Origin of the sequence: Allobosea vaviloviae, from assembly GCF_001298265.1 — a bacterium.
Lineage (GTDB): Bacteria > Pseudomonadota > Alphaproteobacteria > Rhizobiales > Beijerinckiaceae > Allobosea > Allobosea vaviloviae_B.
Genome location: NZ_LGSZ01000032.1, coordinates 109358 through 167028, shown reverse-complemented (window position 1 = coordinate 167028; position 57671 = coordinate 109358). Strand labels below are relative to the sequence as shown.

Annotated in this window: 48 protein-coding genes, 1 tRNA gene and 1 pseudogene (2 of these 50 running past the window's edge); 27 read left to right on the top strand and 23 right to left on the bottom strand. The window is 67.2% G+C overall.

Annotated elements, in window-relative coordinates:
* Positions 1-657, bottom strand: the start of a protein-coding gene (locus tag AE618_RS10670) for a M48 family metalloprotease (protein WP_248310825.1). It extends 789 nt beyond the left edge of the window; the window shows 657 of its 1446 coding nt (coding positions 1-657); the start codon lies at positions 655-657; the stop codon falls past the left edge of the window.
* Positions 658-712: 55 nt separating this feature from the next.
* On the bottom strand, positions 713-1531 hold the full coding sequence (locus AE618_RS10665) for a hypothetical protein (RefSeq protein WP_054209032.1): 819 nt from the start codon (positions 1529-1531) through the stop codon (positions 713-715).
* Between the two features lie 28 nt (positions 1532-1559).
* Here AE618_RS10665 and AE618_RS10660 point away from each other — a divergent pair.
* Positions 1560-1636: transfer RNA gene (locus tag AE618_RS10660), tRNA-Arg, on the top strand.
* A gap of 81 nt (positions 1637-1717) precedes the next feature.
* Here the strand turns inward: AE618_RS10660 and AE618_RS10655 are convergent.
* The 8 genes from AE618_RS10655 to AE618_RS10620 all read right to left on the bottom strand — a co-directional run bounded on the left by AE618_RS10655 (position 1718) and on the right by AE618_RS10620 (position 10882).
* Positions 1718-1996, bottom strand: coding sequence for a DUF6894 family protein (locus AE618_RS10655; RefSeq protein WP_054209031.1), 279 nt, complete (start codon positions 1994-1996; stop codon positions 1718-1720).
* A 34-nt stretch (positions 1997-2030) separates the two neighbouring features.
* Complete coding sequence (locus tag AE618_RS10650; RefSeq protein ID WP_197280745.1) at positions 2031-2756, bottom strand: Crp/Fnr family transcriptional regulator; 726 nt, start codon at positions 2754-2756, stop codon at positions 2031-2033.
* Positions 2757-2968: 212 nt separating this feature from the next.
* Positions 2969-3571 (bottom strand): CarD family transcriptional regulator, encoded by a 603-nt coding sequence (locus tag AE618_RS10645; protein WP_054209029.1) that lies wholly within the window; start codon positions 3569-3571, stop codon positions 2969-2971.
* Between the two features lie 388 nt (positions 3572-3959).
* Positions 3960-4298, bottom strand: coding sequence for a ferredoxin FdxA (fdxA, locus tag AE618_RS10640; protein ID WP_054209028.1), 339 nt, complete (start codon positions 4296-4298; stop codon positions 3960-3962).
* Between the two features lie 192 nt (positions 4299-4490).
* Positions 4491-4802, bottom strand: coding sequence for an RNA-binding S4 domain-containing protein (locus tag AE618_RS10635; protein WP_054209027.1), 312 nt, complete (start codon positions 4800-4802; stop codon positions 4491-4493).
* Positions 4803-4818: 16 nt separating this feature from the next.
* Positions 4819-8256: a helicase-related protein gene (locus AE618_RS10630; protein ID WP_156330208.1), complete on the bottom strand. Its 3438-nt coding sequence runs from the start codon at positions 8254-8256 to the stop codon at positions 4819-4821.
* Positions 8257-8570: 314 nt separating this feature from the next.
* Positions 8571-9458, bottom strand: coding sequence for an alpha/beta fold hydrolase (locus AE618_RS10625; RefSeq protein WP_082365171.1), 888 nt, complete (start codon positions 9456-9458; stop codon positions 8571-8573).
* A 167-nt stretch (positions 9459-9625) separates the two neighbouring features.
* Positions 9626-10882: an aminopeptidase gene (locus AE618_RS10620; RefSeq protein ID WP_054209026.1), complete on the bottom strand. Its 1257-nt coding sequence runs from the start codon at positions 10880-10882 to the stop codon at positions 9626-9628.
* 136 nt (positions 10883-11018) lie between these two features.
* Between AE618_RS10620 and AE618_RS10615 the strand changes: the two genes are divergently transcribed.
* The 8 genes from AE618_RS10615 (at position 11019) to AE618_RS10580 (ending at position 21102) form a co-directional block, all read left to right on the top strand.
* Positions 11019-12224 carry a diaminopropionate ammonia-lyase gene (locus AE618_RS10615; RefSeq protein ID WP_054209025.1) on the top strand — a complete coding sequence of 402 codons (1206 nt, stop codon included), beginning with the start codon at positions 11019-11021 and terminating at the stop codon, positions 12222-12224.
* Positions 12225-12357: 133 nt separating this feature from the next.
* Positions 12358-12939, top strand: coding sequence for a GbsR/MarR family transcriptional regulator (locus tag AE618_RS10610; RefSeq protein ID WP_054209024.1), 582 nt, complete (start codon positions 12358-12360; stop codon positions 12937-12939).
* Positions 12936-14624, top strand: a complete 1689-nt coding sequence (gene cydD / locus AE618_RS10605; RefSeq protein WP_054209023.1) for a thiol reductant ABC exporter subunit CydD — start codon at positions 12936-12938, stop codon at positions 14622-14624. Before AE618_RS10610 ends, cydD begins: the two co-directional genes overlap by 4 nt.
* Entirely contained in the window at positions 14621-16315 is a 1695-nt protein-coding gene (locus tag AE618_RS10600) for an amino acid ABC transporter ATP-binding/permease protein (RefSeq protein WP_054209022.1), read from the top strand. Before cydD ends, AE618_RS10600 begins: the two co-directional genes overlap by 4 nt.
* 81 nt (positions 16316-16396) lie before the next feature.
* Positions 16397-17974, top strand: a complete 1578-nt coding sequence (locus AE618_RS10595; protein ID WP_054209021.1) for a cytochrome ubiquinol oxidase subunit I — start codon at positions 16397-16399, stop codon at positions 17972-17974.
* A gap of 7 nt (positions 17975-17981) precedes the next feature.
* Positions 17982-19139: a cytochrome d ubiquinol oxidase subunit II gene (gene cydB, locus AE618_RS10590; protein WP_054209020.1), complete on the top strand. Its 1158-nt coding sequence runs from the start codon at positions 17982-17984 to the stop codon at positions 19137-19139.
* Between the two features lie 17 nt (positions 19140-19156).
* Complete coding sequence (cydX, locus tag AE618_RS10585) at positions 19157-19288, top strand: cytochrome bd-I oxidase subunit CydX (protein WP_054209019.1); 132 nt, start codon at positions 19157-19159, stop codon at positions 19286-19288.
* Between the two features lie 200 nt (positions 19289-19488).
* Entirely contained in the window at positions 19489-21102 is a 1614-nt protein-coding gene (locus AE618_RS10580; protein WP_054209018.1) for a gamma-glutamyltransferase, read from the top strand.
* 129 nt (positions 21103-21231) lie between these two features.
* Here the strand turns inward: AE618_RS10580 and AE618_RS10575 are convergent, their stop codons facing one another.
* From AE618_RS10575 to AE618_RS10560, 4 genes and pseudogenes are all read right to left on the bottom strand, one after another.
* A complete protein-coding gene (locus AE618_RS10575) occupies positions 21232-22812 on the bottom strand; it encodes an ABC transporter substrate-binding protein (RefSeq protein ID WP_054209017.1) in 1581 nt (526 codons plus the stop codon).
* 113 nt (positions 22813-22925) lie between these two features.
* Positions 22926-24418, bottom strand: a pseudogene (locus AE618_RS10570) (amidase).
* A gap of 139 nt (positions 24419-24557) precedes the next feature.
* On the bottom strand, positions 24558-25580 hold the full coding sequence (locus AE618_RS10565) for a nickel/cobalt transporter (RefSeq protein ID WP_054209016.1): 1023 nt from the start codon (positions 25578-25580) through the stop codon (positions 24558-24560).
* Positions 25581-25621: 41 nt separating this feature from the next.
* Positions 25622-26269, bottom strand: coding sequence for a DUF1007 family protein (locus AE618_RS10560; RefSeq protein ID WP_054209015.1), 648 nt, complete (start codon positions 26267-26269; stop codon positions 25622-25624).
* A 369-nt stretch (positions 26270-26638) separates the two neighbouring features.
* Here AE618_RS10560 and AE618_RS10555 point away from each other — a divergent pair, with 369 nt between their 5' ends.
* The 8 genes from AE618_RS10555 to AE618_RS10520 all read left to right on the top strand — a co-directional run bounded on the left by AE618_RS10555 (position 26639) and on the right by AE618_RS10520 (position 36578).
* A complete protein-coding gene (locus tag AE618_RS10555) occupies positions 26639-27313 on the top strand; it encodes a Crp/Fnr family transcriptional regulator (protein ID WP_054209014.1) in 675 nt (224 codons plus the stop codon).
* 247 nt (positions 27314-27560) lie between these two features.
* Entirely contained in the window at positions 27561-29549 is a 1989-nt protein-coding gene (locus tag AE618_RS10550) for an AMP-dependent synthetase/ligase (protein WP_054209077.1), read from the top strand.
* Positions 29546-30361 carry an ABC transporter ATP-binding protein gene (locus AE618_RS10545; RefSeq protein ID WP_054209013.1) on the top strand — a complete coding sequence of 272 codons (816 nt, stop codon included), beginning with the start codon at positions 29546-29548 and terminating at the stop codon, positions 30359-30361. The genes AE618_RS10550 and AE618_RS10545 overlap by 4 nt, the downstream gene beginning before the upstream one ends.
* A gap of 364 nt (positions 30362-30725) precedes the next feature.
* The gene (locus AE618_RS10540; protein ID WP_054209076.1) at positions 30726-31640 is read left to right on the top strand and encodes a branched-chain amino acid ABC transporter permease; all 915 of its coding nucleotides are present in this window, start codon (positions 30726-30728) and stop codon (positions 31638-31640) included.
* A 10-nt stretch (positions 31641-31650) separates the two neighbouring features.
* On the top strand, positions 31651-32730 hold the full coding sequence (locus tag AE618_RS10535; RefSeq protein ID WP_054209012.1) for a branched-chain amino acid ABC transporter permease: 1080 nt from the start codon (positions 31651-31653) through the stop codon (positions 32728-32730).
* A gap of 108 nt (positions 32731-32838) precedes the next feature.
* Entirely contained in the window at positions 32839-34167 is a 1329-nt protein-coding gene (locus AE618_RS10530; protein ID WP_054209011.1) for an ABC transporter substrate-binding protein, read from the top strand.
* Positions 34168-34315: 148 nt separating this feature from the next.
* The gene (locus AE618_RS10525) at positions 34316-35164 is read left to right on the top strand and encodes an ABC transporter ATP-binding protein (protein ID WP_054209010.1); all 849 of its coding nucleotides are present in this window, start codon (positions 34316-34318) and stop codon (positions 35162-35164) included.
* Positions 35165-35345: 181 nt separating this feature from the next.
* Positions 35346-36578, top strand: coding sequence for a phenylacetate--CoA ligase family protein (locus AE618_RS10520; protein ID WP_054209009.1), 1233 nt, complete (start codon positions 35346-35348; stop codon positions 36576-36578).
* A gap of 111 nt (positions 36579-36689) precedes the next feature.
* On the opposite strand, the gene ung is transcribed toward AE618_RS10520, so the two are convergent.
* The gene (ung, locus tag AE618_RS10515) at positions 36690-37388 is read right to left on the bottom strand and encodes a uracil-DNA glycosylase (RefSeq protein ID WP_054209008.1); all 699 of its coding nucleotides are present in this window, start codon (positions 37386-37388) and stop codon (positions 36690-36692) included.
* Positions 37385-38905: a bifunctional metallophosphatase/5'-nucleotidase gene (locus tag AE618_RS10510; RefSeq protein ID WP_054209007.1), complete on the bottom strand. Its 1521-nt coding sequence runs from the start codon at positions 38903-38905 to the stop codon at positions 37385-37387. Before AE618_RS10510 ends, ung begins: the two co-directional genes overlap by 4 nt.
* Positions 38906-39085: 180 nt before the next feature.
* On the opposite strand from AE618_RS10510, the gene hemH reads away from it, so the two are divergent.
* A complete protein-coding gene (hemH, locus tag AE618_RS10505) occupies positions 39086-40165 on the top strand; it encodes a ferrochelatase (protein ID WP_054209006.1) in 1080 nt (359 codons plus the stop codon).
* Here hemH and AE618_RS10500 read toward each other — a convergent pair.
* Positions 40081-41109 (bottom strand): alpha/beta fold hydrolase, encoded by a 1029-nt coding sequence (locus AE618_RS10500; RefSeq protein ID WP_054209005.1) that lies wholly within the window; start codon positions 41107-41109, stop codon positions 40081-40083. The genes hemH and AE618_RS10500 overlap by 85 nt on opposite strands.
* 45 nt (positions 41110-41154) lie before the next feature.
* Here AE618_RS10500 and AE618_RS10495 point away from each other — a divergent pair, with 45 nt between their 5' ends.
* Entirely contained in the window at positions 41155-41649 is a 495-nt protein-coding gene (locus AE618_RS10495; protein ID WP_054209004.1) for a MarR family winged helix-turn-helix transcriptional regulator, read from the top strand.
* 61 nt (positions 41650-41710) lie between these two features.
* On the opposite strand, the gene AE618_RS10490 is transcribed toward AE618_RS10495, so the two are convergent.
* The 4 genes from AE618_RS10490 to AE618_RS10475 all read right to left on the bottom strand — a co-directional run bounded on the left by AE618_RS10490 (position 41711) and on the right by AE618_RS10475 (position 46344).
* Positions 41711-42637: a TorF family putative porin gene (locus AE618_RS10490; protein WP_054209003.1), complete on the bottom strand. Its 927-nt coding sequence runs from the start codon at positions 42635-42637 to the stop codon at positions 41711-41713.
* Between the two features lie 224 nt (positions 42638-42861).
* The gene (locus tag AE618_RS10485; protein ID WP_156330206.1) at positions 42862-44340 is read right to left on the bottom strand and encodes a L,D-transpeptidase family protein; all 1479 of its coding nucleotides are present in this window, start codon (positions 44338-44340) and stop codon (positions 42862-42864) included.
* Between the two features lie 175 nt (positions 44341-44515).
* Positions 44516-45469: an acetyl-CoA carboxylase carboxyltransferase subunit alpha gene (locus AE618_RS10480; RefSeq protein WP_054209001.1), complete on the bottom strand. Its 954-nt coding sequence runs from the start codon at positions 45467-45469 to the stop codon at positions 44516-44518.
* Positions 45470-45576: 107 nt separating this feature from the next.
* Positions 45577-46344, bottom strand: coding sequence for a class I SAM-dependent methyltransferase (locus tag AE618_RS10475; protein WP_054209075.1), 768 nt, complete (start codon positions 46342-46344; stop codon positions 45577-45579).
* A gap of 129 nt (positions 46345-46473) precedes the next feature.
* Between AE618_RS10475 and gloB the strand changes: the two genes are divergently transcribed.
* Genes gloB through AE618_RS10460 form a run of 3 tightly spaced genes read left to right on the top strand, consistent with a single transcriptional unit; the run spans position 46474 to position 48473 of the window.
* On the top strand, positions 46474-47238 hold the full coding sequence (gloB, locus tag AE618_RS10470) for a hydroxyacylglutathione hydrolase (protein WP_054209074.1): 765 nt from the start codon (positions 46474-46476) through the stop codon (positions 47236-47238).
* Between the two features lie 12 nt (positions 47239-47250).
* Positions 47251-47709, top strand: coding sequence for a cupin domain-containing protein (locus tag AE618_RS10465; protein ID WP_054209000.1), 459 nt, complete (start codon positions 47251-47253; stop codon positions 47707-47709).
* The gene (locus tag AE618_RS10460) at positions 47709-48473 is read left to right on the top strand and encodes a GNAT family N-acetyltransferase (RefSeq protein WP_054208999.1); all 765 of its coding nucleotides are present in this window, start codon (positions 47709-47711) and stop codon (positions 48471-48473) included. Before AE618_RS10465 ends, AE618_RS10460 begins: the two co-directional genes overlap by 1 nt.
* Before the next feature lie 108 nt (positions 48474-48581).
* Here AE618_RS10460 and AE618_RS10455 read toward each other — a convergent pair whose 3' ends face one another.
* Both AE618_RS10455 and AE618_RS10450 read right to left on the bottom strand, forming a co-directional pair.
* The gene (locus AE618_RS10455; RefSeq protein WP_054208998.1) at positions 48582-49817 is read right to left on the bottom strand and encodes a metal-dependent hydrolase family protein; all 1236 of its coding nucleotides are present in this window, start codon (positions 49815-49817) and stop codon (positions 48582-48584) included.
* Between the two features lie 38 nt (positions 49818-49855).
* A complete protein-coding gene (locus AE618_RS10450; RefSeq protein ID WP_054208997.1) occupies positions 49856-50335 on the bottom strand; it encodes a DUF2938 domain-containing protein in 480 nt (159 codons plus the stop codon).
* Positions 50336-50576: 241 nt separating this feature from the next.
* Here AE618_RS10450 and AE618_RS10445 point away from each other — a divergent pair, with 241 nt between their 5' ends.
* From AE618_RS10445 to AE618_RS10425, 5 genes are all read left to right on the top strand, one after another.
* A complete protein-coding gene (locus AE618_RS10445) occupies positions 50577-51749 on the top strand; it encodes an ROK family protein (protein ID WP_054208996.1) in 1173 nt (390 codons plus the stop codon).
* A gap of 326 nt (positions 51750-52075) precedes the next feature.
* Entirely contained in the window at positions 52076-54631 is a 2556-nt protein-coding gene (locus AE618_RS10440; protein WP_197280744.1) for a DUF3772 domain-containing protein, read from the top strand.
* A gap of 4 nt (positions 54632-54635) precedes the next feature.
* The gene (locus tag AE618_RS10435) at positions 54636-55160 is read left to right on the top strand and encodes a CAP domain-containing protein (RefSeq protein ID WP_248310822.1); all 525 of its coding nucleotides are present in this window, start codon (positions 54636-54638) and stop codon (positions 55158-55160) included.
* Positions 55161-55273: 113 nt separating this feature from the next.
* Positions 55274-57088, top strand: coding sequence for a glucan ABC transporter ATP-binding protein/ permease (locus tag AE618_RS10430; RefSeq protein ID WP_054208994.1), 1815 nt, complete (start codon positions 55274-55276; stop codon positions 57086-57088).
* Between the two features lie 142 nt (positions 57089-57230).
* Positions 57231-57671, top strand: the start of a protein-coding gene (locus tag AE618_RS10425; RefSeq protein ID WP_054208993.1) for a TRAP transporter substrate-binding protein. Its footprint extends 543 nt past the window's final position; the window shows 441 of its 984 coding nt (coding positions 1-441); its start codon is at positions 57231-57233; its stop codon lies off the right edge, out of view.

Below are 57671 nucleotides of genomic sequence, written 5' to 3'. Positions count from 1 at the left end.
GAAGGCGGTGTTGCGCCCGAGCGCGGCGAGGAAGCGCCCGGCGCCATAAGGGTCGTAGCCGGCGCGCGAAATGTTGCGCACGCTGATCTGGTCGGCGGTGAGCTCCTGCTGTCGCGAGAACTTGGCAAGCGACAGTTTCGAGCCGGCCTGCACTGCGGCGCCCTGGGCCGGGTCCTTCAGCACCTGCGAAACGACCTGGCTGACCAGCGCCGATTCCAGTTCGCGCTCGGCCCGCTCGACGGCGTGCTGGGCAGTGACATGGGCGATCTCATGGGCGAGCACGGAGGCGATCTCGGCGGTGTCGTTGGCGAGCACCAGCAGGCCGCGCGTGATGTAGAGACGGCCATTGGGCAAGGCGAAGGCGTTCACCGCCGGCGAGTTCAGGATGGTGATCTCATAGGAGCCGATCTGGCCCTCGCCAGCCTTCGCCAGCCGCTGCACGACCTCGTCCAGCGCCGCGCGTGCCTTGGGTGCACGGAATTCGCCACCGAAGGCCGAGAGCAGCCGCAGATGTTCGCTGTCGGAGGCGCGCTGGAGCGTGCTGACACGCGGCGCGATATCGCCATCGGCCGGGGCCTGAGGCGGCAGCAGCACGCTCTGATCGCCGGTGCAGCCGACGAGCAGCAGCGCGGGAAGCGCGAGCGCGGCCAGCCGCATGCGACAGATCAACCGAAGGAGGAGGGGCATGTCTCGCCAGAACGCCAGCATTCCGTCAGTCGACCAGTTCCAGGGCGAGCTTCGATGTCACGTCGAGAAGCAGGCCGTCCCGCCCGGAGAGGACGCCACGCGCCCGCAAGCGTTTACCGCCGAGCCCGGTCGCGGTCCAGCCGGCATCCTTCATCTCGCGCCATAGCGTTTTCGACAGCACGATCGACGCGGCCTCCCCACGCCGGCGCGAAAAATTCAGATAGGTCCGTTGCGCGCGCTCACCGACGGAGGCGATGCGCCCCTCCAGCAGCACGAGCCGCCCCTCATGCGCCTTGAGCGCGGCGATATCATGACCATCGACGGCGGTTTCCGACCCTGCGATGGCGGGTGCTGGGGCGACCGCCGCTGGGCCGGCGAGCGTCGGCGCCTTGACAGCCTGCGTCCGTGACCGCGTCGTGCGGGCGCCGCCGCCACAGCTCGCGGGACGCGCCTCCGGAAGAGCAACCGCAGCGCCCTCGCTCAGCAGCACCGGGGCCAGTTCGCGGGGCACGGCACTCGCTTCGTTCGCCGGGATATAGAGCCGGGCCGGCAAGCGGCCCCAGCGATCGGGCCCACCGAGCAGGACGAGCTTCAGGTCGCGGTCGCGCCAGGCAGCGAGGCCGGCCGTGAACCGCGCAGCCTCCGTATCGCCCTGGCGCGGGGCGAGCCCGACAAGGCGCAGCCGCCGGCCATCGACGAGCAGCGGGTCGCCGGCCTCGTCGAGCCCGGAAAGGCGAACCGTGGGGCTGTCGGCCGTAAGCTCGGAGCAGGCGTCATTTGCTCCGGCCGCCCCGGCAAGGAGCGGCAAGGCGAGGAAAGCAGCAAGAAGAGGCTTCACCGGCATGGCGATTATGCTACACGGTTTGGCGCGCGTCCCGGTAGCTCAGCAGGATAGAGCAACGGTTTCCTAAACCGTAGGTCAGGGGTTCGAATCCCTTCCGGGACGCCATTATCAGCCGATATCAACGACGTGCCTGGTGGTTCGGCGCGGCGACCAGCCAGGCCGCGCAGACGGTTCCGGCCGTTTTCGTTACAGATCGATCAAGGGTCCGTTTTCGAGATCGGATGTGTAACCCTCGCGCCAGCCGCCAGCCAAAGTGAGGCTGGCGCTGTAGATGACCTTCCCGCCTTCATCACGCACGCAGACGGCGAATTGGCGCTGGTCTCCGTCCGGCAAGACCTCCCGCACCATGTCTGGCAAGGCGTCGAGCGCGAGATAGCGCGCGGCGGCATCTCCCGCCAGCTCGACGCCCTCGCTATCGATATGGGAGAAATTGCCGTCGGAGCTGTCGATGAAATAGCGTGGCATCTCGCAGCAATCTCCGGCGACGGGATCTGTTCCGTCAGCGTGGCAACTTGACCAGATTGAGATAGGTCGGATCGAACTGCGAGAGCGCAGCCAGCCCGTCGAAATCGACGATGGCGACGGTGCTGCCTTTCCAGCGGACGAAGCCGGTGGCGCGAAGCTCCTGAAGCGTCCGATTGACATGGACGAGCGAGAATCCGAGCGCATCCGCCAGCTCCGTCTGGGCAACGGGAAAGGCAAAGCTTCCGTCCCGCGCCAGGTCGACGGCGTGCAGGCGCAGATAGAGTTCACAGATCAGATGGCCGAGATGGGCGGTTGCCGCGCGGCGTCCGCTGGATGTGATCCAGGCCCTCTGGATGGCGCCGTCGATCACGGTCGAGAGCCAGAACAGGCGGCCGAGATGAGGCGATTGCTCGATCACGCGCAGCAGTTCGCGGTGGGGTACATAGGCCACCTCGCAATCCGTCAACGCGACGACGCTGTGGTCCATGAGCTTGAGAAGGAATGCGTGAAGATCGACGAAATCGCCGGCGATATGCAGCGCGGTGATCTGACGCTTGCCATCGGCGAGCACGACCTCACGGGCGGTGAAGCCGCTCAGGACGATGCAGCTCTCCGAAGGTTGCGAATTCTGGGCGACCAGTTCTTCGCCCTTCCGCAGCACTCTCCTGCGCATCGTCATGCCCTCGACGAGAGCACGCTCCCCTGAAGCGAGTTCGTCCCGGAGCGCCAGCGAACGCACAAGGGGCTGCAGTTTCGGCATGGAAAGATCAGAAGGCATTCGTCAGGGAACGCCGGTCGACGAGCATCGTTCCAATAGCCATCACCGCACGGGGCCGGTTGCACCGCGTTCCAACGCCGCCGGAGCGCGTGTGTTCGGGATCAGCGCGTCTCCAGGCGCTGCAGTGGCTCGAAATGACAAAAACCCGGCGGTTGCCCGCCGGGTTCTGTTTGTCTGAAAGGTGGCAGCCGCGATCAGGCGGCCTCTTCCTGAATGTCGTCGTTGTCGCCCTCGGCCTCGCCCTCGGCGGCTTCGACGACTTCGCCCTTGCCCGGGCGACGCGGCGACTTGGCGAGCTGGCCCTCGATCTTCTTCAGAGCCTCGGTCTCGGTGATGTCGTCGACGACCGCGATCTCGCGGGTCATGCGATCGACCGCCGCCTCATAAAGCTGGCGCTCGGAATAGGACTGCTCAGGCTGGGCCTCGGAGCGGTAGAGGTCGCGCACGACCTCGGCGATGGCGACGAGATCGCCCGAATTGATCTTCGCCTCGTATTCCTGGGCGCGGCGCGACCACATGGTACGCTTGACGCGGGCGCGGCCGGTCAGCGTGGTCAGAGCCTTGGTGACGCTCTCCGCATCGGCGAGCTTGCGCAGGCCGACGCTGGCGGCCTTGGCGGTGGGAACGCGCAGCGTCATCTTGTCCTTGGCGAAGCTGACGACGAAGAGTTCGAGCTTGAAGCCAGCGACTTCCTGCTCCTCGATCGCCGTGATCTGACCGACGCCGTGGGACGGATACACAACGAATTCACCCGTCTTGAAACCCTGGCGCACAACAGCTTTCTTCACCGTGGACATGCCGTTACGACTCCTGACCGGACCGCTAGATGCGGGCTCGCACTTCTCATCTCCGGTCGGATGACCGCAGACACTCTGCCTGACGCGGACGGGTATTGCCCCGTCGCTTCACGCTCCCTCAGCCGATTGCTTCTTTCTGTGCCACCAGGCCAAAGACATCGATTGCTCCGGCACGAGTGCCGGCGGCTTTCGTCATCCTTTTCTAGGGGGCGCCCCGATTGTGAAAAACCTCGCAGGGGCATGCGGAACGAATGCGACTGAGGCTATCATGTAGCATAAAAAACACGCCAAATCAAAGGTAAACGCAAGCTCCGGGCAAGCTTGCGTTCCGCGGCGCAGGAATGGTTAACGCTGTCGCGAGGCTGAGGCGCGTCGTTCTGCCCGGTTTCTAGTCGCCTGCGCCCGGCTCAGGCGAGAAATGCGCCTCGAGTTTTCCAGCAACGCCATCAAACGCCTTGGCATCGGCCGGAGCATCCTTCTTCTGGCTGATATTGGGCCAGCTCGCGGCATATTTGGAATTGAGCTGCAGCCAGCTCTCCAGGCCCGGCTCGGTGTCCGGCTTGATCGCCTCCGCGGGACATTCCGGTTCGCAGACACCGCAATCGATGCACTCGTCGGGGTGAATGACGAGCATGTTCTCGCCTTCATAGAAGCAGTCGACCGGGCAGACCTCGACACAGTCCATATACTTGCACTTGATGCAGTTCTCGGTGACCACATAGGTCATGTCGCAGGTTCCTCGATCTTGTCGCAGGCGCTTCCCACCGCCAGCCGGCCTCATAAAGCCTTCGCAGGCGCAGGATTCAAGGCCGATCAGGCCTTTTCGGGTAGCAGGAATGTCTCTTTATCGCCCGTCCTGGAGGACGAATTCCTGCGACGCCGGCCTCGAAATTCATTCGTATGCAAATGATCGCTATTTTTAGACGCTACCCTCTTGTTCTGCAAGCGGCGCATCGCCGCGCCCGCCCTGGTCCAGCCGCTCATACAAGAACTGGGCCTGCTCGAAGGAGCCGCGACGCTCGCCCAGCGATAGCAGGCGCACGACGATGGTCGCATGGGGCAAGGCGAGCGTGAGCACATCACCGAGCTTCAGTGCCTGAGCGGGATTACCCGCCCTGCGGCCGTCGATTCGGACATGGCCGTCCTCGACCAGACGCACGGCGACTGTGCGCGTTTTGGCGAAGCGCGCGAACCAGAGCCATTTGTCGAGGCGCTGACGATCGTCCCGCACGCTTCGCTCGCCGCCCTCAGCTCTTGCGGCCTTCGAGCTGCGCCTTCAGGGCGGCGAGCTTGGCGAAGGGCGAATCCGGATCGGGCTCGCGATCAGCCGGGCGAGGCCTCGGCGGCTGCTGGAAGCGCTCACCGCGATCCTCGCGGTTACGGTCGTCGCGCCGCGGACCGCCGCCGCCCGGACGCCCGTCGCGCTTGAAATCGGGGCGGGGCCCGCGATTCTGCTCGGGCCGGCCCTGACCCTGACCCTGACCTGCACCCTGGTCGGGGCGCGGGCCGCGCTGGCCTGAACGGGGGCGGTCGTCACGCCGAGGCTCGCGCTCGGGACGCGGCACGGCAGGTGAACCCTCGACGGGGGCAGCCATGACTGGCGCCGGAGCGTCGCCATCGCGACGCGGTCCGCCCGGTCGCGGTCCGCGATTGGGCCGGTCGCCACGGCGTCCGCCGGGCTGGCGTTCGCCGGGTGCGCCTGCGCCTTCGCGGGGGCCGCGATTGGGCTGCTCGGGCCGGCGGCCGCCTTGATGGCGATGCGGACGCCAAACCTCGATCAGTTCGGGCTCGGCTGCCGCGACCGGCGCCTCGCTGGCGACAGCGACGGGCTCTGTCTCGGCCGTCTCGGCTGCGGTCTCGGGCTCAGCCGGCGGCAGAGCCGACATCAGGTCGGCCGGAACCGGCTCGCGCACGGGCTCAACCTCGTCCTGCGTCAGGATCGGCGCATCCGCCGTCTCCAATGCGGGAGCATCGGCCGAAACCACAACGTCGGCGATCACGGGCTCGGCAACTGGATCGGGCTCGGCTGCCGTCTCGGGTGTCGCGGTAGCCTCGGCCGGCTGTTCGTCGCTTGAGGCTGCCGCTTCGGAGACAGGCTCTGCCGCAGCTTCGTCGCCAGCGAGGACGTCGTCAGCCTTGGCGGGTTCTGCCGCAACCGGCTTGGACGGGGGCGCGGCCAGCGGCACGGTGATGGCGGGGCCGGGCCGCTTGGAGGAAACATAGCCGAGCGAACGCAGGATCGAGGCGAAATCCTCGCCGGCGCAGCCGACGAGCGAGGTCATCGCCCCGCTGACGACGAAGCCGTCCTGGTCGGCCGCGCCGGTCGGCGGCGTGCCTTGCGTCAGGCCGGGGCGATAGGCGATCGCGGGCCGGATCAGGTCGGCAAGGCGTTCGAGGATGTCGACGCGGACGGCGCGCTCGCCGCAGACGCGGTAACCGGCGGCGCGGTAGAGCCCCTTGGGCACCGCCTTGTCGACCGGGAAGGAGGTGCGGCCCGAAGCCGCGAGATGGGCGATGTCGTCGAGGCCCGAGAGCTCCGGGCCGCCATGCTTGAGCGCCCAGAGCTGGGCTGCGAGCGCGCGCGGCGCGGGCTTGAGCAGCGCCGGAACATAAAGATGGAAGGCGCCGAAGCGGATGCCGAGCAGGCGCAGCGCGGCGCGGCCCTCCTGGTCGAGTGCCTTCATTTCCTCGGCGACCTTGGCGCGCTCGAGAACGCCGAGCGATTCGGCCACCTGATAGGCGATGCCGCGCGCAATGCCGGTGAGGGTGCCGGCATCCTCGAGCAGCTGCAGCGCGCCGAGCAGGCGCGTGACGTGATTCTTCAGCCAGAGCTGAAGCCTGGCCTCGACCTGTTCGCGGGCCTGGCCTGCCAGGTGCTCCTCGACCAGCAGGCGCAGGCGCGGCTCGATCGCCTTCTCGCCGGTGATCAGGCGCGCCACAGGCTCGCCGATCCAGCGCAGCAGGCCGTCATGCGACAGCACGAAGGCATCGTCGCCAGCGAGCACGACGCGCGCGGCGCGCGCCTCGATCTCGCCGGAGAGCGCCTTCATCGCAGCCATGTTCAGGGCTTTCGCCTCCGGCCCGCCGGCTTTCGGGTCCGCCGTGAAGCGGAAACCCTGCAGCATTCCGACGTGCTGGCCCTCGACGAGCACGTCGCCCGTCGTGGTGACCTCAGCCTCCAACATCTTATTCTCCCGCAAACGGCGCATCAGAACACTGGTGCGCCGATCGACAAATCGGCTGGCAAGACGCTCGTGGAGAGCATCGGACAGCTTGTCCTCTACAAGACGCGCAACCCCCTGCCAATGCTCCGGATCGGGCAACCAGTCCGGTCGGTTGGCAACGAAGGTCCAGGTCCGCACCTGGGAGATGCGCGCCGACAGCGTATCGATCTCGCCATCGGTGCGATCGAGCGCCGCAAGCTGGCTCCTATACCAGTCGATATCGAGCCGGCCATGGCGCATCAACCGCAGATACAGCGTGGTGGCGAGGTCGGCATGCTGCTGCGGCGCGATCTTGCGATAATCGGGCAGGCCGCAGACCTCCCAGAGCCGCTCGACCGCCGGACGGCCCTGCGCCAATGCCCTGATTTCGGGGTCTTTCGCCAGGATTTCCAGCGTCGTCATGTCCTCGGCGATCAGCGCGCGTGTCAGGCCAGGCTCGTTCGGCTGCAGGTTGAGGCTGTCGAGGAGTTGTTCGATCGAGCGGAAGTCGAGGTCGGTATTGCGCCACTGCAACTGCCTGATGGGCTCGAAACGGTGATTTTCGATCGCCTCGACGAGATCGGCCTCGAAGGGCGGGCAGCGGCCCGAGGTGCCGAAGGTGCCGTCGCGCAGATGGCGCCCGGCACGGCCGGCGATCTGGCCGAACTCGGCCGGGTTCAGTTTGCGAAAATGATGACCGTCGTATTTTTTCTCGGCGGCGAAGGCGATGTGGTCGACATCGAGGTTGAGCCCCATGCCGATGGCGTCGGTCGCAACGAGATAATCGACATCGCCGGACTGGTAGATCTCGACCTGTGCGTTGCGCGTGCGGGGGCTGAGCGCGCCCAGCACCACGGCCGCGCCGCCCTTTTGCCGCCGGATCAGTTCGGCGATGGCGTAGACCTCCTCGACCGAGAAGGCGACGATGGCCGAGCGTGGAGCCAGGCGCGTGATCTTGCGGTCGCCGGCGAAGAGCAGCTGCGACAGGCGTGGCCGCGTGACCACATTGACGCCGGGGATGAGCTGCTCGATCACCGGCTTCATCGTGCCGGCGCCGATCAGCATGGTCTCGGCCCGGCCGCGCCGGTTCAGCAGCCGGTCGGTAAAGACATGGCCGCGGTCGAGATCGGCTGCGAGCTGGATCTCGTCGATCGCGACGAAATCGACGGCGAGATCGCGCGGCATCGCCTCGACCGTGCAGACCCAGAAGCGCGGCCGCGCCGGCTTGATCTTCTCCTCGCCGGTGACGAGCGCGACCGCATCGACGCCGGCCTTCTCGACGACGCGGGCATAGACCTCGCGCGCCAGCAGGCGCAGCGGCAGGCCGATCATGCCGGTCGGATGCGCCACCATCCGCTCGATCGCGAGATGGGTCTTGCCGGTGTTGGTCGGGCCCAGGACCGCAGTGACGCCTTGCGAGCGGACCGAGGGAGGCAGGGAGCGGAAAGGGATCAAGGCGCAGCCGATCTGACGTGTCGCCATTCGCCTCGCCATGACGCCCATCGGGGCGTCATGTGACGGCTCGGGGCGCAGCGGTGAACTAGGAAGCGGAACGAGTCCCGAACGAAGCAGGCCCGAATCGCTGACTCCGGCGGAATCGGGTTTCGTTCCTGCCGGGCCGTCGCGGCGTCGCGGCCTCGCGCCGTTCTATCTCGATTTCGAACACCGGCATCGCCTGTCCTTCTCTGCGCCTGGGGTCGCCTGCCGCCGGCTGCGTCCCGCGCCCGAGACTATCTAAGCGCTGTTGGCCACGAAACGAGGGTCTGTGCTCCGGCGATCGACGACGCCAGCCATGATCAGCCGAAAAACCCCGCGAAAACCTCCGCCGCCTCGTCGGGCGCCTCGACATGGACGAAATGGCCGGCGCTTTCGCAGAAGCTGATCTTTGCATCGTCGAAATGCTCCGGCACGAAGGCCGCCCACTCTGATTTGAGAACGGGATCGTGGCGGCCCCAATGCACCCGGGTCGGCTGATGGATGCGGACCGACGGTGTCGGGTGCCCATCGATCGCCGCCAGCCGCGCGGCGTTCTGGCTGCGATACCAGTCGAAGCCGCCGCGCAGATTGCCCGGCTTCATGAAGTTGTCGATCCAGAGGTCGAGCGCCGGATCGAAGGCGTCCTTGCGATGGCACCAATGCGACAGGAAATACGAGAAATACAGCGCGCAGGACTGCCGGCTCAGCCCGATCATCGCCTCGGCCAGCGGCAATTGCTGGAAGGACTGGTACCAGATTTCGTTGACATGGCCCTCATGGACCCAGCGCTCGGCGATGCTCTGGGTCGGGCAGTTGAAGAACAGCAGGCGGTCGACCAGTTGCGGATGGCGCCGCGCCAGCGCCTGGGCCCCATAGGCACCGACGTCGTGGCCGACGACGCCCACCGAGTCGAGGCCGAGCGCCGCGATCAGCGAGGCCATGTCGTCGGCATGGCTGTTGGCGCCGACATCGGCCCGCGGCGCAGGCGACTTGGCGCTGTCGCCGAAGCCGCGCAGGTCCGGCGCGATCAGGCGGAAATCGGGATGAAGCCGGTTCATCAGCGGCAGCCAGGTCGCCCAGAACTCCGGCCAGCCGTGGAGCAGAAGCACGGGTGTTCCGGAGCCGACCTCGGCGACATGCAGCGTCGTGTCACGTACCGCGATCTGGCGATGGCGCAGACCGGGCGGGGTGGCGAAGTCGCTGGACATGAAAACTCCCGGCGTGATTCTGCAGGAAGCTAGCGCCTCCCCGCACGATGTCGCAATCGCCAGCCGGCGCATGAGGGCGATGCAGCCCTGCTTCTCCACAGGGCCGGCCTATCGAAGGACCGTCTCGGCGGCAGCTCGATCAGCTGATGCGAGATGCAAAGGGCCGCTCAGGCCCATTCGCCCTTGCGGAAGACAGGGACGCGGCTGCCATCGGCATGGACGCCGTCGATGTCGACGAAGTTCGAGCCGATCATCCAGTCGATATGGATGAAGCTCTTGTTGCCGCCCTGCGCCGCGACCTGCTCGGGCGTCAGCGTCGCGCCGTCGAGGAAGCATTTCGAATAGCACTGTCCGAGCGCGATATGGCAGGAGGCGTTCTCGTCAAAGAGCGTGTTGTAGAACAGGATGCCGCTCTGCGAGATCGGCGAGGAATGCGGCACCAGCGCCACCTCGCCCAGCCGGCGCGCGCCTTCGTCGGTGTCGAGCACCTTGGCCAGCACGTCGGCGCCGCGGCTCGCCTTCGATTCGACAATGCGGCCTGCCTCGAAGCGCACCTGGATCTCATCGATCAGCGTGCCCTGATAGGACAGAGGCTTGGTGCTCGAGACATGGCCGTCGACCCGCCGCGCGTGCGGCGTGGTGAAGACCTCCTCGGTCGGGATGTTGGCGTTGCAGGTGATGCCGTTCCTGGCGGTGGAGGCGCCGCCCTGCCATTCATGGCCATCGGCCAGGCCGACCGTCAGATCGGTGCCGGGACCGGTGAAATGCAGCGCCTGGAAGCGCTGGCCGTTGAGCCATTGCGTGCGGACGCGCAGGCTCGCGTTGTGGCTTGCCCAGGCCGCGACGGGATCGCCGGCCTCGACACGGGAGGCTGCGAAGATCGCATCGGCGAGCTTGGCGACCGCGACCTCCTCGGCGTCGCCGGGGAACACTCGGCGGGCCCAGGCAGCGGTCGGGTAGGCGAGGATGTTCCAGTTGATGTCGAAGCCGGCGATCTTTTCGAGCGCGGGCTGGTAGGCGACCGAATTGGCCTTGCTGGCGCGCGAGACCTTGGCCGGGTCCTGCTCGGACAAGAGCATCGGGTCGTCGCCGACGATGGCCAGCCGCGCGGTGTTGTTCGAAAACGCCTTGGCGACGCCCTCATGCAGCCAGCCGGCCGCACGGTCGAAGCTGTCGTCGCGGGCGTAGCGATAGCGCGCCAGCGTGACCTCCTCGTCGGAGAGGATCGGCGTGACGAGACCGGCGCCGGCCTTGTAGGCGTGCTCGGCGATCTTGCGCACCAGCGGCAGCGCCGCGACCGGGGCGGTCAGGAACAGGTCCTGGCCGGCTTGCAGGTTCAGGCCGACGCGGACGGCCGCCTGTGCCAGCCTGTCGAGCTTGTCCGGGTCGATCGAGGTGTGAATGCCGCGCTGATGAATGGTCATGGGACGCCTGGGCTCGCTTGTGTGCGCAGAATCTAGTGCAGAGTCAGGCCCCCGCCAATGGACCATCCCTCATGGGACGTTGCAGGATGACGCCGCTTGCGCCGGAGCCGCTCCGGCGCCCATCACGCGAGACGCCATGTTCCTGCTCAACACGCATCCCGACCATCGCAAGCCGCTGCTGCCGGAGGATGCCGAAACCCTGGGCGCTGCCGGCGCGGCCGCCGTCGAAAGCCAGATCCGCCAGCGGGAAAATTACGCGGTGACGCCGCTGCACGACCTGCCGGCGCTGGCGGCCGAGCTCGGGATCGGGGCAGTCTCCATCAAGGACGAGGGCCATCGGCTCGGGCTCGGCAGTTTCAAGGCGCTGGGCGGGTCCTATGTCGTGGTTAGGCTCGTGCTGGAGGAGGCCTCGCGCCAGCTCGGCCGCGCGGTCGACATCGCGGAGCTTCAGACGCCCGAGGTGCGCGCGGTCGCGGGCCGCATGACCTTTTCCTGCGCGACGGACGGCAATCACGGGCGCTCGGTCGCGCAGGGCGCGCAGCTCGTCGGTGCGCAGGCGGCGATCTTCGTGCATTCCGGCGTCAGCGAGGAGCGCATCGCCGCGATCGCGCGCTTCGGCGCGACGATGATCCGCGCGGAAGGCACCTATGACGATTCGGTGGCAGAGGCGGCGCGCGTCTCGGCGGAGAAGGGCTGGAGCGTCGTCTCCGACACCTCCTGGCCGGGCTATGAGCGAATTCCGGGGCTGGTGATGCAGGGCTATACGGCTCTGGTCGCCGAGGCGCTGCGCCAGATGCCGGAGCCGCCGACGCATGTCTTCGTGCAGGTCGGCGTCGGCGGCATCGCGTCGGCGGTCGCCGCGCATTTCGCTCTGGTGCTGGGCGAGAAGCGGCCGGTCTTCGTCGCGGTCGATCCGGCGCGCGCGGCCTGCATGTTCGAGAGCGCGCGGGCAGGCGAGCCGGTGAAGGCCGAGGTCGGCGAGCCGACGGTGATGGCGATGCTGGACTGCTACGAGCCCTCTCTCGTCGCCTGGCGCATCCTGTCGCGGGTGGCGGACGCCTTCATGACGGTCGAGGACGCGGATGCGGTGGCGGTGATGAACCGGCTGGCGCGTCCGGCGGGCCACGACCCCGTCGTGGTCGCCGGCGAAAGCGGCGGCGCGGGCCTGGCCGGATTGATCGTCGCGGCGGCAGACCCCGCGATCCGCAGCAAGCTCGCGCTCGATGCGACGTCGCGGGTCTTCGTCGTGAACACCGAAGGCGCGACGGATCCGGCGCGCTATGCCGAGCTGGTCCATGGCGGCCGATCGGCATCCGGGGTGTCGTCTAAGCCCGCAGGATAGCCGCCGGCCTCAGCGCCCGCCGCTTGATCCATCGCAATGCCGCGTCTGCAAGCCTGATACAGCTTGCGGCGCGTTATTTCTGCATGTACGTCTATTTCAGAAATTACTGAAAATTCAGATTGTACGGGATACCATGAATCTCTCGCCGCTCACCCAGGCCTTCGTGCTGCATTTCGGAGAGATGGGCAGCCGCTGGGGCATCAACCGCACGGTCGGGCAGATCTATGCGCTGCTTTATATCGCGGCCGAGCCGCTCTGCGCCGACGACATCGTCGAGAAGCTGGGCGTCTCCCGCTCGAACGTGTCGATGGGCCTGCGCGAGCTGCAGGCCTGGAATCTCGTGCTGCTGAAGCATCTGCCGAGCGACCGGCGCGATTTCTTCACGACGCCGGACGATGTCTGGCAGATCCTGCGGACGCTCGCCGAGGAGCGCAAGAAGCGCGAGGTCGATCCGACCCTGTCGGTGCTGCGCGAAATCCTGATGCAGAAGCCGGCCGATGAAGGTGAGCGCCATGCCCAGGCCCGCATGGCGGAGATGCATGGACTGATCGAGCAGCTCACCACCTGGTACGACGACGTCAAGAAGCTCGAGACCGACCGGCTTGCCATGCTGCTGGGGCTCGGCGCCCGGGTGACGAAGATCCTCGAGGTCAAGGACAGAATCGTCTCCATCGGTCGTCAGCGCGCCCCGACCGAGAAGGGTCGCGCGCCATGATGCCCGGCGTCGCCAGCGCCAGCGTCCCGGCTGCGGCGGAGCGGCCCGACCGCGCCGCGATGCTGTTGCAGGTCGCCGGCGCGCTGCTCTGGCTGCCGCAGGCCGGTCTGATCGCCTTCGTGATCGGACGTCTCGCGGATGGCGGCGGCATCGGTGATGCGCTTCTGCCGGCGGCGGGCGTTCTCATGCTCGGCGTTGCCCGTTCGGCATTCGAAGCGGTGGGCGCCCGAAAGGCATTCCTGGCCGCGCGTGCCAGCCTGTCGCTGCGCCGGCAGGAGGCCGTCGCGGCGCTTGCGGCCGGCTCGCCGCTCGACCGGGCGCGGCCGGCCTCGGGGCTGGCAGCGAGCGTCGTCACCGAGCAGGCCGAGGCGCTGGTGCCTTATCTCGCCCGGTTTCGGCCGGCCCGCTTCAAGGCGACCGTCGTCCCGCTCGCGATCCTCTGCGCCGTGGCGCCGCTGTCCTGGGTCGCGGCGTTGGTGCTGCTGCTGGCAGGGCCACTGATCCCGGTCTTCATGGCGCTGATCGGCTGGCGCGCCAAGGCGGCGAGCGAGGCCCAGCTTGCCGAGACCGGCAGCCTCAACGCCTTCCTGCTCGACCGCCTGCGCGGGCTCGCCACGATCCGCGCGCTCGACGCGGTCGATGCGACCGCGCTGCGGCTGCGGGCCAATGCCGATGATCTGCGTGCGCGCACAATGGCGGTGCTGCGCATCGCCTTCCTGTCCTCGGCGGTGCTGGAGCTGTTTTCCGCGCTCGGCGTCGCCATGGTCGCGGTCTATGTCGGCTTCCACCTGCTCGATGCGCTGCCTTTCGGCGCCTGGGGCGAGAGGCTCAGCCTGAGCCAGGGCCTGTTCGTCCTTTTGCTGGCGCCGGCCTTCTTCGAGCCGCTGCGCGAACTGTCCTCGGTCTGGCACGATCGCGCGTCGGGGCAAGCGGCGATCTCGGCGCTGGACGGTCTGTCGCGCGGAGGCCTCGCGCTGGTCGGGGGCGCGGGTGCCGATGGCGCTGCCGCAGTGGCCGAAGGCGGCGCGGTCGATCTGCGCATCGAGCGCCTGTCTTTCGGCCATGCGGGCAGCGACGAGGCCGTGTTGGATGGCTTTAACCTCAAGGTCGCGGCGGGCGAGCATGTCGCGCTGCTGGGACCCAGCGGCTCCGGCAAATCGACGTTGCTCGCGCTGGTCGCCGGCCCCGCCCCCGCCGATGGCGGCGAGATCGTCGTCGGCGGGACAAGGCTCGATCCTGCGAGCGCGGCGAGCCTGCGTCGGCGCATCGCCTGGATCGGCCAGCGTCCGCATCTCTTCGCCGGGACGCTCGCCGGTAACGTCGCGCTCGGGCGGGAGGGGCTGCGCGCGGATGCCGTGGCTCATGCGCTGCGCCTGGCCTCGCTCGACGCTCTTGCCGGCGCGCGGCCGGACGCTTCGATCGGGGAGGGCGGGGCTGGCCTGTCCGGTGGCGAGGGGCTGCGGCTTGCTTTGGCACGCGGCGCGGCCAACCCGCATGCGGGCCTGATCCTCGCCGACGAGCCGACGGCCCATCTCGATGCCGCGACCGCCCGCGAGATCACCGAGCGGCTTCTCGCCTTCGCGGCCGGGCGCACGCTTCTCGTTGCCACCCATGATCCGGTGCTGGCCGCGTGCATGCACCGCGTCATCAGGCTCGATCCCGAACGGCTGGAGGGCGCCGCATGACGGGATCATTTCGCCATCTGCGGCCGGTTCTGGCCTTCTTCCTCCTGGAGCGGCGCGGCGCGCTGCTGGGCGGGGCGCTGCTGGCCGCGGTGACCGTGCTGGCGGGCGTCGCGCTGCTTGGCCTGTCCGGCTGGTTCATCACCGCGACCGCCATCGCCGGCCTGTCGTCGGCGACCGCGCTCGCCTTCGACGTTTTCGCGCCCTCGGCCGGCATTCGGCTGCTGGCGCTCGGTCGCACCGCTTCGCGCTATGGCGAGCGGTTGGTGACGCATGACGCGACGCTGCGGCTGCTGGCAGGACTGCGCGAAAGACTGTTCCGGGGCTGGGCGGGGCCGGGCGCGGCGCGTCTCCTGCTGCTGCGTCCGGCGCGGCTGCTGTTTCGGCTGACGGCCGATATCGACGCGCTCGATTCCTTGTATCTGCGCGTGCTGGTGCCGATGGCGGCGGCGCTCGTCACGGCGTTCGTCGTGGTGCTGACGCTGGTGCCGCTGCATCCGGCGCTGGGTCTGGGCGCGGGCGCGTGGCTGCTGCTGGCGGGGATCGGCCTGCCCGTTCTGGGCGCGCTGCTGGCGTCGAACCCGGCGCGACGGCGCGCCCATGCCAACGAGGCGCTGCGGGCGCGCGCCATCGATCTCGTCGCCGGCCAGACCGATCTGGTCATGGCCGGGCGGCTCCAGGCGCAAGGCGCGGCCATCGCAGCCGCCGACTTGCGGCAGGCGGCGAGCGACGATGCCCTCAACCGGATCGAGACCGGAATCGGCATCGGCTTCGGACTGGCCTCGGCGCTGCTGCTCTCGGGCACCTTGCTGGCGGTGGCGGCTCTGGCCGAGGCGGGGCTGATCGGCACGCCGGTCGCTGCGCTCGGCGTCCTGATCGCGCTGGCGGCGCTGGAGCCCTTCGCCGCCCTGCGGCGCGGCGCGCTCGAACTCGGCCGGACCCTTCTGGCAGCGCGGCGGATCGGGCCGCGGCTGGCACCCGCCGAGACCGCACCTACGGTGGTCCGTCCGGCCGAGCCGCTTCTGGCCGTCCGCCTGAGCCGTGTGGCGGTTCGCCATGACGGCGCGGGTCTGCCGGCACTCGCCGAGCTGTCGCTGTCGCTGCGTCTGGGCGAGGTCGTCGCCGTGGTCGGGCCGAGCGGTGCCGGCAAATCGACGCTGCTGTCGCTCATCGCCGGCGAGATCGCGCCCGATCAGGGGCATGTCGAGGCGCTGCCGGCGACGCTGCTGACGCAGCGCACGGAACTGTTCCAGGACAGCCTGCGCGACAATCTCCGCCTGGCCGACCCGGCTGCCGACGACGGCCGCCTGCTCGCCGCACTGGCCTCGGCCGGTCTGCGCGGCGATGTCGAGGCGCTGCCCGAAGGGCTCGATGCCCGCCTCGGCGAGAACGCGCTGGGATTGTCGGGCGGCCAGGCACGCCGGCTGACGCTGGCGCGGCTGATCCTGCGCGACACGCCGCTCTGGCTGCTCGACGAGCCGACCGAAGGCCTGGACGGCGCGACCGCGCGCGACGTGATGGCCCGGCTGACGGCCTGCGGAGAGGGACGCTGCGTCGTGATCGCGACCCATGTCCGGCGCGAGGCCCAAGCCGCCGACCGCATCGTCGTCATGGAGCGCGGCCATGTCGTGTCGGTGGCGCGGCGTGGCGAAGCAGCCTTCAAGGCCGCGCTTGCGGCCCTGCGGCCGGACTGAAGACGGATTTCTCGTTGCCGGCGCGGCATTCCCGCAGCACCGGTGGCTCACAGGAGGCCGGGCACTCGAGCCTGGACGCATATGGACCTCGACATTGTCGCGCTGTCGCGCCTGCAATTCGCCATCACGGCGCTGTATCATTTCATCTTCGTGCCGTTGACGCTGGGGCTCTCGGTCCTTCTGGCGATCATGGAGACGGTCTATGTCATGACCGGCCGCGTGATCTGGCGGCAGATGACCAAGTTCTGGGGGGTGTTGTTCGGCATCAACTTCGTGCTCGGCGTCGCCACCGGCATCGTCATGGAATTCCAGTTCGGCATGAACTGGAGCTACTACAGCCATTATGTCGGCGACATCTTCGGCGCGCCGCTCGCCATCGAAGGGCTGATGGCCTTCTTCCTGGAGGCGACCTTCGTCGGGCTGTTCTTCTTCGGCTGGGACAAGCTCACCAAGGTCGGCCATCTCGCCGCGACCTGGGCGGTGGCGCTCGGCTCCAACTTCTCGGCGCTGTGGATCCTGATCGCCAATGGCTGGATGCAGAACCCGGTCGGTTCGGCCTTCAACCCGCAGACGATGCGGATGGAGATCACCGATTTCGCCGCCGTGCTGTTCAATCCCGTCGCGCAGGCCAAGTTCGTCCACACCGTCTCGGCCGGCTATGTCGCGGCCTCGCTCTTCGTGCTCGGCGTTTCCGCCTGGTACCTGCTGAAGGGGCGCCATATCGAGCTCGCCAAGCGCTCGATGACGGTCGCCGCTTCGTTCGGGCTCGCGGCTTCTCTGTCGGTCGTCGTGCTCGGCGATGAGAGCGGCTATCTCTCCTCCGAACACCAGAAGATGAAGCTCGCCGCCATCGAGGCGATGTGGCACACCGAGCCCGCGCCTGCCGCCTTCACCCTGTTCGGCTTTCCCGACGAAAAGGCCCGCGAAACGCATTACGCCATCCGCATCCCCGCCGTGATGGGGCTGATCGGCACGCGCTCGCTGACCACCGAACTGCCCGGCATCAAGGACCTCGTCGATCTCGCCAAGGTCAGGATCAAGGAAGGCGTGATCGCCTTCGATGCACTCCAGACCATCCGGGCGGCCGGCACCACCGGCGCGGTTCCCGAGGCGGCACGCAAGGCCTTCGAGGACAATGGCACCAGGCTCGGCTACGGCCTGCTGCTGAAGCGCTATGTCGACGATCCGCGCACCGCCACGCCCGAACAGATCGACAAGGCAGCCTGGGATACCGTGCCGATGGTCGGGCCGCTGTTCTGGACCTTCCGCATCATGGTGGCGCTGGGGATGCTCTTCATCCTGCTGACGGCGGTGTTCTTCGTCCTGTCGGCGCGGCGCAGGCTCGACCGCTACCCGATGCTGCTCTGGATCGCGGTCTTCTCGATCCCGCTGCCCTGGGTCGCGATCGAATGCGGCTGGTTCGTCGCCGAGGTCGGCCGCCAGCCCTGGATCATCGAGGGCGTGCTGCCCACCGCCGCCGCCGTGTCCAGCCTCGGCGCAGGCACCGTGCTGTTCACCATCATCGGCTTCGTGGCGATCTACACCGTGCTGCTCGTCATCGAGATGAAGCTAATGCTGGCGGCGATCCGCAACGGCCCAGAGCCCGATCACCAGCCGGAAGCCCCCCTCGTTCCCGCAAACCTCGTCGCGGCGGAGTGACGCCATCATGATCCTTCATCAACTCGTCGACTACGACACGCTGCGCCTGATCTGGTGGCTGCTGCTCGGCATTCTGCTGATCGGCTTTGCCGTCACCGACGGGTTCGATCTCGGCGTCGGCATGCTCCTGCCTTTCGTCGGCCAGGGCGATGTGCAGCGGCGCGTCGTCATCAACACCATCGGCCCGGTCTGGGAGGGCAACCAAGTCTGGCTCATCCTCGGGGGCGGGGCGATCTTCGCCGCCTGGCCGCCGCTCTACGCGGTGTCCTTCTCCGGCTTTTACCTGGCGATGTTTGCGATCCTCGCCGCGCTGATCCTGCGGCCGGTCGGGTTCAAGTACCGCTCGAAGCGCGAGAGCGCGGCCTGGCGGTCCGGCTGGGACTGGGCGCTGTTCATCGGCGGCTTCGTGCCGTCGCTGATCTTCGGCGTCGCGGTCGGCAATGTCCTGCAGGGCGTGCCGTTCCGGCTCGATGACGATTTGCGCATCTTCTATGACGGCAGCTTCTTTGGCCTGCTCAACCCCTTCGCGCTGCTGTGCGGGTTGCTGTCGGTGGCGATGCTGACGATGCATGGCGCCGGCTGGCTGATGCTGAAGACCTCCGGAGAGGTCTCGGCGCGTGCGCGGCGCTATGGCAGCCTGGCGGCGCTGGTGACGATCGTGCTGTTTGCGCTCGGCGGCCTGTGGCTCTGGCTCGGCATCGACGGCTACAGGATCACCAGCGCGGTGAACGCGACGGGCCCCTCCAACCCGCTGCTGAAGACCGTCGCGCTCGACGGCAAGGCGTGGTTTGCCAATTACGCCGCCCGGCCCTGGCTGCTGATCGCCCCCGCGCTCGGTCTGCTGGGCGCGGCGGGGGCCTTTTTTGGCCAGCGCGGCGGGCGACAAGAGGTGCTGACGCTGTTGTCGAGTAAGCTGTCGATCTTCGGCATCATCTCGACCGTCGGCGTCTCGATGTTTCCCTTCATCCTGCCGTCCTCGGTCCAGCCCAAGGCCAGCCTGACGGTGTGGGACGCATCCTCGAGCCATATGACGCTGTTCATCATGCTGGTGTCGGTCGTGATATTCCTGCCGCTCGTCCTCGCCTACACGACCTGGGTCTACCGGGTGCTGTGGGGCAAGGTCGAGGAGCGGGCGATCCGCGACGAATCCGGCCACGCCTACTGAACCGAAGGGGACACATCATGTGGTATTTTTCCTGGCTGCTCGGCCTGCCGCTCGCTGCCGCCTTCGCGGTGCTGAACGCGATGTGGTACGAACTCATGGACGACGAGGTGCAGCGCAAGCAGGCGAAGGCGGCTCAGGGCCAGCGCTGAGAGACCTTTTTCGCGCCTGAGCGCGCGGCGCCACGGAGCGTCATGCTGCTCCGACATGCCGCTCCGACATGGCCCCCGGCCAATCCGGCTGGGGGCCATCGGCTCGGCGGTCTGTCATATATCTCAGCAGAGGTGCGGCGCGCCCGGCCGATATCCGGCGGCGTCGCCTCACGCTCTTGGATGAGGGGGAGAGTTTGCCGATGGCCGTTGTCAAAGAGGTGCCTTACCGCACGCAGAACTGGACGCTGAGCAAGCCGATGGCGAGCGGGCGCAACGGCATCGTCGTGTCGCAGAACCGCGAGGCGGCGGAAGCCGGCGCCGCGATCCTCGAAGCCGGCGGCAATGCGGCGGATGCGGCTGTCGCCGCCTGCTTCGCGCTGGCGGCGGTCGAGCCTTGGAACAGCGGGCTGGGCGGCATCGGCTTCGCGGTCGTGCTCAAGGCCAACGAGACGAAGGCCAAGGTCGTCGATTTCGGGCCGGTGGCGCCGCGTCGTGCCGATCCGGCCGACTATCCGCTGACCGGCGAGATGAAGAAGGACCTCTTCACCTGGCCCGAGGTCGTCGGCGATGTGAACATCCACGGCCCGCTCTCCTTCCTGATCCCGTCTTCGGTCGCCGGCTATAAGGCGCTGAAGGAGAGCTTCGGCACGGCCATGCCGGTCTCCAAGCTGCTGGCGCCGGCGATCGCGCTCGCCAAGCGCGGCCTGGCGCAGGACTGGTACACGACGCTCAAGATCTCCTCCTCGGCGGCGGTGCTGCGGCTCTACAGGGAAAGCGCACGGATCTATCTGCCCAACGGCCTGCCGCCGGTGCCGCCCTATCAGGGCAAGCCCGGCTTCTTTGCGCTCGGCAATCTGGCTTCGACGCTGGAGCGCCTGGCCTCCGCCGGCCTCGATGATTTCTACCATGGCGAGCTGGCCGGCCGGCTCGTCGCCGACATCAAGGCGATGGGCGGCGTCGTCGACGCCGAAGACCTCGCCGCCTGCAAGGCAATCGTCCGCGATGCGCCGACGATCGACTGGCGCGGCACCCATCTCGTCCACACCGCCGGTGGGCTGACCGCTGCGCCGACGCTCGAGGCGGTGGTCGAGGGCATGGCCGCCGACAAGCCGGCTCCTCACGGTCCCGATGCGGAGTGGTTCGCGACGCTCTCGCGCGTGATGCGCGAGGCCTATGCCAGCCGGCTCGAAGGACTCGGGGCGGCCACATCCGCGCAAGGTTCGGCGGCCAAGGAGCCGGGCGACACCTGCACCACCCATCTGACGGTCGTCGACGGCGAGGGCACGCTCGTCTCGGTGACGACGACGCTGCTCTCCTCGATGGGCAGCCGCGTCGTGCTGCCCGATACGGGCGTGCTGATGAACAACGGCATGATGTGGTTCGATCCGCGTCCCGGCAGCGCCAATGCGATCGCGCCTGGCGCCCGGCCGCTGTGCAACATGTGTCCGGTGATCGTGACGCCGAAGAGCGGCGGCTGGCCGCGCTATGCCGGCGGCTCGTCGGGCGGACGGCGCATTCTGGCGAGCGTCTACCAGATGCTGGCCTGGACGGTGGATTGCGAGGTGGGTCTCGAGGAAGCCGCGCATTGGCCGCGCATCGACGTCTCCGGCCCGGACCAGACCAGTGCCGATCTGCGCCTGCCCGAGCAGACGCTGGCCGCGCTGGAGGCCGCCGGCCCGGTGGTGGTCGTCGAGCACGGCGTCCTGCCGATCAACTTCGCCTGCCCCAACCTGATCCGCGTCGATGCAGACGGCGCCGAGGGTATCAGCGACGTGATCTCGCCTTGGTCGGCAGCGGTGGCGGCGAAGAGGTAGCGGGAGAGCGCCATCCCGTCATGCTCGCCCTTGTGGCGAGCATCCACGTCTTGAACACCGCCCTCAAGCAGGGAAGACGTGGATGGTCGGCACAACCGACCATGACGGCGAACGCGCTTCGTGGGCCCGTCAGACCCGCTTCAGCCCCCAGGGATAAGGCGCCGAGCCCTTCTGCATGCCGGTCAGGCTTTTGCGGTAGGCCGTGCGGATCATGAAGACGCCGAGCGGGATCGTCGCCGTGTCCTCGAGGGCGAGCCGGCCCAACGCGGCGGCGGCCTTCTTCTGCGCAGGCGCGTCGGCGGCGTAGAGCCACTCCTCGGCCAGCGCCTCCGCCTTGGCGCTCTCGTACCAGCCGAACCAGCCCTTGGCGCCCTGGCCGCGCACCAGATAGGACAGGGCCGGGTTGCTCCAGCCATTGGCCGAGCCGGTGGTGTGGAAGATGCTCCAGCCGCCCTTTTCGACGGGCTCGCGGCTGTTGCGGCGCTGGATCACCGTGCCCCAGTCGCTCGCGACGAAGTCGACGTTCATGCCGATGCTCTTGAGAAGCTCGTAGGTCACATCGCCGAGCGGGCCGATGTCGGGGAAGTCGGTCGGGTTGATGATGACGACCTTCTCGCCATTGTAGCCGGACTCCTTCAACGCCGCCTTCGCCTTGTCGACGCTCTGCGGCATCAGGTCTTCCAGCTCGCCGTCATAGTACTGGCTGCCGCGGAACCAGAGATTGCGCGAGGTCTTCCAGACCGAGGTGTCGTCGCCCTGGGTGGCGCGCATATAGTCTTCCTGATTCACCGCCAGGCGGACAGCGGCGCGGACCTTGGGATTGTTGAAGGGCGGCTGCAGGTGGTTGAGCCGCATGATCGCGCCGCGGCCGGATTCGTCGGTGACCTCGCGTGTGATGTCGGGGCTCTTGGCCAGCATCGGCTGGAGGTCGCTGAGCGGACGCTCCCACCAATCGATCTCGCCCTTGATCAGCGCGTTCGCGGCGGTCGCCGGGTCGGGCAGGATCTGCCATTCGACGCGCTTGAAGTTAGCGACCTTGCCGCCGGCATTGCGGCTGGGGGGCTCGTTGCGAGGCTTGTAGGCCTCGAACTTCTCATAGGCGACCTTGCTGCCCGAGACGTATTCCGACGGGATGAAACGATAGGGGCCGGAGCCGATGACCTCGGTCACCTGCTTGGTCGCATCGGTCTGCGCCAGGCGTTCCGGCATGATGAAGAGTGCGCCATCGGCCTTGGCGAGCACGTCGAGCATCATCGGGAAAGCCCGCGTCAGCTTGATCTCGAAGGTCTTGTCGTCCACGGCGGCGGAGGATTCGATGGCCTTGGCGAGAAGCTGGCCATAGGGGTCGCGCTGAACCCAGCGCTTCAGGCTCTGGAGGCAATCGGCGGCCTTGACGGGTGTATTGTCATGGAAGGTAAGTCCGTCGCGCAGCTTGAACCGCCAGCTCTTGCCGTCGGCGGCGACCTCGTGGCTCTCGACCATCTGCGGCTGCGCCTTGCCGGCGAGATCGAGCCCGTAGAGCGTGTCGTAGACATAGTAGCCGTGATTGCTGGTCACGGTCGCGGTCGTCCAGACCGGGTCGAGCGCGGTGAGATTGGCCTGCGGCGCGAATTTCAGCGTGGTTGCCGATTGCGCCTGGGCACGCCCGATTGCGGCCGGCCCGGCCAGGGTCAGGGCGGTCGCGCCCTTCAGGAATGTGCGGCGTTTCATGGCGGTCCCCCGTGGTGATCGGTCGTGATGGCATCGGACATCCACGCCGCGATGCCTGTCTTGGACGTTCCTGCTCCTCGCCGGAGCAGATGCTCTTACGCTCAGGCGGCGGCTCAATCGAAGCCGAGGAAACCGGGCGTCTCGCTGATGCGTGGCGCGGCGGTCAGCCTGGCGATGTCGGGCACCGGCCGGGCGGTCAGCGGATCGCCGGCAAGCGCCCGTTCGAGCGCGGCGGCGACCGCGAGCACCTTGGCATCGCCGCCACGCGGGCCGACGATCTGCAGGCCGAAGGGCATGCCGTTGTCGTCGAGGCCGACGGGCAGCGAGATCGCCGGATGGCCGACCGTGGTGACGGCATAGGCGAGGGACAGCCAGTGGAAATAGGTCCTTGTCGGCGTGCCGTCGATCTCGGCGGGATAAAGCTCCGACCAGGGCCGCGGGCTCAGCGTCACGGCGGGCGAGAGGATGACGTCGTAATCCTCGAAGAAGACCTGCCAGCGCTGGTAGATCGCGGTCTGCTGCTTGAGGGCGCGGGTGATGTCGAGCGCGCCGTAGCGCAGACCTTCCTCGACATTGGCGCGGACATTGGGGCCGACCATCTCGGGGGTATCGCGGACCTTTTCATACATGCCGGCGAGGAAGGCCAGCGAGCGCAGCACCTCGAAGGTTTCGTCCGTGCCCGAGCAGTCCGGCGTCGCCTCCTGCGTCGCGCCGAAGAGCGAGGAGAAGGCGCCGACCTTGTCAACGAAAACCTTGCGGATGTGCTTCTCCGTCGGCGCAAAGCCGAAATCAGGCGTGATGGCGACCCGGAGCGAGGCGAGGTCGATTGTGGCCGGACGCGCAAAATCCTCCGGGCGGCGGATCGTCTGGCCGTGGATCGTGGTGGCGAGCGGGTCGGCGGCATCATCGCCGACCATGGTCGAGAGCAGCAGGCAGAGATCGGGGACAGTGCGCGCCATCGGGCCGAGCACGGGCAGTGGGTTCCAGCCGATCGGCCGCTTCTCGCTCGGCACGAGGCCGGGCGAGGGCCTGAAGCCGACGATGCCGTTATAGGCGGCGGGGTTGCGCAGCGAGCCGCCCGTGTCAGAACCGGTCGCGATCGGCACCATGCCGGTGGCCAGCGCGACGCCCGAGCCGCCCGAGGAGCCGGCGGCGCATTTCGTCGGGTCGAAGGGGTTTCCCGTCGCGCCGTAGACGGCGTTGCGGGTGTTGGCGCCGGCACCCCATTCGGGCGTGTTGGTCTTGCCCAGCACGATCGCACCGGCTGCGCGGGTCTTGGCGACGATCAACTGGTCTTCCGCGGGAACGTGGTCGCGATAGAGCTGGCTGCCATAGGTCGTGCGCAGCCCGGCAACGTTCTCGAGATCCTTCACGCCGATCGGCAGGCCGTGCAGCGCCGGCAGCGCGTCGCCACGCATGGTGGCCGCATCGGCGGCCTTGGCGGCGGACGGGCGCGCTCGTCGTCGCGCGCCACCATGGCGTTGACGGCGGGATCGACGGCGTCGATGCGCGCGATGCAGCTTTCGAGCAGTTCGACGGCGGACAGTTTCTTGGCGCCGATCAGGGCACGCGCCGAGACGGCGCTGAGGTCGCAAGGATTGGTCAACTGGTCAGGCCTCTTGTTGGTGGCCGTGGGACGCAAGGAGCGTGCCGACGATCCGGCAAGGCACTCTACGTCAAAGCCGCCTGGCGTGAAGTGCCGCCATGCAGGGATCGCCCCCGCAGCCGGCGCGCCGCCATCTCCGTCAGCCACCCTGCCCGGTCATCGCCAGCCCCAGGAACAGCGCCGCGCCGAGCACCGCGACGAAGGCGGCCGCCAGCAATTCGAGCCCGGCGACGATGCGGGCGCTGCGCAGCGAAGAGCCGCCGGCCAGCCGCAGCGCGGCGAATTTGAAGAAGACGGCCAGGACCGCGAGCGCGCCCGTCGTCAGGGCCGTGCCGAGCGCCATGGCGAAGGTTGCGGCGATGCCGGCCCAGAACAGGCCCTGCGACGCGGAAAAGACCAGGATGATCAGCGCGCCGGCGCAGGGGCGCAGACCCGCGGCGACGACCACGCCGGCCATTTCGCGCCAGCCGCGCAGCCGGGCGATCTCGTCGGGCGAGGGCATATGGACATGGTCGCAGGAGGGGTCATGCGCCTGCGCGCCATGGCCGAGCGCCAAAAGCGCGCCGGCCTTTCGCCAGAGCACGAAGGCGCCGACCAGCGCGACCAGCGCGAAGCTCGCGCGCTCGACGGCGTCGGTGACGACGGCCATCGTCTGGACCGTCTGCCGCAAGGCAATGGTCAACGTGCCGACCAGCGCGATCGCGACCAGCGCCTGAAGGATGGCGGCGGCGAAGCTCAAGGCGAGGCCGCGCTGCAGGCTGCGGTCGTCTGCGACGATATAGCCGGAGATGACCGCCTTGCCGTGGCCGGGGCCTGCGGCATGGAAGACACCATAGCCGAATGAGAGCGCCAGCAGGCCCCAGAGCGCGGTCGGGTTTTGACCGATGGCCTTCAGCGTCGCGGTTAGATCGCGGTAGAAGGCGGATTGCCAGGCGAGGATCATCCCGCCGATGCCGGTGGTCGAGGGCAGGGATTCGCGCGGCAACGGCACGCCGAAGGGGTTGCGCGGCGGCGGAGGGGGCGGCGGGCTCCATATGCCGATGACGGCGGCAAGGAGTGCGAGGCCGCCTGCCACGATCGCGATGGCGAGCGCCATCACGATCAGCCGGCGCGACAGCGCAGGCCAGGGCATCGCAGCGATCCGCGGCATGTTCAGGGACATCTGGCGATCACGGGCATGTCGGGATCAGGGGCATGTCGAGATCACGGGCATGCGACGAGCGCGCGGGTCGTCACCTGCAGTCCGCTGGTGTCGGGCGTCGCGGTGATGTCCTCCTGCGCCAGCTTCTGCTGGACTGCCGGATCGAGCTTCGGCGGGCGGGCGACGCGGACGATGCAGCCCTTGGGCGCGTCGCGCGTGATCACCGCGTCGGGTGCATCGACGATGTCGAAGGCGACGAAGTAACTGGGGTCGCCGATCTCGATGCCGAAGGAGCGGTTGGCGTGAGCCGGTGTTTTCAGCGGCAGCGTGTAGGTCAGCGTCAGGATCTTGTTCTCGAAGACGAGGCCGGCATCGGCCGGCTGGCCGAATTCCTGCGCCTTGCCATTGGCCTTGGCAGTGGTGAAGAAGCCGACATCGGGAAGCGACTCGACATTGACCTTGGCGAGTTCGGCGAGTTCGTCGGGCGTCAGCTTGCCATCGCCATTCTTGTCCAGCCCTTGCGTGATATAGGCCGAATAGGCTTCGTCGAAGCTCCAGATGTGCTTCAGCGCGCGGACCGCGCCGTCGGGCGCGTAGAGGATCTCGGCGCGGGCGGAGACGAAGACATGCGGATGCGCCGCGGCGGGAGCGGCGAGTCCGACGCAGCAGGCGAGCGCGAGCAAGGCGGAGCGGACCGGCGGCTGCGTCAAGACGGACTTCCTCTGCATGTGTCGAAGCTGATGCGGCGTGGTGAACGGATGATGACTCAAGCCGGCGCGACACGCCATCGATCGCTGCCTGCGTCGCTCAGAAAGGGGGCCAAATCGCGGCGTAATTCAATGGCCGGCAAACCATCGTGACATGACGCCGTCATGCTTGCCCTTGTGGCGAGCATCCACGTTTTTGGCGTAGCGCGCGACCGGTGAAAACGTGGATGGTCGGGACAAGCCCGACCATGACGGAAAGGCGCACGCTCGTTTTCGGAGCAACATCGGCAAAAGTCGCACTTGCCGCAGCTGCCTGGCATGGTGTCCCTTCGTTTCGGCCGCCCCGGCCCTGCCCGTGATGACGAGACGCCTGTGATCGCTCCCGACGAACTCCGCACTATTGCCGCATGGTCACGCGACCTGCGCGAGGAGGAGTTCGAGGAGGCCAGGCGCGGCATCTCGTTCAAGGCTTATGGCAAGGGCGCCTATATCTGCCATGTCGGTGACCGGATGGAGGCCTGGACCGGCGTCGCCGAAGGCCTGGTCAAGATGTCGACGACGTCGAAGACCGGCAAAGCCGCGACGCTGGCCGGCATGCGCGCAGGCGCCTGGTTCGGCGAGGGCACGGTCATCAAGGGCGAGCTGCGTCGCTATGAGCTGGTGGCGCTTCGCGAAACCAAGCTTGCGCTGATGCGGCGCTCCACCTTCCTGTGGCTGTTCGAGCATTCGGCAGCGTTCAACCGCTTCCTCGTGCACCAGTTCAACGAGCGCCTGGCGCAGTTCATCGCGCTCGCCGAAACCGAGCGCACGCTCGATTCGACGGGGCGGCTGGCGCGCAACCTCGCCTGGCTGTTCAATCCGACGCTCTATCCCGATCAGGGCCGCACGCTCGATGTCAGCCAGGAGGAGCTCGGCCTGCTCGCGGGCATGTCGCGCCAGATCGCCAATCAGGGGCTGCAGAAGCTCGCCGGGCTTGGCCTGCTCGAGATCGGCCATGGCAGCGTGACGATTTTGGATGTCGAGCGGCTGGCGCGCTACGAGGGGTGAGTGGCAGCGCCTGCAGGGATGGCAACGGGGTTTGCGGAGGCTTCAGGGTGCGGTCATGATCGCGCAACCGCGCTTCCAAGCATAACTCCGCAAGACAATAGTCTCCGAAAGACGAATTGTCTGTCAAGCCCACCCTTGCAAAGCTCATGGGGCAGCCGCAAGCTGCGCATCAACGACAAGGGCCTGAACGGTCCGAACAAGGGCCGGTGCGATGTACGCCGGCCGCTCAGGGTGGAGATGGATGGCGATGGCAAGCGGAAGCGCCGGCCAGGCAGATACCTTTCCGAAATTGCTGCTGCGCAATGCGCGTGAGCGGGCCGGTCGCGTGGCGTTCCGCCACAAGGACCTCGGCATCTGGCAGTCCTGGAACTGGGCTGAAGTCGCCGAGCAGGTCGGCGGCTTTGCGCGTGGCTTGCAGAACCTCGGGCTGAAGCGGGGCGAGAAGGTCGCGATCGTCGGCTACAACCGGCCGCGGCTCTATTGGGCGATGGCGGCGGCGCAATGGCTGGGCGCGGTGCCGGTGCCTGTCTATGCCGACAGCGTCGCCGACGAGATGGCCTATGTGCTCGATCATGCCGAGGCGGTCTTCGCCGTGGTCCAGGACCAGGAGCAGGTCGACAAGATCCTCTCGATCGCGGAGCGGCTGCCGAATTTGCGCCATATGCTCTATGACGAGCCGCGTGGTCTGCGCGACTACGACCATGGCAAGCTGCATGCGATCGACGAGGTCATCGCCGCCGGCCGCAAGGACCTCGCCGACAGCCCCGAGGCTGCCGCCGCGCTGGAGCGCGAGATGCAGGCCGGCACCGGCTCCGACCTCGGCATCATCCTCTACACCTCGGGCACGACCGGCCGGCCAAAGGGGGTCATGCTCAGCCACACCAACGTCATCACGGCCGCCGAGATCGGCTGCCAGTTCGACGGGCTGAACGAGAGCGACGAGATCATCGCCTATCTGCCGATCGCCTGGGTCGGCGACCATGTCTTCTCCTATGCGCAGGCGATCGTGGCGGGCTTCTGCGTCAACTGCCCGGAAGGGCCGGAGACCGTGATCGACGACCGCCGCGAGGTCGGCACGACCTACGCCTTCGCGCCGCCGCGCGTCTTCGAGACCATGCTGACGCTGACGATGGTGCGGATGGAGGATGCCGGGGCGCTGAAGCGCAGGATGTTCCACTACTTCCTGGGTGTGGCGAAGCAGTATGGCGAGCAGATCCTGAACGGCGAGAGCGTACCGTTCAGAGGGCGCCTGCTCTATGGGCTCGGCGACATCCTGGTCTACGGGCCGCTGCGCAACCGCTTCGGCCTCACCAAGATCAAGGTCGGCTACACCGCCGGCGAGGCGATTGGGCCCGAATTGTTCAAGTTCTACCGCTCGATCGGCGTCAATCTCAAGCAGCTCTACGGGCAGACGGAAGCGGGCGTCTACATCACCATGCAGCCCAATGGTGAGATCCGCGCCGACACGGTCGGGCGCCCGGCGCCGCTGGTCGAGATCCGGATCGACGACAATGGCGAGGTGCTCTACCGCTCGCCCTCGATCTTCGGCGGCTACTTCAAGGACCCCGAGAAAACAGCCGAGACGATGACCGCCGACGGCTATGTCCGCTCCGGCGATGCCGGCTTCTTCGACGAGGAGGGCCACCTCAAGATCATCGATCGGGCCAAGGATGTCGGCAAGCTCAACAGCGGCGATCTGTTCCCGCCGAAATACATCGAGAACAAGCTGAAATTCTATCCCAACATCAAGGAGGTCGTCGCCTTCGGCCAGGGTCGCGACTTCGCCACCGTGGCGGTGAACATCGACCTCACGGCGGTGGGCAACTGGGCCGAGCGCAACAACGTCGTCTATGCCTCCTATCAGGAACTCGCCGGGCACGATCTGGTCTACGACATGATCGCAAGCCATGTCGACGAGGTGAACCGGTCGCTGGCCGCCGAGCCGCTGATGGGCGGGGCGCAGATCAAGCGGTTCCTGATCCTGCACAAGGAGCTCGATGCCGATGACGGCGAATTGACGCGCACGCAGAAGGTCCGGCGCGGCTTCATCGCCGAGCGCTACGCGCCGCTGGTGGAGGCGCTCTATGACGGCTCGCAGGCCGCCGACATCTCGACCGAGGTGACCTTCGAGGACGGTCGCAAGGGCGTGATCTCGGCCAACGTCAAGGTGCGCGATGCGAAGACCTATCCGGTCAGCGCGCCCGAGCGCCCGATTCCGGCGAGGGCTGCGGCATGAACGCGGAAGCGATGAACGTGACAGGCGATCCGATCGGCGCAAAAAGCGAGGTGCTGCTCTCGGTCCAGAACGTCTCGCTGCGCTTCGGCGGGGTGAAGGCGATCACGGATGTCTCCTTCGACATCCGCAAGGGCGAGGTGCGCGCCATCATCGGCCCCAACGGTGCCGGCAAGACCTCGATGCTCAACTGCATCAACGGCTTCTACCAGCCGCAGGAAGGGCAGATCAGCTTCAAGGGCCAGCGCCGCGACAAGATGAAGCCGCATCGCGCGGCCGCGGCCGGCATCGCCCGCACCTTCCAGAACGTCGCCCTGTTCAAGGGCATGTCGACGCTCGACAACATCATGACCGGGCGCACGCTGAAGATGAAGCGCGGCTTCTTCTGGCAGGCGCTGCGCCACGGCCCGGCGATGACGGAGGAGATCGAGCACCGCCGCGTCGTCGAGGACATCATCGACTTCCTGCAGATCGAACACATCCGCAAGCTGCCGGTTGGCAAGCTGCCCTATGGCCTGCAGAAGCGGGTCGAGCTTGGCCGGGCGCTGGCAATGGAGCCGGAGCTGCTCCTGCTCGACGAGCCGATGGCAGGCATGAACCTCGAGGAGAAGGAGGACATGTGCCGCTTCATCCTCGACGTGAACCAGCAGTTCGGCACCACCATCGCTCTGATCGAGCACGATATGGGCGTGGTGATGGACCTCTCCGACCGCGTCGTCGTGCTCGAATACGGCCGCAAGATCGCCGACGGCACGCCCGGCGAGGTGAAGGCCGACCAGAAGGTGATCGATGCCTATCTGGGAGTGGCGCATTGATGAACCAGTCAATCCAGTTCCCGAGGACACGCGGCCAGTCCCCTTCCCCCCGCTTGCGGTGGGGAAGGGTTAGGGATGGGGGGCCGCAAAGCCTGAGTTCCGTCCGTCATCGTCTCGCCGAGCGGCACTGCCCCCCACCCCAGCCCTCCCCACCGCAAGCGGGGGGAGGGGGCAGGTTGCGCCCCTCGCACAACGGAGCGACCCCATGAGCGACGTCGCCGCACGGCCCGCGCCGAACCTTCTCGCCAATGGCTGGGTCAAGGCCGGGCTGATCCTGGCCGCCATCGTCGCCTTCGCGCTCGTCGGCTCTCGCCTCGACGGCTCCGGCACGCTCTACAAGATCTTCATCGATCCCTTCGACCAGATGGTCGCGGCGCCCGACCTGCTCGTCCAGACGGTGTGGGAAGGGCTGGTTTCCGGCGTGCTCTATGCGCTGATCGCGCTCGGCTTCGTGCTGATCTTCAAGGCCTCGGGCGTGTTCAACTTCGCGCAGGGGATCATGGTGGTGTTCTCGGCCCTGACGCTGGTCGGGCTGCATGAGAAGGGCGTGCCGGCCTGGCTTGCCGTCATCCTGACGCTGGGCGTGATGTTCGCGCTTGCGGTGGCGATCGAGCGGGTGGTCTTAAGGCCGCTGGTCAACCAGCCCGACATCATCCTGTTCATGGCGACCTTCGGGATCACCTATTTCCTGATCGGGCTCGGCGAATCCGTCTTCGGCGGCAACCCCAAGCAGATGATCGCCGACCAGCTCTGGCTGCCCAAGGGAGCGGTCGACCTGAAGATCCTCGGCGGGCTGGTGTCGTTGCAGAAGATCGACATCGCGGCCGCGATCATCGCCTCCGTGATGATCGCGGTGCTGGCGCTGTTCTTCCAGTATACCCGCATTGGCCGGGCGCTGCGGGCCGTCGCCGACAGCCACAAGGCGGCGCTCTCGGTCGGCATCTCGCTGAACCAGATCTGGGTGATCGTCTGGTTCACGGCCGGCATCGTCGCGCTGATCACCGGCATCATGTGGGGCGCGCGCTCCGACGTCTCCTTCGCGCTCGAGATCGTGGCGCTGAAGGCGCTCCCCGTTCTGATCCTGGGCGGTTTCACCTCGATCCCGGGCGCCATCATCGGCGGGCTGATCATCGGCATCGGCGAGAAGCTCGGCGAGTTCTACTGGGGGCCGCTGGTCGGCGGCGGCATCGAGAGCTGGCTCGCTTATTTCATCGCGCTGGGCTTCCTGCTGTTCCGGCCGCAGGGCCTGTTCGGCGACAAGATCATCGAGCGGATTTGAGGGCCAGAGCATGTTCTACCGCGAGGCCGGCCAGTTCAAATCCACCTATCAGGCCGACATGGCCGTGTTCCCGATCCGGCAGGACCGGATCGGGCTCGCCGTCATCCTGGCGATCGCCTTCGTCGGCATACCCTTGATCGGCAACGACTTCTTCATCACCTCGGTGATGATCCCGTTCCTGGTGTTCTCGCTGGCCGCGATCGGGCTCAACATCCTGACCGGCTATACCGGGTTGATCTCGCTGGGCACCGCCGCCTTCATGGGGGTCGGCGCCTATGCGGCCTACAAGCTGACGACAGCTTTTCCCGGCGTGAACATCATCGTCCTGATCCTGGTTTCCGGCCTGTTCTCGGCGGCGATCGGCGTGCTGTTCGGGCTGCCCTCGCTGCGGATCAAGGGCTTTTATCTCGCGGTCGCGACGCTGGCCGCGCAGTTCTTCCTGCAATGGGCGTTCGTGCGGGTGCCCTGGCTGTACAACTACAATGCCTCGGGCGCGATCGAGGTGCCGCAGCGCCTGTTGTTCGGCATTCCCATCACCGGCGCCTCGGCCGCGCCTGAGACGCGCTATTATGTCTGCCTCGTCCTCGTCGTGGTGCTGACCTGGTTCGCCTCGAACCTCGTCCACGGCAAGATCGGCCGCTCCTGGATGGCGGTGCGCGACATGGACATCGCCGCCGAGCTGATGGGCATCAAGCTGCTCAACGCCAAGCTGCTCGCCTTCGCGGTCTCGTCCTTCTATGCCGGCGTCGCCGGGGCGATGATGATCTTCCTCTGGTATGGCGGCGGCGAAGCGGCGGATGTGTTCAACATCCGGCTGTCCTTCAACATCCTGTTCATGGTCATCATCGGGGGGCTGGGCTCGCTGATCGGCTCGTTCCTCGGGGCGGCCTTCATCGCCAGCCTGCCGACGATCATGAAGTTCGGCCTGCCGGCGCTCGGCGTGCCGCTGTCGGGTGCCACGGCCGAGCATGTCACCTTCATGCTGGTCGGGGCGCTGATCATCATCTTCCTGATCGTCGAGCCGCATGGGCTGGCGCGGCTCTGGCAGATCGGCAAGCAGAAATTGCGGACATGGCCGTTCCCCTACTGAGGGACCGGACCTGACGACGACCCGCATCGGCCTTCAAGGATGCGGGCGCAAGGAAGACCGGTGGGGTCTCGACGCCACCACCGGAGGGAAACGAACGGAGGACGACCGATGAAGACAAGCCATCTGATGAAGGGTGCCGCGCTGGGCGCGCTGCTCGCTGCGGGCCTCGCGGCTCCGGCCAGCGCCCAGGACTCAGTCTATTTCGCCAACAACGCCTATCGCACCGGGCCTTTCGCAGGCTCCGGCATCCCGATCGGCGACGGCATGCGCGACTACATCGCCATGATCAACGAGCGCGACGGCGGCGTGAATGGCGTCAAGATCGTCTATGAGGAATGCGAGACCGGCTACGACACCAAGAAGTCGATCGAGTGCTACGAGCAGGCGAAGGGCAAGAACACCATCGTCTATTCGCCCTGGTCGACCGGCGCGACGCTGGCGGCGATCCCGCGCGCCCATATCGACAAGATCCCGATCCTGTCGATGGCCTATGGCCTCTCGGCCTCGGCCGACGGCACGAATTTCCCCTGGGTCTTCATTCCGCCCTTCACCTATTGGGACGGCGCTTCGCTGATGGTGAAGCACATGGCGGCCGAGCTCGGCGGCATGGACAAGCTCAAGGGCAGGAAGCTCGGGCTGATCCATCTCGACGCGCCCTTCGGCAAGGAGCCGATCCCGGTGCTCGAGAACCTCGCCAAGAAATACGGCTTCGAGGTCAAGCTCTATCCGGTGGCCGCCGCCGACATGCAGAACCAGGGCTCGCTCTGGCTCTCGATCCGGCGTGACCGGCCCGACTATCTCTACAACCAGGGCTGGGGTGCGATGAACCCGACCGCGGTCAAGGAGGCGATCAAGAACAACTTCCCGATCGCCAAGCTGGTCGGCGTCTGGTGGGCCGGCGGCGATGACGATGCGCGCGCCGGCGGGCCGGAGGCGAAGGGCTACAAGTCGCTCAACCTGAATGCGGCAGGCACCAACTTCCCGGTGATCCAGGACATCCAGAAATACGTCGTGGAGAAGGGCAAGAGCCTCGCGCCCAAGGAGAAGGTCGGCGAGAACCTCTACAACCGCGGCGTCTACAACTCGATGCTTGTGGTCGAGGCGATGCGCAACGCGCAGAAGCTGACCGGCAAGAAGGTCATCACCAGCGAGGACATGCGCCGCGGCCTGGAAAGCCTCAACATCACCGAGGCGCGTTTGAAGGAGATCGGCATGGAGGGCTTCGCCACGCCGACCACGATCTCCTGCACCGACCATTCCGGCCACAGCAAGGCCTATGTCGCCGAGTGGGACGGCACGAAATGGACCAAGAAGGGCGACTGGCTCGAGCCGCTGAAGGACGAGGTCCGGCCGCTGATCGAGGCCAACGCCAAGGACTACACCGACAAGGCCGGCAACTGGCCGAAGCGGACGGAGCCCTGCGAGAAGTCTTCGTGATCTGACCCTTCTCCCCTCGGGGGAGAAGGTGTCTGCGAAGCAGACGGATGAGGGAAGTTTCGCACTCCCCTCATCCATCCTTCCCTCATCCGACCCGGCTGACGCCGGGCCACCTTCTCCCCCGGAGGGGAGAAGGAAGGAGCGCGAGATGTCCACCACAACACTCGACCAGCCGACCGCCACCACCCCCACCAGCGACAACATCCTGTCGCTGAACAATATCGAGGTGATCTACGATCACGTCATCCTCGTGCTGAAGGGCGTGTCGCTGCATGTGCCGCGCAAGGGCATCGTCGCGATTCTCGGCGCCAATGGGGCCGGCAAGACGACGACGCTGAAGGCGATCTCGAACCTGCTCAAGGCCGAGCGCGGCGAGGTCACCAAGGGCTCGATCGTGTTCGAGGGCGAGCGCGTCGACAAGATGTCGCCCAACGAACTCGTCCGGCGCGGCTGCATCCAGGTGATGGAGGGGCGGCACTGCTTCGGCCATCTCTCGATCGAGGAGAATCTGCTGACCGGCGCCTTCACCCGCCGCGACGGCAATGCCGCGATCAAGCGCGACCTCGAGAAGATCTACGAGCTGTTCCCCCGCCTGAAACAGCGCCGCAACTCGCAGGCGGGCTACACCTCGGGCGGCGAGCAGCAGATGTGCGCGGTCGGGCGCGCGATGATGTCGAAGCCGAAGATGATCCTGCTCGACGAGCCCTCGATGGGGCTGGCGCCGCAGATCGTCGAGGAGATCTTCGAGATCGTACGCCGGCTCAATGCCGAGGACGGCGTGTCCTTCCTCGTCGCCGAGCAGAACACCAACATGGCCCTGCGCTACGCGACCTATGGCTACATCATGGAAACCGGCCGCATCGTGATGGATGGCGAGGCCAGCATGCTGCGCGAGAACGAGGACGTGAAGGAGTTCTATCTCGGCGTCTCCGAGGGCGACAAGAAGTCCTTCCGCGAGGTCAAGAGCTACAAGCGCCGCAAGCGGTGGCTGTCGTGAATTCTGCCGAACCGGGACGTCACCCGCGCCGTCATCCCGGGCGGAGCGAAGCGGAGACCCGGGATCCATTCCGGAGCCTCTCCCATTTGCGTTCCGGAATGGATCCCGGGTCGGCGCCGCTTCGCGGCTTGTCCGGGATGACGCTGGATGAAGGTTGCGAGATGTCCCGAGGACGAAGCCGATGACCGAGCATCACGACGCTCTCGAAACCCGCTCCCCCGACGCTCGCGAGGCGGATCTGTTCGCGCGGCTGCCGGCCATGCTGTCGGCGGCGATGCAGGCGCCGGCCTATGCGCGGCATCTCGGCGGAATCGACCCGGCCGCGATCACCGACCGCAACGCACTCTCGACGCTGCCGGTGCTGCGCAAGGCCGAGTTACCGGCCCTGCAGAAGCAGGCGCTGCCCTTCGGCGGCTTCGTGCCCGGCCAGCCCGGCGCGTTCGGGCGGCTCTTCACCTCGCCCGGTCCGATCTTCGAGCCGGAAGGGACGGGCTCCGATCCATGGGGCTCGGCGCGCGGTCTATACGCAGCCGGATTCCGGCCCGGCGACATCGTGCTCAACACCTTCGGCTACCATCTGACGCCGGGCGGCTTCATCATGGATTCGGCCGCGCGCGCGCTCGGCTGCGCCGTCATTCCAGCCGGGCCGGGCAATACCGAGCAGCAGATGGAGGTGATCGCGGCCTATCGGCCGGCCGCCTATGCCGGCACGCCGGATTTCCTGAAGATCCTGATCGAGGCCGCCGAGAGCCGCGGCGTGGATATCGCCTGCATCAAGCGGGCCGTGGTCTCGGGCGCGGCCTTCCCGCCCTCGCTCCAGGCCTGGGTGCGTGAGCGCGGCATCGATGCCTACCAGCTCTACGCCACCGCCGATCTCGGCATCATCGCCTATGAGACCTCCGCTCGCGAGGGCATGGTCCTGAACGAGAATTTGATCGTCGAGATCGTGCGGCCGGGCACCGGCGATCCGGTCAGCGAGGGCGAGGTCGGCGAGATCGTGGTGACCAATCTCGACCCGCATCATCCCCAGATCAGGCTCGCGGTTGGCGATCTCACCGCGCTGATGCCGGGCCTCAGCGCCTGCGGGCGCACCAATGCCCGGATCAGGGGTTGGCTCGGCCGCGCCGACCAGACCGCCAAGATCAAGGGCATGTTCGTGCGGCCCGAGCAGGTCGCGGAGATCGCCAAGCGCCACAGCGAGATTGCAAAGCTGCGTCTCGTCGTCGGCCGCGCCGACGAGACCGACACGATGACGCTGAGGGCGGAGATCTATGCCGAGCCTCCCGGGTTCGTCGACGCGGTGTCAGCGAGCCTGCAGCAGATCACCAAGCTGCGCGGCGTCGTCGAAATCCTGCCGCTGGGGGCGCTGCCGAACGATGGCAAGGTCATCGCCGACGAGCGGCCGGTGGGGTGAAGCTGTCATGCTCGGGCTTGACCCGAGCATCTCGTGACCAGAGGTCTCCGGCGCCTCGTCCGGCCTGGGATTCTCGGGTCTGCGCTTCGCTTCGCCCGAGAATGACGATCCTCACCAGTTGATCGGCGCCTCTCCCTTCGCCTCCAGCCACGCATTGGCCTTCGAGAACGGGCGCGAGCCGAAGAAGCCGCGCCGGGCCGAGAGCGGCGAGGGGTGGGCGCTGGCAAGCACGAGATGGTGCGCCTCGTCGATCAGCGGGCGCTTCGCCTGCGCCGGATTGCCCCAGAGGATGAAGGCGGCATGGCGCCGGTCACGCGACACGGCCGTGATGATCGCGTCGGTCACCGCCTGCCAGCCCAGCGAGAGATGCGAGCCGGCCTTGGAGGCGCCCTCGCGCACGGTCAGCGCTGTGTTGAGCAGCAGCACGCCCTGCCTCGCCCATGGCGTGAGGTCGCCGCCGGCCGGAGCGGCCATGCCAAGATCGTCGCCGCGCTCCCGGTAGATGTTGACCAGCGAGCGGGGCAGCGGAGGCGGACCGACATAGGAGAAGGCGAGCCCATTGGCGTGACCCGGTGTCGGGTAGGGGTCCTGGCCAAGGATGACGACGCGAACGCTGTCGAGCGGCGTCAGCGTGAGCGCGGCGAAGACGCGCTCAGGGGCGGGTGCCACGACATGGCCGGCCGCACGCTCGGCATCGACGGCGGCGCAGGCGCGCTGCGCTTGCGCGCCGGGCTGGAAAACCGGCAGCGCGCCCCAGTCCCTGGCCTCAGCGCTCGCGAGAAAGGCCGCGAGCGCGGTGCGGCAGCTCACTTCAGGACAGCCCGGCCCTCGACCTTGGCATCGATCGTGCCGAGCCGGCGCAGATAGACCATGACCTCGTTGGCCATCAGCTTGCCGTCGGTCAGGCCGATCAGGGTCTTACCGCGTCCGAGCGCGGTATAGCCGTCGCCACCTTCCAGCATGAAGTTGTTCGACGCCACGGTGTACTTGCCGGCGGGGTCGATCGGCTTGCCATCGACCGTCACAGCGGTGACGCGCGAGCCCTGGGGCTGCTTCAGATCGGCCTCGAATTTGAGACCGGAGACGACCGGGAAGCGCCCGGCGCCTTGCGGCGCATCGCGCAACCCGTTCTCGAGCGCGTCCTTCACATCCTTGCCGGTGATCTCGACCATCACGGTGGCGTTGCCGAAGGGCAATTCGCTCAGCACGTCGCGGCGGGTCAGCTTGTGGCCTGCGGGATACTGCTTGTTGGCGCGGATGCCGCCGGCATTGGTGATGGCGAGTTGCGCGCCGGTTGCGGATTTGATGGCGTCGGCGATCAGGTTGCCGATCGCGGTTTCCTGCGTGCGGATCATGCTCGTGCGCGAATCGAGCGGGGCTGCGAGCACCGCGACGTCGATGTCGAGCTCCTTGGAGAGTTCGGACTCATAGCCCTTCACCAGCGCGGCGATCTCGGGGTCGGGCGTGGCGGCGCGGCTGTCGTTGACGCGGAATGTCGGCGTCCAGGAGACCACGCGGGCTGCACCCTCGCCACGGACGCTGACGGCGATGTCGATCGCGGTGACGTAATTGCCCTCCTCGTTGGACTCCACCATCACGACCTTGCCGTCATAGGCGATGGCGAGGTCATGGTCGTGGCCGGTCAGCACGATGTCGACGACGCGCGAGCGCACGATCGCATTGTCCATGGCCCGGTCGGCATGAACGACGGCGACGAGGATGTCGGCGCCCTGGCTTTTCAGGGTGCGCGCCTCGCGCCGCAGCGCCTCCATGGTCGAGGAGAATTTGAGGTCGCCGGGGCTGGAGATCTGGGGGGTGGGGTCATAGGCCGTGCCGATGACGCCGACCTTGAAGCCGCCGAGCTCGAAGATCTGCGAATCCTTATGGCCGGGCAAGGGCTGGCCGGCGGCATCCCGCAGATTGGCGGCGAAGGTCGGGTAGCTCTGCGCGGCGGTGAGCTTGAGATAATTTTCCTTGCCGAAGTCGAATTCATGGTTGCCGGGCACGAAGACGTCGAGCCCCATCTTGTTCTGCATCGCGACGATATGGGCGCCCTGGTCGAAGCCCGACATCAGCGAAGGCGAGTAGCAGTCGCCGGCATGGCAGAACAGCAGCGGCACGCCCTTGGCGCGCTCGGCCTTGGCGATGCCGGCGGCGCGCGCAAAGCCGCCTTTGCCGCGGTCGTCGCTCATCTTGTAGATGTCGTTGACCAGCAACAGCGTGAAGGCCGGCGCCGGCGTCTGGGCAACGGCCACCGGCGAGGTCGCGGCCAGCGCAGCCGGAGCGGCGATGACGCCCAGGGCATTGCGGCGGGTCAGCTTGGTCATGAGGTGGAGCCTCTGATTGAGAACGCCTCCAGACTAGCAAGGCTTCCGGCGTTCTGACCAGCGCAACCATCGCCTCCGTTGCGTCGCAGGGCCGGTCGCAGGTTCGGCAGTGTCGCACCCCTGGCTTCCAAGCGCTTCACGACTGGACGAAAGCCGGAACTCGTCTAAATCACAGGTCAGATGAGAGAGCGTGCCATGACTTCCGAGACGCTGCCGGTCGCTGCCGGATATGCCGTTCCGCTGCCGGCGGATCATCCTCCGATCCGGAACGGGCGGATCGGCGTGCTGATGATGAATCTCGGCACGCCGGAAGGCACCAGCTACTGGCCGATGCGGGCCTATCTGCGCGAGTTCCTGTCGGATCGTCGCGTGATCGAGACCTCGCGCTGGTTGTGGTGGCCGCTGCTCAATCTCGTGATCCTGACGACGCGCCCGGGCCGGAAGGGCAAGGACTACGCCTCGATCTGGAACAAGGAGCGTGACGAGGGGCCGCTCAAGACGATCACGCGCTCGCAGACCGAGCAGCTCGCCGCGCGGCTGGCGCCGGAACTGGGCGACCGGGTCGTGTTCGACTGGGCGATGCGCTACGGGCTGCCGGATGTGAAGAGCCGGCTCGAAGCGCTGCTCGCCCAGGGCTGCGACCGCATCCTGATGGTGCCGCTCTATCCGCAATATGCCGCGCCGACCTCGGCCACCGCCTGCGACCAGGCCTTTCGCGCGCTGATGACGATGCGCTGGCAGCCGGCGGTGCGGGTCGTGCCGCCCTATCACGACGATCCCGCCTATATCAAAGCGCTGGCCGCCTCGATGCGTGCCTCGCTGGCGAAGCTCGATTTCGAGCCGGAGGTGATCCTGTGCTCCTTCCACGGCATGCCGAAGGAGTATCTGCTCAAGGGCGATCCCTATCACTGCCATTGCGCCAAGACCTGGCGGCTGCTGCGCGAGGAACTGGGCTTCAGCCGCGAGCGCTTCCGGCTGACCTTCCAGTCGCGCTTCGGGCCCGACGAGTGGCTGCAGCCCTATACCGACGAGACGGTCAAGGCGCTGGCGGCATCCGGCACGAAGTCGTTGGCGATCGTCGCGCCGGGCTTCTCGGCCGATTGCCTGGAGACGCTCGAAGAGCTCGATGTCGAGAACCGCGAATTCTTCATGCATGGCGGCGGCGAGAAATTCGCCTATCTGCCCTGCCTGAACGACTCGGTTGAAGGTGTGGACGCGATCGAGGCGGTCGTGCGGCGCGAGCTGATGGGCTGGGTCTGAGCTGACGGCGCCTCGGCCCGTCCCGCGACGAAATCCGCGACCATCGCTGCGACCTTGCGCGACTGCAGGATGCGGCGGTGGCCGAGCTTCTGCAGCGGTTCCAGCCGTGTGAACGGACCGGCTTCCGACAGCGTTTGCGCATGGGCGAAGGGCACCTCCCTGTCGTCGCGGCAATGCAGCAGCAGCGTCGGTCGCCCGAAGCGCGCAAGCTGCGCCTTGCCCTCGAAATCGCTCACCGGCACGCCGGCGACGTCATGGATGCGCGCCTCCAGCGCGCTTTGCCCGCGCTCGCCGAGGCCGACCGTCGTGCCGAACCAGCGCGCCACCTCGGCCATCGATGCAGGCGAGCCGAGCAGTGCCAGACGCTGCGCCTCGACCCTCGGCTGGGCCGGGACCGTGCCGGCGAGCGCCGCCAGCGCGATCGAGCCGCCGAAGGAATGGGCGACGATGGCATGCACCGGCGCAAAGGCTCGCGCCACGGCTGCAAGACTCGCGACCCCGATCGGCACATTGAGCTGCGCGCCGGTGGATTGGCCATGCGCCGGCAGATCGAAGGCCACGACGCGAAAGCCGGCCCGTTGCAGCGGCGTCACGAACGCGCTCATGAAGGCGGCCTCGCCGGTCCAGCCATGCAGCAGGATCACGCTGCGTGCCGGCGCGTCTGCGCCGCCGGATGCGGGCTCGAAGACATTGACCGGCTCGAAGACTTGGGCCGGCTCGAAGACATGGGCTGCGACCGAGCCGCAGGGGAACGGTACGGACAGGCGCGTCGCCGCGTCGAGGCGCGCGCCGACGGACTTGACCGCAGCCGCGCGATTGGGTCCCTGCTTGGAGCGCGGCGGGGTGCAGAAGGCGGTGAAGGCGATACGGCCGGTGAGCGTAGGTGCGATCCAGGCTGCGGCGCGAACCACGGGCCGGAGCAGGCGGAGGAACGAAACGGCCATGGCACAAGTCCTAATTTGTTCAGCCATGAACGAGTATGTTCAGGCATGAACAAAAAGCAAGAGCCTTTGCCTCAGACAGACAGGCGCCGCCTGCCCTGGGAGCTGCCGCGTTTCCGCAACTGGATCGCGGTCGCGCGCGTTCATCAGCTCTGGAAGAAGGTGTTCGGCGAGGCGCTGGCGCCGCTGGGCATCCAGCTCGCGCATTACGACGTGCTTGCCAATATCGCGCATCATCCGGGGCTGACCCAGCAGGCGCTGGCCGAGAAGCTGCTGGTCGGGCGCAGCGCCATGAGCATGCTCCTGCCGGAGCTGGAGCGCCGGGGCCTGATCGAACGACGCGGCGACGAGACCGACCGTCGCGTCCGTCGGTTGTGGCTAACGGAGGAAGGCGCTGGCCTCACGGAAACCGCCATGGCCCTCCATGTCGCCAGGCTCGACGCAATGATGACGGTGCTGAGCGATGCCGAATGCGATTCGATCGGCGAGATGATGCGACGGATCGCGGCCTCGCTCGAAGGCCGGACTGAACCTGGCGCCTAGCAGACATAGCAAAAGGGCCGCTCTTGCGAGCGGCCCTCGATGATCTGCCGTGCTCTGGCGCTTACTTCGCCGGGGCGAAGATGCCGATGCTGCTGGCGGTGATGTCGAAGGAGAGCGAGCCGACCACGGTCGGATTGCACCAGTTCGAGGTGAAGCTGCCGGTCGCGTTGCCGCGGTTGATGCCGCGCGGATCCGAGGTCAGCAGGAAGCACTGGGTCTTGGAGAGATTGGTGTCGTGATAGCGGATATCCGCCGTCAGGTTCTTGTAGGTGTAGGACAGGCCGACGTTCCAGTAGTTGTAGTCGGGCAGGCGGATCGCCACCGGGAAGGCGATGTTGGTGTTGGTCGTGCCAAGCCAGTAGCGGCCAAATTCGCCGGAGACCGAGAGGCCTTCGAGGAAGGGAAGGTTGTACTTGGCGGTCGCCGAGGCATAGGTGCCTTCCGCGCCGGTTCCGAGCCAGTTCCAGGCATGGAAGACGTTGGCGCCGACGGTGAGCTTGTCTTCCCAGTTGTAGGAGACCTTGCCGACGATTTCCATGAAGTCGGTGTTGCGCGGCGTCCAGGTCACGCCCAGCGAGTCGATGAAGCGCTTCTCGTCCGGATAGTAGTACTGGATGATGCCGAAGTCGAAGGCGACGGGGCCGAATTTCGGCCGGATGCCGGCGGTGAAGTCGATCTCAGCCGGCGGGCTGGTCGCAAGATCGACATTCGAGCCCCAGACGCCGAAATAGAACAGGTTGTCATAAACCTGAATCTCGACGCCACCCTGGATCGCGGGCTTGCGATCGGTCTGCGAGATGCCGCGGAAATTGTAGTCGGTGACGCCCTTGATGCTGATGGCAGCGTCGATCCAGGTGATGCTCGGCGGGATCGGAGCCACCGGCGCACCCTTGCGGCTCGGCAGATCGGCGGCCTGTGCGGAGCCTGCAAAGGCCGCGAGAGACAGGGTCAGGCCAGCCACCGAAGAACGGATGAAATCGAAAGCCATTTATGTGCTCCGTGCCAAATCGAACGACGCGCCACGACGCGTTTCCGCCACAATCAAGGCGGGTGCTCGCCAATTTCGGCAAGGCAAGGTTTTTGGCAGGATGGGCAGGATTTAAGCAAAAGGCCCCGCAAGCGGGGCCTTTTGCGCCTGATAAATGGACTGAGCCGACAAAGTAGATCGATGTTGTATTTCGATCACGCCAGGGTCGCGCCTGGCGGCCCGGCTCAGCGGATTGCCGGCTGGCTGGCGAACGCCGCCGCAGGCTTGTCGAGATAGGTCGTCCGCAGGCCATCGGCACGGCGGGGCGGCAGCGGAGCGCGAACATTGGTCGGCACTGAGGGCACCACTGACGCGACCGGCGCCGCAGCCTGTTCGGTCGGCTGCGATCCGCCGATGAGCGGCACGAAGCTGAGTGCGCGGCGATAGAATGGCTGGCTCTCCTCGGATGCGGTGCCGAACGAACCGATCTGGCTTTCTGCGGTCACGGGAGCCGGCGCCGCGGCGCCCGGCTGGACCTTGGCGAGCTGGGTGGCTGCCGTAGCAGCGGCGGGCTTGGCCGACTCAGATTTGGCTCCCTCGGATTTGGACGCCTCGGCTCTGATCGAGCCCGTCTTGTTGGGCTCGACCTTTGCGACATCGACCTTTGCGACCTGCGGCTCGGCCACGGCCGAAACGGCGGCGAGCACGGCCTCGTTGTCGGCCGATTGCGCCCGGACCGTCGCCTTGGCCTTGCCCTTGTCGTCGAGCACGACAACCTGCGGGCCTACGGTCAACGCATCGGGACGGCTGATGCCGACATCGCGCGAGGCCCAGGAGACCGAGCGGTTGAGCGAATCGGAGCCGCCGGAGACGAGCGCGGTCTTGAACGAGCTGTGCTGGTCTCCGTCGTCATAAATCAGCTTGATAGCGGGGGTGCCCTTGGCGACCAAAGCCGCGACCTGCATCTCGTCCTGATGGCGCTTCTGCTGCACGGCCTGGACGACCGAGCCGTTGCCATTGCCGTTGAAGACGTAGCGCCCGCCATTGACGCCGACCTGCGGCTCGTCGCCGGTGACCTCGAAATAGTCGGTGCCCTCCTTCAGGTTCTTCCAGAAGGCGATGTTGGAATCGAGCCGGTGCTTGGCGAGGTTTTCCGGCGTCATCCGGAACGGCAGGGCCTGCATCTGCACAGCTTTCTGGCCGGCATTATGGGCTTCGCGGACGAGTGCATAGATCTCGCCGATCTGGTCGTCGGTCATCGAATAGCAGCCGGCCGAGGAGCAGGCGCCATGCACCATCAAAAGCGAACCGGTTCGGCCATGCGAGCGGTCATAGGCGTTCGGATAGCCCATGTTGAACGAGACGTAATAGGACGAGTTCGGGTTCATCTGCCCCGGGCCGATGGCGTAGAAGCCTTCGGGGGCCATGCGGTCGCCTTCGCGAGTCTTCGGGCCGAGCTGCCCGGACCAGCGGCACATGGGATACGTCTTGAGCAGCGCGTACTGGCCGTTGGGCTTGCGCTTCCAGACCTCGAGCTCCGACTCCTTCTTGTAGGAGCGGATCAGCACCGGCTGGTCCTTGCTCATGCCCTTCTCGGCCATAAGCGTATAGGTCGCCGATGGAATCGGGATGTGGTGGCGAGCGGAGCCGCGGTAGCGATCCTCCTCGCAGGCGCCTAAAGTCAATGCAACAAAGGCCACGAGCGCGAGTTGCTTGAATGCCACGTCGTCAAATCCCATCGATCGGCCGGCCAGGAGCGCGACCTGTGACTTCGCAAGACGGCCAAATTGTGCCCGCCGTCCTGTTGTAGAAGCGTTAGCCTTGAAGGTTCCTTACCACAGGAGCCGGGCTCGAAGCCAATGGTCAAAGGCGGGTCAATCGCCGCCTGATCTCCCGCTGTCAGAGATTGCGCCCGATCGCGAGGAATTTCGCTGCACGCTGATCGGCGATCTCGTCGGGCGAAAGCCCGCCCAGATCCGCCAGCGCCGATGCCAGCGCATCGCCTGCACGGCCCATGACCGCCTGCCGGTCGCGATGGGCGCCGCCTGTCGGCTCGGCGACGATCCTGTCAATGACACCGAATTTCAGCAGATCCTGCGCGGTGATCTTCATGCCGGTCGCGGCATCCTGGGCGCGGCCGGTGTCGCGCCAGAGGATCGAGGCGGCGCCTTCCGGCGAGATCACCGAGTAGATCGCGTGTTCGAGCATCATCACCCGGCTCGCGGCTGCGATCGCGATGGCCCCGCCCGAGCCGCCTTCGCCGATCACGAGAGCGACACTGGGCGTGCGCAGGCCGAGAAAGGCCTCGGTCGAGCGCGCGATCGCCTCGGCCTGGCCGCGCTCCTCGGCCTCGATGCCCGGATAGGCGCCGGCGGTGTCGATGAAACTCAGCACCGGCAGCCCGAAGCGATCGGCGAGTTCGATCAGCCGGACCGCCTTGCGGTAGCCCTCGGGCTTGGCCATGCCGAAATTGTGCCGGATACGGGTCTCGGTCGAATCACCCTTCTCCTGGCCGATAACGCAGATGGGCTCGCCGCGGAATCGGCCGAAGCCGCCGACGATGGCCTCGTCCTCGCCGAAGGCGCGGTCCCCGGCCAGCGGCGTGAACTCCTCGATCAGCGCGGCGCAGTAGTCCTTGAAATGCGGCCGCTGCGGATGGCGCGCGACCAGCGTCTTCTGCCAGGGCGTCAGCGCGGCATAGAGATCCTTGAGCGCCTGGCTCGCCTTGGCCTCGAGCCGGTCGATCTCCTCGGTGAGCGCATAGCCCTCGCCCTTGGCCTCGAGGGCCCGCAGCTCGTCGGCCTTCGCCTCCAGTTCGGCGACCGGCTTCTCGAAATCCAGATAGCTTCGCATCGTGATCCAGTTTCAGGTTCGCGCCGGGACGATTCTCGCGCGTAAAGCGTCATGGGGAACCGGGCTTGCGAAAAGCGGCGGACCTTGGCCGCGCTCTTGCGGGCTTGTCAACCCGGCGGCGCCTCGTCACGGGCATGGCCATGGCGCGGTGTCGGTGTCGGCTGGGGCAGCAGGATCGGCCGGAAAGCGAAGCTGCGGCGCGTCGCGCGCAGCGGCACGCGCCGGTAAACCTGCTTGGTCGCATCGATCACATGGACGCCGGCGAAGGGCAGGGACAGTCCGGCGCCGACCCGCTCCCAGGCGGCTGCTGAGCGCATCAGCACGCGCCGACGCAGCGGCGGCACGTAAAGCGCCTCGGCCCAGTTCTCCGGCGAGAAGTCCGCCCTCCGCATCAGCGCCTCGAGCTGCGAGCGGCTGAAGGGGCGGCCCTGGCCGAAGGGCGTGCCGTCCATGCGGGCCCAGAGCCCGCGCCGGTTCGGCACGACGAGAATCATCCGGCCGCCCGGCGAGAGCACGCGCCCAGCCTCCTCGATCAGGTCCTCGGGGCTCTCCGTCTCCTCCAGCGCGTGGACGAGCACGACCCGGTCGATCGAGGCTGTCGGCAGCGGCAGCAGCGTCGGCTCGACCAGCGCCGATGCCGACAGGCCGTCGGAGGGCCAATTCACCACGCCCTGGGCGGCCGGCATGAATGCGATCACCCGCTCCGCATTGACGCCGAGCACGGAGAGATAGGGCGTCGAGTAGCCCAGTCCCAGCACGCGCTGCCTGGCGCAATCGGGCCAGAAGCGCAGCATCGCCGTGCCGATGAAGCGCCGCGCCACATGGCCGAGCGGGCTGGCATAGAAGGCGCGCAGGTCGACGACATCGAGCGACATGAGCCTGAGATGGAACGGCGGCGCGGCCAAAGCAAGAGCGGCCGGCCGATGAGGACAGCGCAGGAGACTGGCTTCCGACCGCTCCATTCGCTATTCGCCAATGGGTCAGCCCGCTTTCCGGAGCCTCCCATGCCGCTCGATCTCCATGTCTTCCGCACGCTCAGCGACAATGCCGGCGCATTGCTGCACGATCCCGCGACGGGAGCCTGCGCGGCGGTGGATGTTCCCGATGCCGGGCAGGTCATGACGGCGGCGACGGCGAAGGGCTGGACGATCAGCGAGATCTTCGTCACCCACGCGCATGCCGATCATACGCAAGGGGTGGCCGAACTGAAGCGGGCGACCGGCGCGACCGTCTGCGGGCCGGCGGACGCCGCTAACTCTGCCCCGCTCGACCGCATCATCGGCGAGGGCGAGGTGGTCTTCCTGGGAGGCGACGGCTTCGAGATCTGGCATACGCCCGGCCATTCCGAGGGTCATCTCAGCTTCGTCTCGCGCAGTGCGAAGCTGGCGCTGGTCGGCGACGTCGTCTTCGTCATGGGCTGCGGGCGGGTCCAGCCCGGTCGGATGGCGGCGATGTGGACCTCGCTGTCGCGGCTGATGCTGCTGCCCGGCGACATTCGCCTGCTCGGCGGCCATGACTATACTCTCTCCAACGCCCGCTTCGCCGCCGCGATGGAGCCCGCCAATGCGGCGCTGACGGCAAGGCTGGCGCAGGCCGAGGCCGCCAAGGCGTCAGGACGTTTCTGGGCATTGACCACGGTGGCGGAGGAGGCCGCGACCAATCCGTTCTTCCGGGCCGGCGAAGGTGCGCTGGGCGCGGCGGTTGGTCTCGTCGGGGCGCCGGCCGGCGATGTGTTTGCGGCGCTGCGCGAAGCCAAGAACCGGTTCTGAGGGGAGGCCGCGATGAAGCTGGACGGCCTGACCGCTGCCGAGGTGATCGCGCTGCTCGACCTCAAACCCCATCCCGAGGGCGGGCATTACCGCGAGACCTTTCGCGATCCGCGCGAAGCGGATGGGCGCAGCGTCTCCACGGCGATCTACTATCTGCTCGACACCGGCGAGACCTCCGAGTGGCACCGCGTCGATGCCGCCGAGATCTGGCATCATTATGCCGGCGCGCCGATGGTGATCAGCGTCTCGCCCAATGGGCATGACGCCTCGGCCCATCATCTCGGTACCGACCTCGCGGCGGGACAGCGGCCGCAATTCGTCGTGCCGGCGGGCTGGTGGCAGAGCGCAACCTCGCTCGGAGCCTGGACGCTGGTCGGCTGCACAGTGGCGCCGGGCTTCATCTTTTCTGCCTTCGAGATCGCGCCGCCCGGCTGGCGGCCGACGCCGCGCAAGCCCGGAGGGGCTGCGTGATGGCGGCTGAAGGGGATATTGGCCTCGTGCTCGATTGCGAGCGTCGCATCGTCAATGCCTGGCCGTCGCCGGCGACGCTGCTGATCGGCGACTGGGTGGTGCGCTTTGCGGGCGGCTATTCGGGCCGGGCCAATTCGGCCTCGCCGCTGAAACCGGGCGCCGAGCTCGACGAGGCGACGCTCTTGCTGATCGAGGAACTCTACCGCTCCGACGGGCTGCCGCCCTGCATCCGGCTGACGCCGCTTGTCGGCGAGGCGACGCTGGCGATGGTGAAGGCGCGCGGCTATGCCGTGCGCGACGTCTCCTTCGGGCTGATCCGCTCGCTCGCCGACATCGAACCCTCGATCGAGCCTGACCTCCAGATCGAGGCGCGTCCGAGCCCCGATTGGATCGCAGGCGTCGCGGCGCGACAGAGCGGCATCAAGGCCGATGCGGGAAAGCTCGCGGCGATTGTCGATGCGGTGCGGCTGCCGGCGGCCTTCGCGACCTGGCTGGTCGCGGGAGAGCCGGTCGCCTTCGGCATGAGCGTCGCCGAGCGCGGCATGGCCGAGATCGGCAGCGTCGTGGTCGATCCCGCCCATCGCGGCCAGGGCCTCGGCCGGCGTCTAATCGCTGGGCTGATGGGCTGGGCCCGCGCGATGGAGTGCCGGCAGGCCTATCTGCAGGTCGACCAGACCAACGCCGTCGCCAACAGGCTCTACGGCTCGATGGGGTTCCACCAGCTCTACGCCTATGAGACGCGGGTGCTCGACCTGGCGGGGTGAATGGGCGTCATTCTCGGGCTTGACCCGAGAATCTCCGGCCGGTTGAGGCGCCGGAGACATTTGCTCACGAGATGCTCGGGTCTTCGCCCGAGCATGACGCGGATGCCCTCAGCCCAGGCTCGCCCGCTTCATGAAGGCGCCGCCCTTCATGATCAGCGGCATGTGCTTGCCCTGGCGGGTGAGCAGGGAAAGGTCCTTGAGCGGGTCGCCGTCGACGACGATCAGGTCGGCATGGGCACCGGCTGCGATCGTGCCGATCTTGCCCTCGAGTTTCAGCAGCCTAGCGGCGACATGGGTGGCGGAACCGATGACCTCATGGGCCGGCAGCGCCCGACCGCGAATGACGAACTCCTCCGACTGGTATTTGTGCATCTCGCCGAGCAGGTCCGAGCCATAGGCCATGGCGAGGCCGGCCTGCTTCATCACGGCGAGCGAGTTCATGCCGGCCGAGCGCACGACATCGACCTTGGCGACCGAATCCGGCGGGAAGCCGAGCTTGGGGCCGTCCGAGACGAGCTTGTCGTAGGTGACCAGCGTCGGCACCGCGACCGCGCCCTTCGAGGCGGCGAGCTCCGCCGTCTCGGCCTCGATCAGGTTGCAGTGTTCCAGCGAGTGGACGCCGGCCTCGACGCAGCGGCGGATCGCCTCATCGGTATAGACATGGGCGGAGACGTAAGTTCCGGCCATCCGGGCTTCCTCGACGATCGCCTCCAGCTCGCTGACGGAGAAGCCGAGGAAATGGATCGGGTCGGTCGGCGAGGCGCAGCCGCCATTGGCCATGATCTTGATGAAGTCGGCGCCGCCCTTCATTTCCTCGCGGGCGGCGCGACGGACCTGGTCGAGCCCGTCGCAGACGCGCCCGAGCGCGCCGAGCCGGTGGCGGATGACCGGCGTCGTCGCATCGTCGTAGCGGCCGCGGAAATCGGCATGGCCGCCGGTCTGGCTCAGCGCCTTGCCGGAGATGACCAGGCGCGGCGTCGGGAAATGGCCTTCCTCCGTCGCCTGCTTCAGGCCGAAATCGGCGCCGCCGACATCGCGCACCGTGGTGAAGCCTCGCATCAGCATATCCCGCATGATCACGAAGGAGCGGGCGGTGACGAGCGAATCCGGCAGCTGCGCGTTCCGGCCGAGATCGGCGACGCCGGCGACGACATGGACATGGGCGTCGATCAGGCCGGGCATCAGGGCCTTGCCCTTGAGGTCGATGATTTTGGCCTTGGCCGAGGTCACTGACTTGCCGACCTCGCGGATCGTGCCGCCCTCGACGAGGACGCTGACGGGAGCGCCGGCTTCGGGGGCGGTGCCGTCGACGATGCGGGCATTGGTGAAGAGCGTGCTGGCCATGATTGCGTCTCGACGAGGGGAAGGATCAGGAAGGGGCCTTAGCGGGTGAGCAGCGCCGTGCCGTAGAGGCCGATGGCGAAGACGATGTGGCCAATGATGTTCATCAGCCGGATGCGATTGGCGTTGGGACGCTTGGAGGCCGCGATACCGGCGCCCATGCCCGGCGCCAGGATGAACCAGCCGCAGCCGACCGTGACGAGGCCGACGATCAGCGCCGGCAGGAAGGTGGGCGCATGAGCCCAACCGAGGCCCCAGATCGCCAGCAGGACGGCGGCGAAGAGAATGCCGACGGCGTAGTGGAAGATCCAGCCGATGGCGAGTTCGTTTGCGACCGGCTCCGCCTTGGCGATGTCCTCATGGACCACCCGCCCGCGCGTGAGATGAACGAGCCAGCGGCCGGGCATCGCCCAGTTCGTCGGCGGCCAGCCGATGGTGCGCTTCAAGAGCTGCCCCCAGAGATCAAGCAGCACGGTCGCGCCGACGCCGATCAGCACCGCGCGAACGATGAAATCCGTCATGTCATCCCCCGGAGCGCAGCGCTCCGTTCCCGTTCCCGCGCCGTTTTGCGGCGTCATTCTGCATCGACTGCCATGGAGGAGTGATCCGCGCAGCGGGTCAACCGGCGCGGGCTTCGAAAACACCGCGACCGACGCAGGCGCGCCATGCGCCAGACGCCGCCGCGGGCCGGAAAGGCGCGCGTGGGAACCTCAGCAGGCATCCGGGGTTGCCCCATCGCGTAGAGGCTTGGGGAGAGACGACATGGGCACTGCTGCGACCGGGACGACACGCAGCCGCGAGGCTTCGCCGCGAGGGCCGCATGGTGCGGGCGAGCTGCCTTCGGTCAGTGTGACCAGCTACAATCTCGAAATCCGCGATCAGGAGGGCTTCGTCGGCGACAAGGCGAGCCGCAGCGCCTTCGTCGAGCATCTCGACGCGCTGCGCCTGCATCTGCGCGAGCAGGGCGGCGATCCTCTGAAGGGCGAGACGGCCGATGTCAGCAAGCGGGAACTGGATACCCTGCTGAAGGATGGCAGCCCTCATGAGGCGGCGCTGGTGCTGAGCGCGATCGAGCGTTTCGCGCAGTCGCTCGCTTTCGTCGTGCGCCGCTTCGTCCGGCTCAAGAGCTGGGCGCCGGTGGAGCGCATCGTCGTCGGCGGCGGGTTCAGCGACAGCCGCGTCGGCCAGCTCGCGATCGGCCGCGCCGGCATCATCCTCAGCACCGACGGCCACAAGATCGACCTCGTGCCGGTGAGCCACCATCCCGACGAGGCCGGTCTGGTCGGGAGTGCCCATCTCGCGCCGAAATGGATCTTCGAGGCGTATGACAGCCTGGTTGCCGTCGATATCGGCGGCTCGAACATTCGGGCCGGAATCGTCGATCTGCGCCAGGACAAGGCGCCGGATCTCAGCAAGGCGCGGGTGTCATCGTCAGAGCTCTGGCGGCATGCCGATGACCAACCGAGCCGCGACGAGGCGATCGCGCGGCTCGGCGAGATGCTGAAAGCCCAGCTCAAGCAGGCGAAGAAGGATGGCCTGCGGGTCGCGCCCTTCATCGGCGTCGGCTGTCCCGGCCTGATCGAGCCGGACGGCGCGATCGACCGTGGCGCGCAGAACCTGCCCGGCAACTGGGAAAGCAGCCGCTTCAACCTGGTCGACAGCATTCGCGAACTGGTTCCCGACATCGGCGACCACGAGACGCAGGTGGCGATGCACAACGACGCGGTCATCCAGGGCCTGAGCGAGATGCCGGCCATGCAGGACGTCGAGAACTGGGCCGTGCTGACCATCGGCACCGGGCTGGGCAATGCGAGCTATCGCAACTGGACCAAGGCCAAAAGCCAGGATGCGGACAAAGGCAAGGGTGCCGATAAGGGCAAGGATGACGATAAGGCCAAGGATGCGGAGAAGGCGAAGTCGAGGTCCAGGGACTGAGGGCGGAGCGTCCGCCGGCATGGCTATGTTCGGCGGCGCCATGATGATGTCCGCTTTGGGAGGGATGAGGAGCGAAGCTGCCATGACCGCTCCGGCCGAGCGGCTATCGTCCTCGACTGTTCAGACAGGTCCCGCCCTTGCGCCTCGCCCTGCATATCCGATCCCGTGCCTGTCTGGAGCGATGCGCTTGCCTTGAGACGGAAGCTGTGGCGAGGGTCGAACCAGCATCGAATCACCAGTCCGAGCGAGGCCTCACCGGTATGGCTGCGCGCATGGGGCAAGCGCCCACACCCAGGCCCCGCCTCGTGCAGGGGCTTGTCTTCGCGATGGCGATGCTTTTCGCGATCCTCGCCGGCATGGGACATGGCTTTGCCCAGCCCGCGGCCTCCGACGCAGTCGCGGTATCGCCGCGCGCGCGGCTCGATGCGATCCGCCTCGAACTGACCCAGATCGAAACGACCCTGGCGGCACCGACCGCCACGGAAGCGGAACTGCAACGGCAGCGTGCCCGCCTGCAACCCTCGCTCATCCAGCTGCGCGATCTCATCGAGCAGCAGGCGCCGCGCGTCGACCAGGCCCGGGTGCGCCTCGACCAGATCGGTCCGAAACCCGACGCCGCCGCTCCGCCCGAAAGCGCGGAGGTGGCGCGCGAACGCGAGAGCCGTCTCAAGGCCTTCACCGACGCGGACGAGACGATGAAGATCGCCCGCGCCGCCTTCCTGCAGGCTGAGCAGCTTCAGACGGCGATCGGCGACCGCCGCCGCGATCTCTTCGCCAAGGTTCTCTTTGCCGCGGGGCCGACGGTGTTCAGCCCGGACATGTGGAGCAGCGCGATCTCGACCGTGCCCGAGGATCTGCGCGCCTCGGGCTACATCTTCGGCGGCTGGCTTTCGGGCGTGGGCGAGGCGCTGTCGGGCGTGCGCGGCGGCCTGGTGGCACTCGCCTTCTTCGGCGCGGGGCTGCTCTACCTGGCGAGGCGGCGCTATCTGCCGCGCTTCAAGGCGCGCTTCGGCAATACGCAGGACGCCGGCAGCCTGCACTGCCTCTATGTCGCGCTCGCCCATGTCGTCGCTGGTGCCGCGCCCCCGGCATTGGCGAGCTGGCTGATCTATGCAGCCCTCAATACGGCCGGTCTGCTGCCGCTGCGAATCCAGCCGGTGGTGGCGGCCGCCGTCGCAGGACTTGCCGTCGTCGCCTTCGTGCAGGCGCTGCTGGACGCGCTGTTCGCGCCGGGCCAGCCGCAGCGGCGGCTGGTCAGCGTGATGGATTCGACCGCGCGCATCGTGGTCTGGATGGGCACCTCGCTGGCGCTGGTCCTGTCCGTCAGCAAGGTTCTGGAAGCGTGGCTGACGGCGATCGCGGCCGGGTTGGCCGTCTCGATCATCCTGCGCAGCATCCTCATCATCATCTTCGCGCTGACGCTGGTGATGGGGCTCTATCGCCTGCGCGACAATGAGGAGGTCGAGGAAGAGGCGTGCCTTGGACCCTATGTCGCGGTCGATGGCGCGAGCCTGGGCCCGATCCGCATCCTCGGCTGGATCGTCGGCCTCGTCATTTCGCTGTCGGTCCTCAGCGGCTACGTCATCTTCGCCTCCTTCCTGACCGAGCAGGTGCTCTGGATCGGCATGCTGGCCTGCGTCTTCGTGCTGGCCTATCAGCTCGTGGATCTCGGCATTCCCCAGACATTGACGGGAAAGGGCCGGCTCGCGCTGACGCTGAAGGCGGGCCTGGGCATCCGAACCGGGACACTGGACAAGATCGCGGTCATCGCGGCCGGCGTGCTCAAGCTTGTCCTGATCGTCATCACCTTCCTGCTGGTGCTGGCGCCATGGGGGCTGGAATCGGCGGATTTCCTGACATCGCTGCGGGCAGCCTTCTTCGGCTTCCAGGTCGGCGGGGTGACGATCTCGCTGTCCTCGATCATCATCGCCGGCTTGCTGTTCGCTGCCGGCCTCACCGCCACCCGTTCGATGCAGGGCTGGCTCGAAGGCAAGTTCCTGCCGACGACGCAGCTCGACACGGGCCTGCGCAACTCGATCACCACGGCTGCGGGCTATGTCGGCTACGTCGCGGCGGTCGCGCTTGCGGTATCGGCGCTGGGCCTCAGCCTGGAGCGGCTGACGCTGGTGGCGAGCGCGCTCTCGGTCGGCATCGGCTTCGGCCTGCAATCGGTGGTGTCGAACTTCGTCTCGGGGCTGATCCTGCTCTGGGAGCGGCCGATCCGCGTCGGCGATCAGGTCGTGGTCGGCGACGCCGAGGGCATCGTCAAGAAGATTAATGTTCGTTCGACCGAGATCGCGACCTTCGACCGTTCCTCGGTGATCGTGCCGAACTCCAACCTCATCTCGGGCGTGGTGCGCAATCGCGTCCGCAACGACCGCACGGGGCGCATCCTGATCTCGCTCTCGGTGCCGCGGACGCTCGATGCCGGCGCCGTGCGAAGCATGCTTGGCGAGGCTGCGTCCGCCCATGGCGATGTGATGCAGAAGCCGCCGCCGGTGATCCTCTTCAAGAAGATCGGCACGGCAACGATGGATTTCGACCTGGTCTGCATCGTCGCCGATGTCGACATCGTCGGGCGCGTCACCAGCGACCTGAATTTCGCGATCCACAAGCGCCTGACCGAGATGGAGCCGGCGGCCGGTACGCCGGAGCTCCTGGTGAAGGGGCTCGAAGGCGTCGAGCAGTCGCTGGGAGACATCGCGGCCGCCGTCGTCCGTGAGAGCCGGGTCACCAAGCCTGCAAAGCCCGCCGCGGCTGCTCCCGCCAGGCGCAGGGCGGCGCCGGCTGTTGCCGGCGAGGATGACGAAACCGAGGCCAATACGGCCATGCCGCCAGCTCTCGCACCGCCGGAGCCGGCCAAGGACGACAGCAAGGAATGATGCGATGTTCAGCCTCCGAAGCGGCGTGGCGAAAGCCCGGCCGATGACCTGTCCCGTCCTCGTCGCGGGCGCGCTCGCCCTGCTGGGCGTCGCCGGCTGCACCGAGCCGGCGCGTCAAAGCCAGCCGGCCTTCTACCGCGATCTCGGCTCGGCCTCGGCGCACGTGGACGAGAACGAGGCACGCGCGATCATCTCGGCCTACAGGCTGAACGCCGGACTGAACGCTCTGGCGCTCGATCCCGATCTGGTCGCGGCTGCGCAGCAGGAGGCGAGCGCGATGGCCGCCGCCGACAAGCCGGCGCAGGCCGAGGCCGTCAAGGCGCGGCTGGCGCGCGATGGGCAGCCCGGTGCGGAGGTCAATCTCTCGGCGGGGTATCGGCGGCTGGCGGAGGCTTTTTCGGGCTGGCGGGATTCGCCGCAGCACGACCGCGTCATGAAGGCCCCGGGCGTCAGGCGCATGGGCATCGCCACCGCCTATGCGCCGGGCTCTAAATACCAGGTCTACTGGGCACTGATCATGGCGCCGTAGCAGCGGCTCCGTATCGCCTTTGCCGTCCTTGCCGGACGCCAAGCGGAGGGCGTCGAACCAAGCGTCATGCTTGAGGGCTTGTTCGTGGCTCGCGCTGCGCTAAAGGTCTGACGATGTCCCTGCTTGCGATCTATACGCGCGTCCTCGGCGAACTCGGCCCCGAAAAGCGCCTCGGGCTGATCCTGGCGTTTGCTAATGTGCTGCTGGCGGCGGCGGCCTTCGCAGAGCCGATGCTGTTTGGCGCGCTGATCGACAAACTGTCCAGCGTGCAGGGCACCGGGCAGAAGCTCGCCTGGGCCGACATCAATCCGCTGATCCTCGCCTGGGTCGGCTTCGGCCTGTTCACCATCGGAGCCTCGGTCTTCGTCTCCTTGCATTCCGACAGGCTGGCGCATCGACGCCGCCTCGCCGTGATGGCGAATTATTTCGAGCATGCGCTGACCCTGCCACTCGCCTACCACACGCAGACCCATTCCGGCCGCGTGCTCAAGGTGATGCTCGACGGCACCAGCGGCATGTGGGCGCTGTGGCTGTCGTTCTTCCGCGAGCATTGCGCCAGCCTCGTCGCGCTTTTCATTCTCCTGCCCTTCACGCTCTGGAAGAACTGGCAGCTCGGGCTGCTGCTGATTTCGCTGGTGGTCCTGTTCGGCCTGCTGACGGCCTATGTGCTGCGCAAGACCGACAAGCTGCAAAGCAATGTCGAGGGTTATCACTCGAATCTCGCCGAGCGGGCTTCTGACGCGCTCGGCAATGTGCCGGTGATCCAGAGCTTTACCCGGATCGAGGCCGAGGTGCGTGGTTTGCGATCGACCATCGCGAGCCTGCTCGAGGCGCAGCTTCCGGTCCTGTCCTGGTGGGCGATCGCCACCGTGGCGACGCGGGCCTCGGCGACGCTGACGGTGCTGGCGATTTTCGTCGTCGGCGCCTGGCTCCTGATGCAGGGCCTGACCACGGTCGGCGAGATCGTCACCTTCATGGGCTTCGCCACCATGCTGGTCGGGCGGCTGGAGCAGATCGTCGCCTTCGTGAACTTCATCTTCATGCAGGCGCCGAAGATGCGCGAATTCTTCGAGGTCCTGGACACGCTGCCCGCCGTGCGCGACCTGCCCAGCGCGCGCGATGCCGGGCGGCTCTCTGGTGCGGTCGCCTTCGAGGACGTTTCCTTCTCCTATGACGGCAAGCGCACCGCGGTGCGCGACGTCTCCTTCTCGGTTTCTCCTGGCGAGACGATCGCGATCGTCGGCTCGACCGGCTCTGGCAAGTCGACGACGCTCGGCCTGCTGCATCGCGCCTTCGATCCGCAATCGGGACGCATCACGGTGGATGGGCAGGACATCCGCGAGATCTCGCTGTTGTCGCTGCGTCGGAACATCGGCGTCGTCTTCCAGGAGCCGATGCTGTTTGCGCGCTCGATCCGCGAGAACCTCACCGTCGGCAAACCGGATGCGACGGAAGAGGAGATGATGGAGGCGCTCGACCGGGCGCAGGCGACCGAGGTGATGGCGCGCCAGACCGACGGGCTCGACACGCTGGTCGGCGAACGCGGCCGTACGCTTTCGGGCGGCGAGCGCCAGCGCCTCTCGATCGCCCGCGCGCTTCTCAAGAACCCGCCGATCCTGATCCTCGACGAGGCGACGTCGGCACTGGACGCCTCGACCGAGGTCAAGCTGCAGAAGGCGCTGGAGGAGGTCATGAAGGGGCGCACCACCTTCGTCATCGCTCACCGCCTGGCCACCATCCGCAATGCCGACCGCATCCTCGTCTTCGAACAGGGCGAGGTCGCCGAGATGGGCACCTTCGAGGAGCTCGTCGCCAAGGGCGGTCGCTTTGAAGCCCTGGCGCGGGCGCAGTACCTCGTCACCGACAAGCCCGCCGCGCTGGCCGAGGCGGCTGCGAGCCCGCTCGCCAGGACGATCGCGATCGACTGAGGCTGCTTCGCCCCGTTCGTTCTTGCGTCGCGCGTTTCGGCGTCGCATCGTTCTTGCTTCCATCGTTCTTGCATCGCATGCGCCGCAAGGCTGTTTCGCCCGATCGGATGGCTGCGCTCGTCTCACGGAAGGAAACCGAACCATGCGGTCGTTCATCGCAGGCCTGCTGCTCTCCGCCGTTTCGCTGACGCTGGCTGCGCCCGCGGGAGCCCAGACCGTCTGGGAGATGCCGACCGAATATCCGGCCACGGCCATTCCAGGCGAGGGCGTGGCGACCTTCGCGGCCATCGTGAACGAAAAAGCCGGCGGACGGCTGACGATCAAGCCGAGTTTTGACGCGGCGCGCGGCATCAAGTCGGCGGCGATGATCGGCGCGGTGCAGAAAGGCGAGGTCGCGGCGGGCGATGCCTTCGCGGGCGCGCTCGGCGCGGTCGATCCGCTGTTCGGGCTGTCCTCGCTGCCCTTCCTGGCGACCTCGATCGCGGATGCGCGCAGGCTCACCGATCTGGCCCGCCCGGCCTATGACAAAAAGCTCGCCTCGTTTGGACAGAAGATCCTCTACACCACGCCCTGGCCGGCGTCG

What these genes read in the sequence shown, in the direction of transcription:
- AE618_RS10665 (WP_054209032.1), bottom strand. Translation starts at nt 1,531, where the DNA reads ATGCCGGTGAAGCCTCTTCTTGCTGCTTTCCTCGCCTTGCCGCTCCTT.
- AE618_RS10655 (WP_054209031.1), bottom strand. Translation starts at nt 1,996, where the DNA reads ATGCCACGCTATTTCATCGACAGCTCCGACGGCAATTTCTCCCATATC.
- AE618_RS10650 (WP_197280745.1), bottom strand. Translation starts at nt 2,756, where the DNA reads ATGCCGAAACTGCAGCCCCTTGTGCGTTCGCTGGCGCTCCGGGACGAA.
- AE618_RS10645 (WP_054209029.1), bottom strand. Translation starts at nt 3,571, where the DNA reads ATGTCCACGGTGAAGAAAGCTGTTGTGCGCCAGGGTTTCAAGACGGGT.
- fdxA (WP_054209028.1), bottom strand. Translation starts at nt 4,298, where the DNA reads ATGACCTATGTGGTCACCGAGAACTGCATCAAGTGCAAGTATATGGAC.
- AE618_RS10630 (WP_156330208.1), bottom strand. Translation starts at nt 8,256, where the DNA reads ATGGCGACACGTCAGATCGGCTGCGCCTTGATCCCTTTCCGCTCCCTG.
- AE618_RS10625 (WP_082365171.1), bottom strand. Translation starts at nt 9,458, where the DNA reads ATGTCCAGCGACTTCGCCACCCCGCCCGGTCTGCGCCATCGCCAGATC.
- AE618_RS10620 (WP_054209026.1), bottom strand. Translation starts at nt 10,882, where the DNA reads ATGACCATTCATCAGCGCGGCATTCACACCTCGATCGACCCGGACAAG.
- AE618_RS10615 (WP_054209025.1), top strand. Translation starts at nt 11,019, where the DNA reads ATGTTCCTGCTCAACACGCATCCCGACCATCGCAAGCCGCTGCTGCCG.
- AE618_RS10610 (WP_054209024.1), top strand. Translation starts at nt 12,358, where the DNA reads ATGAATCTCTCGCCGCTCACCCAGGCCTTCGTGCTGCATTTCGGAGAG.
- cydD (WP_054209023.1), top strand. Translation starts at nt 12,936, where the DNA reads ATGATGCCCGGCGTCGCCAGCGCCAGCGTCCCGGCTGCGGCGGAGCGG.
- AE618_RS10600 (WP_054209022.1), top strand. Translation starts at nt 14,621, where the DNA reads ATGACGGGATCATTTCGCCATCTGCGGCCGGTTCTGGCCTTCTTCCTC.
- AE618_RS10595 (WP_054209021.1), top strand. Translation starts at nt 16,397, where the DNA reads ATGGACCTCGACATTGTCGCGCTGTCGCGCCTGCAATTCGCCATCACG.
- cydB (WP_054209020.1), top strand. Translation starts at nt 17,982, where the DNA reads ATGATCCTTCATCAACTCGTCGACTACGACACGCTGCGCCTGATCTGG.
- cydX (WP_054209019.1), top strand. Translation starts at nt 19,157, where the DNA reads ATGTGGTATTTTTCCTGGCTGCTCGGCCTGCCGCTCGCTGCCGCCTTC.
- AE618_RS10580 (WP_054209018.1), top strand. Translation starts at nt 19,489, where the DNA reads ATGGCCGTTGTCAAAGAGGTGCCTTACCGCACGCAGAACTGGACGCTG.
- AE618_RS10575 (WP_054209017.1), bottom strand. Translation starts at nt 22,812, where the DNA reads ATGAAACGCCGCACATTCCTGAAGGGCGCGACCGCCCTGACCCTGGCC.
- AE618_RS10565 (WP_054209016.1), bottom strand. Translation starts at nt 25,580, where the DNA reads ATGTCCCTGAACATGCCGCGGATCGCTGCGATGCCCTGGCCTGCGCTG.
- AE618_RS10550 (WP_054209077.1), top strand. Translation starts at nt 27,561, where the DNA reads ATGGCAAGCGGAAGCGCCGGCCAGGCAGATACCTTTCCGAAATTGCTG.
- AE618_RS10545 (WP_054209013.1), top strand. Translation starts at nt 29,546, where the DNA reads ATGAACGCGGAAGCGATGAACGTGACAGGCGATCCGATCGGCGCAAAA.
- AE618_RS10540 (WP_054209076.1), top strand. Translation starts at nt 30,726, where the DNA reads ATGGTCGCGGCGCCCGACCTGCTCGTCCAGACGGTGTGGGAAGGGCTG.
- AE618_RS10535 (WP_054209012.1), top strand. Translation starts at nt 31,651, where the DNA reads ATGTTCTACCGCGAGGCCGGCCAGTTCAAATCCACCTATCAGGCCGAC.
- AE618_RS10530 (WP_054209011.1), top strand. Translation starts at nt 32,839, where the DNA reads ATGAAGACAAGCCATCTGATGAAGGGTGCCGCGCTGGGCGCGCTGCTC.
- AE618_RS10525 (WP_054209010.1), top strand. Translation starts at nt 34,316, where the DNA reads ATGTCCACCACAACACTCGACCAGCCGACCGCCACCACCCCCACCAGC.
- AE618_RS10520 (WP_054209009.1), top strand. Translation starts at nt 35,346, where the DNA reads ATGACCGAGCATCACGACGCTCTCGAAACCCGCTCCCCCGACGCTCGC.
- AE618_RS10510 (WP_054209007.1), bottom strand. Translation starts at nt 38,905, where the DNA reads ATGACCAAGCTGACCCGCCGCAATGCCCTGGGCGTCATCGCCGCTCCG.
- hemH (WP_054209006.1), top strand. Translation starts at nt 39,086, where the DNA reads ATGAGAGAGCGTGCCATGACTTCCGAGACGCTGCCGGTCGCTGCCGGA.
- AE618_RS10500 (WP_054209005.1), bottom strand. Translation starts at nt 41,109, where the DNA reads ATGGCCGTTTCGTTCCTCCGCCTGCTCCGGCCCGTGGTTCGCGCCGCA.
- AE618_RS10495 (WP_054209004.1), top strand. Translation starts at nt 41,155, where the DNA reads ATGAACAAAAAGCAAGAGCCTTTGCCTCAGACAGACAGGCGCCGCCTG.
- AE618_RS10490 (WP_054209003.1), bottom strand. Translation starts at nt 42,637, where the DNA reads ATGGCTTTCGATTTCATCCGTTCTTCGGTGGCTGGCCTGACCCTGTCT.
- AE618_RS10480 (WP_054209001.1), bottom strand. Translation starts at nt 45,469, where the DNA reads ATGCGAAGCTATCTGGATTTCGAGAAGCCGGTCGCCGAACTGGAGGCG.
- AE618_RS10475 (WP_054209075.1), bottom strand. Translation starts at nt 46,344, where the DNA reads ATGTCGCTCGATGTCGTCGACCTGCGCGCCTTCTATGCCAGCCCGCTC.
- gloB (WP_054209074.1), top strand. Translation starts at nt 46,474, where the DNA reads ATGCCGCTCGATCTCCATGTCTTCCGCACGCTCAGCGACAATGCCGGC.
- AE618_RS10465 (WP_054209000.1), top strand. Translation starts at nt 47,251, where the DNA reads ATGAAGCTGGACGGCCTGACCGCTGCCGAGGTGATCGCGCTGCTCGAC.
- AE618_RS10460 (WP_054208999.1), top strand. Translation starts at nt 47,709, where the DNA reads ATGGCGGCTGAAGGGGATATTGGCCTCGTGCTCGATTGCGAGCGTCGC.
- AE618_RS10455 (WP_054208998.1), bottom strand. Translation starts at nt 49,817, where the DNA reads ATGGCCAGCACGCTCTTCACCAATGCCCGCATCGTCGACGGCACCGCC.
- AE618_RS10450 (WP_054208997.1), bottom strand. Translation starts at nt 50,335, where the DNA reads ATGACGGATTTCATCGTTCGCGCGGTGCTGATCGGCGTCGGCGCGACC.
- AE618_RS10445 (WP_054208996.1), top strand. Translation starts at nt 50,577, where the DNA reads ATGGGCACTGCTGCGACCGGGACGACACGCAGCCGCGAGGCTTCGCCG.
- AE618_RS10440 (WP_197280744.1), top strand. Translation starts at nt 52,076, where the DNA reads ATGGCGATGCTTTTCGCGATCCTCGCCGGCATGGGACATGGCTTTGCC.
- AE618_RS10435 (WP_248310822.1), top strand. Translation starts at nt 54,636, where the DNA reads ATGTTCAGCCTCCGAAGCGGCGTGGCGAAAGCCCGGCCGATGACCTGT.
- AE618_RS10430 (WP_054208994.1), top strand. Translation starts at nt 55,274, where the DNA reads ATGTCCCTGCTTGCGATCTATACGCGCGTCCTCGGCGAACTCGGCCCC.